This is a genomic window from Paenibacillus tianjinensis (assembly GCF_017086365.1).
Taxonomy (GTDB): domain Bacteria; phylum Bacillota; class Bacilli; order Paenibacillales; family Paenibacillaceae; genus Paenibacillus_AQ; species Paenibacillus_AQ tianjinensis.
In genome coordinates this window covers 2,247,188-2,304,858 of sequence record NZ_CP070969.1, presented here as the reverse complement: position 1 = coordinate 2,304,858, position 57,671 = coordinate 2,247,188, and the positions used below count along the sequence as shown (strand labels likewise).

Annotated in this window: 51 protein-coding genes and 1 tRNA gene (2 of these 52 running past the window's edge); 13 read left to right on the top strand and 39 right to left on the bottom strand. The window is 51.9% G+C overall.

What is annotated here, in order from left to right; genetic code table 11:
• From JRJ22_RS10015 to JRJ22_RS09990, 6 genes are all read right to left on the bottom strand, one after another.
• Positions 1 to 2,105, bottom strand: partial view of a PfkB family carbohydrate kinase gene (locus JRJ22_RS10015; protein WP_206104310.1) — the 5' portion only. Its footprint begins 346 nt before the window's first position; 2,105 of the gene's 2,451 nt are visible here — the first part of the coding sequence; the start codon lies at positions 2,103 to 2,105; the stop codon falls past the left edge of the window.
• A 28-nt stretch (positions 2,106 to 2,133) separates the two neighbouring features.
• Complete coding sequence (locus JRJ22_RS10010; RefSeq protein ID WP_206104309.1) at positions 2,134 to 3,753, bottom strand: ABC transporter substrate-binding protein; 1,620 nt, start codon at positions 3,751 to 3,753, stop codon at positions 2,134 to 2,136.
• Positions 3,754 to 3,856: 103 nt separating this feature from the next.
• Positions 3,857 to 4,753 carry a carbohydrate ABC transporter permease gene (locus tag JRJ22_RS10005; RefSeq protein WP_206104308.1) on the bottom strand — a complete coding sequence of 299 codons (897 nt, stop codon included), beginning with the start codon at positions 4,751 to 4,753 and terminating at the stop codon, positions 3,857 to 3,859.
• A 12-nt stretch (positions 4,754 to 4,765) separates the two neighbouring features.
• Positions 4,766 to 5,734, bottom strand: coding sequence for an ABC transporter permease (locus tag JRJ22_RS10000; protein ID WP_206104307.1), 969 nt, complete (start codon positions 5,732 to 5,734; stop codon positions 4,766 to 4,768).
• Between the two features lie 126 nt (positions 5,735 to 5,860).
• The gene (locus tag JRJ22_RS09995; protein WP_206104306.1) at positions 5,861 to 6,829 is read right to left on the bottom strand and encodes a LacI family DNA-binding transcriptional regulator; all 969 of its coding nucleotides are present in this window, start codon (positions 6,827 to 6,829) and stop codon (positions 5,861 to 5,863) included.
• Between the two features lie 238 nt (positions 6,830 to 7,067).
• A complete protein-coding gene (locus tag JRJ22_RS09990; protein WP_206104305.1) occupies positions 7,068 to 9,707 on the bottom strand; it encodes an adenosylcobalamin-dependent ribonucleoside-diphosphate reductase in 2,640 nt (879 codons plus the stop codon).
• A 449-nt stretch (positions 9,708 to 10,156) separates the two neighbouring features.
• Here JRJ22_RS09990 and JRJ22_RS09985 point away from each other — a divergent pair, with 449 nt between their 5' ends.
• The 3 genes from JRJ22_RS09985 (at position 10,157) to JRJ22_RS09975 (ending at position 14,175) form a co-directional block, all read left to right on the top strand.
• Positions 10,157 to 11,902 carry a DEAD/DEAH box helicase gene (locus JRJ22_RS09985; protein WP_206104304.1) on the top strand — a complete coding sequence of 582 codons (1,746 nt, stop codon included), beginning with the start codon at positions 10,157 to 10,159 and terminating at the stop codon, positions 11,900 to 11,902.
• A complete protein-coding gene (locus JRJ22_RS09980; protein WP_206104303.1) occupies positions 11,899 to 12,948 on the top strand; it encodes a YqhG family protein in 1,050 nt (349 codons plus the stop codon). Before JRJ22_RS09985 ends, JRJ22_RS09980 begins: the two co-directional genes overlap by 4 nt.
• Positions 12,949 to 13,104: 156 nt before the next feature.
• Positions 13,105 to 14,175, top strand: a complete 1,071-nt coding sequence (locus JRJ22_RS09975; protein WP_206104302.1) for a hypothetical protein — start codon at positions 13,105 to 13,107, stop codon at positions 14,173 to 14,175.
• A 120-nt stretch (positions 14,176 to 14,295) separates the two neighbouring features.
• Here the strand turns inward: JRJ22_RS09975 and JRJ22_RS09970 are convergent, their stop codons facing one another.
• Positions 14,296 to 14,484 (bottom strand): YqzE family protein, encoded by a 189-nt coding sequence (locus JRJ22_RS09970; RefSeq protein ID WP_206104301.1) that lies wholly within the window; start codon positions 14,482 to 14,484, stop codon positions 14,296 to 14,298.
• 161 nt (positions 14,485 to 14,645) lie between these two features.
• Between JRJ22_RS09970 and JRJ22_RS09965 the strand changes: the two genes are divergently transcribed.
• Entirely contained in the window at positions 14,646 to 15,404 is a 759-nt protein-coding gene (locus JRJ22_RS09965) for an N-acetylmuramoyl-L-alanine amidase (protein WP_232381095.1), read from the top strand.
• Here the strand turns inward: JRJ22_RS09965 and JRJ22_RS09960 are convergent.
• The 3 genes from JRJ22_RS09960 to JRJ22_RS09950 all read right to left on the bottom strand — a co-directional run bounded on the left by JRJ22_RS09960 (position 15,391) and on the right by JRJ22_RS09950 (position 18,059).
• The gene (locus JRJ22_RS09960) at positions 15,391 to 16,311 is read right to left on the bottom strand and encodes a divergent polysaccharide deacetylase family protein (protein ID WP_232381094.1); all 921 of its coding nucleotides are present in this window, start codon (positions 16,309 to 16,311) and stop codon (positions 15,391 to 15,393) included. The two genes, JRJ22_RS09965 and JRJ22_RS09960, sit on opposite strands and share 14 nt — an antisense overlap.
• Before the next feature lie 97 nt (positions 16,312 to 16,408).
• Entirely contained in the window at positions 16,409 to 17,503 is a 1,095-nt protein-coding gene (locus JRJ22_RS09955; protein WP_206104300.1) for a glycerol dehydrogenase, read from the bottom strand.
• 109 nt (positions 17,504 to 17,612) lie between these two features.
• Entirely contained in the window at positions 17,613 to 18,059 is a 447-nt protein-coding gene (locus tag JRJ22_RS09950) for a MerR family transcriptional regulator (protein ID WP_232381093.1), read from the bottom strand.
• 193 nt (positions 18,060 to 18,252) lie between these two features.
• On the opposite strand from JRJ22_RS09950, the gene JRJ22_RS09945 reads away from it, so the two are divergent.
• Positions 18,253 to 19,107 carry an SDR family NAD(P)-dependent oxidoreductase gene (locus JRJ22_RS09945; RefSeq protein WP_206104299.1) on the top strand — a complete coding sequence of 285 codons (855 nt, stop codon included), beginning with the start codon at positions 18,253 to 18,255 and terminating at the stop codon, positions 19,105 to 19,107.
• Between the two features lie 73 nt (positions 19,108 to 19,180).
• On the opposite strand, the gene JRJ22_RS09940 is transcribed toward JRJ22_RS09945, so the two are convergent.
• Positions 19,181 to 20,110 carry a hypothetical protein gene (locus tag JRJ22_RS09940; RefSeq protein WP_206104298.1) on the bottom strand — a complete coding sequence of 310 codons (930 nt, stop codon included), beginning with the start codon at positions 20,108 to 20,110 and terminating at the stop codon, positions 19,181 to 19,183.
• 208 nt (positions 20,111 to 20,318) lie between these two features.
• Between JRJ22_RS09940 and JRJ22_RS09935 the strand changes: the two genes are divergently transcribed.
• Positions 20,319 to 21,170 carry a YihY/virulence factor BrkB family protein gene (locus tag JRJ22_RS09935; RefSeq protein WP_206104297.1) on the top strand — a complete coding sequence of 284 codons (852 nt, stop codon included), beginning with the start codon at positions 20,319 to 20,321 and terminating at the stop codon, positions 21,168 to 21,170.
• Here the strand turns inward: JRJ22_RS09935 and JRJ22_RS09930 are convergent.
• The 9 genes from JRJ22_RS09930 to JRJ22_RS09890 all read right to left on the bottom strand — a co-directional run bounded on the left by JRJ22_RS09930 (position 21,167) and on the right by JRJ22_RS09890 (position 31,849).
• The gene (locus JRJ22_RS09930) at positions 21,167 to 22,567 is read right to left on the bottom strand and encodes an FAD-dependent oxidoreductase (RefSeq protein ID WP_206104296.1); all 1,401 of its coding nucleotides are present in this window, start codon (positions 22,565 to 22,567) and stop codon (positions 21,167 to 21,169) included. The genes JRJ22_RS09935 and JRJ22_RS09930 overlap by 4 nt on opposite strands.
• Before the next feature lie 234 nt (positions 22,568 to 22,801).
• Entirely contained in the window at positions 22,802 to 24,361 is a 1,560-nt protein-coding gene (locus tag JRJ22_RS09925; protein ID WP_206104295.1) for an extracellular solute-binding protein, read from the bottom strand.
• A gap of 34 nt (positions 24,362 to 24,395) precedes the next feature.
• Complete coding sequence (locus JRJ22_RS09920; RefSeq protein ID WP_232381092.1) at positions 24,396 to 25,277, bottom strand: carbohydrate ABC transporter permease; 882 nt, start codon at positions 25,275 to 25,277, stop codon at positions 24,396 to 24,398.
• 13 nt (positions 25,278 to 25,290) lie between these two features.
• The gene (locus JRJ22_RS09915) at positions 25,291 to 26,256 is read right to left on the bottom strand and encodes an ABC transporter permease (protein ID WP_408637877.1); all 966 of its coding nucleotides are present in this window, start codon (positions 26,254 to 26,256) and stop codon (positions 25,291 to 25,293) included.
• A gap of 111 nt (positions 26,257 to 26,367) precedes the next feature.
• Positions 26,368 to 28,212 carry a sensor histidine kinase gene (locus tag JRJ22_RS09910; RefSeq protein ID WP_206104294.1) on the bottom strand — a complete coding sequence of 615 codons (1,845 nt, stop codon included), beginning with the start codon at positions 28,210 to 28,212 and terminating at the stop codon, positions 26,368 to 26,370.
• Between the two features lie 9 nt (positions 28,213 to 28,221).
• Positions 28,222 to 29,832, bottom strand: coding sequence for a response regulator transcription factor (locus JRJ22_RS09905; protein WP_206104293.1), 1,611 nt, complete (start codon positions 29,830 to 29,832; stop codon positions 28,222 to 28,224).
• 245 nt (positions 29,833 to 30,077) lie between these two features.
• A complete protein-coding gene (locus tag JRJ22_RS09900) occupies positions 30,078 to 30,980 on the bottom strand; it encodes a GNAT family N-acetyltransferase (protein ID WP_206104292.1) in 903 nt (300 codons plus the stop codon).
• Between the two features lie 98 nt (positions 30,981 to 31,078).
• Entirely contained in the window at positions 31,079 to 31,537 is a 459-nt protein-coding gene (locus JRJ22_RS09895) for a MarR family winged helix-turn-helix transcriptional regulator (protein ID WP_206104291.1), read from the bottom strand.
• Between the two features lie 228 nt (positions 31,538 to 31,765).
• Positions 31,766 to 31,849: transfer RNA gene (locus tag JRJ22_RS09890), tRNA-Leu, on the bottom strand.
• A 180-nt stretch (positions 31,850 to 32,029) separates the two neighbouring features.
• On the opposite strand from JRJ22_RS09890, the gene JRJ22_RS09885 reads away from it, so the two are divergent.
• A complete protein-coding gene (locus JRJ22_RS09885; RefSeq protein ID WP_206104290.1) occupies positions 32,030 to 32,485 on the top strand; it encodes a YhjD family protein in 456 nt (151 codons plus the stop codon).
• Positions 32,486 to 32,567: 82 nt separating this feature from the next.
• Here JRJ22_RS09885 and JRJ22_RS09880 read toward each other — a convergent pair whose 3' ends face one another.
• The 3 genes from JRJ22_RS09880 to JRJ22_RS09870 all read right to left on the bottom strand — a co-directional run bounded on the left by JRJ22_RS09880 (position 32,568) and on the right by JRJ22_RS09870 (position 33,899).
• Entirely contained in the window at positions 32,568 to 32,786 is a 219-nt protein-coding gene (locus JRJ22_RS09880) for a hypothetical protein (RefSeq protein ID WP_206104289.1), read from the bottom strand.
• 117 nt (positions 32,787 to 32,903) lie between these two features.
• Positions 32,904 to 33,221, bottom strand: coding sequence for a hypothetical protein (locus JRJ22_RS09875; RefSeq protein WP_054940049.1), 318 nt, complete (start codon positions 33,219 to 33,221; stop codon positions 32,904 to 32,906).
• A gap of 105 nt (positions 33,222 to 33,326) precedes the next feature.
• Positions 33,327 to 33,899 (bottom strand): xanthine phosphoribosyltransferase, encoded by a 573-nt coding sequence (locus JRJ22_RS09870; RefSeq protein WP_206104288.1) that lies wholly within the window; start codon positions 33,897 to 33,899, stop codon positions 33,327 to 33,329.
• 177 nt (positions 33,900 to 34,076) lie between these two features.
• On the opposite strand from JRJ22_RS09870, the gene JRJ22_RS09865 reads away from it, so the two are divergent.
• Positions 34,077 to 35,195 carry a YkvI family membrane protein gene (locus tag JRJ22_RS09865; protein WP_206104287.1) on the top strand — a complete coding sequence of 373 codons (1,119 nt, stop codon included), beginning with the start codon at positions 34,077 to 34,079 and terminating at the stop codon, positions 35,193 to 35,195.
• Between the two features lie 165 nt (positions 35,196 to 35,360).
• Here JRJ22_RS09865 and JRJ22_RS09860 read toward each other — a convergent pair whose 3' ends face one another.
• From JRJ22_RS09860 to JRJ22_RS09845, 4 genes are all read right to left on the bottom strand, one after another.
• Positions 35,361 to 35,564, bottom strand: coding sequence for a hypothetical protein (locus JRJ22_RS09860; protein ID WP_206104286.1), 204 nt, complete (start codon positions 35,562 to 35,564; stop codon positions 35,361 to 35,363).
• A gap of 255 nt (positions 35,565 to 35,819) precedes the next feature.
• Positions 35,820 to 39,281, bottom strand: a complete 3,462-nt coding sequence (locus tag JRJ22_RS09855) for an AAA family ATPase (RefSeq protein WP_206104285.1) — start codon at positions 39,279 to 39,281, stop codon at positions 35,820 to 35,822.
• Positions 39,278 to 40,696 carry a metallophosphoesterase family protein gene (locus JRJ22_RS09850; RefSeq protein ID WP_332461376.1) on the bottom strand — a complete coding sequence of 473 codons (1,419 nt, stop codon included), beginning with the start codon at positions 40,694 to 40,696 and terminating at the stop codon, positions 39,278 to 39,280. Before JRJ22_RS09850 ends, JRJ22_RS09855 begins: the two co-directional genes overlap by 4 nt.
• Positions 40,647 to 41,783 carry a glycosyltransferase family 4 protein gene (locus JRJ22_RS09845; RefSeq protein WP_206104284.1) on the bottom strand — a complete coding sequence of 379 codons (1,137 nt, stop codon included), beginning with the start codon at positions 41,781 to 41,783 and terminating at the stop codon, positions 40,647 to 40,649. Before JRJ22_RS09845 ends, JRJ22_RS09850 begins: the two co-directional genes overlap by 50 nt.
• Positions 41,784 to 41,967: 184 nt before the next feature.
• Here JRJ22_RS09845 and JRJ22_RS09840 point away from each other — a divergent pair, with 184 nt between their 5' ends.
• Together JRJ22_RS09840 and JRJ22_RS09835 are read left to right on the top strand one after the other, a co-directional pair.
• Positions 41,968 to 43,365, top strand: a complete 1,398-nt coding sequence (locus JRJ22_RS09840; protein WP_206104283.1) for an RsmB/NOP family class I SAM-dependent RNA methyltransferase — start codon at positions 41,968 to 41,970, stop codon at positions 43,363 to 43,365.
• A gap of 106 nt (positions 43,366 to 43,471) precedes the next feature.
• Positions 43,472 to 43,561, top strand: a complete 90-nt coding sequence (locus JRJ22_RS09835; protein WP_206104282.1) for a YjcZ family sporulation protein — start codon at positions 43,472 to 43,474, stop codon at positions 43,559 to 43,561.
• A gap of 219 nt (positions 43,562 to 43,780) precedes the next feature.
• Here the strand turns inward: JRJ22_RS09835 and JRJ22_RS09830 are convergent, their stop codons facing one another.
• The 6 genes from JRJ22_RS09830 to JRJ22_RS09805 form a co-directional block, all read right to left on the bottom strand.
• Positions 43,781 to 44,578 (bottom strand): Cof-type HAD-IIB family hydrolase, encoded by a 798-nt coding sequence (locus tag JRJ22_RS09830; protein WP_206104281.1) that lies wholly within the window; start codon positions 44,576 to 44,578, stop codon positions 43,781 to 43,783.
• A 123-nt stretch (positions 44,579 to 44,701) separates the two neighbouring features.
• A complete protein-coding gene (locus JRJ22_RS09825) occupies positions 44,702 to 45,466 on the bottom strand; it encodes a pseudouridine synthase (protein ID WP_206104280.1) in 765 nt (254 codons plus the stop codon).
• A gap of 3 nt (positions 45,467 to 45,469) precedes the next feature.
• On the bottom strand, positions 45,470 to 46,996 hold the full coding sequence (locus JRJ22_RS09820; RefSeq protein ID WP_206104279.1) for an RsmB/NOP family class I SAM-dependent RNA methyltransferase: 1,527 nt from the start codon (positions 46,994 to 46,996) through the stop codon (positions 45,470 to 45,472).
• A 98-nt stretch (positions 46,997 to 47,094) separates the two neighbouring features.
• Entirely contained in the window at positions 47,095 to 47,547 is a 453-nt protein-coding gene (locus tag JRJ22_RS09815) for a DUF309 domain-containing protein (protein WP_206104278.1), read from the bottom strand.
• The gene (locus JRJ22_RS09810; RefSeq protein WP_206105071.1) at positions 47,537 to 48,349 is read right to left on the bottom strand and encodes a GTP diphosphokinase; all 813 of its coding nucleotides are present in this window, start codon (positions 48,347 to 48,349) and stop codon (positions 47,537 to 47,539) included. Before JRJ22_RS09810 ends, JRJ22_RS09815 begins: the two co-directional genes overlap by 11 nt.
• 28 nt (positions 48,350 to 48,377) lie before the next feature.
• Positions 48,378 to 49,472: a quinone-dependent dihydroorotate dehydrogenase gene (locus tag JRJ22_RS09805; RefSeq protein ID WP_206104277.1), complete on the bottom strand. Its 1,095-nt coding sequence runs from the start codon at positions 49,470 to 49,472 to the stop codon at positions 48,378 to 48,380.
• A gap of 211 nt (positions 49,473 to 49,683) precedes the next feature.
• On the opposite strand from JRJ22_RS09805, the gene JRJ22_RS09800 reads away from it, so the two are divergent.
• The gene (locus JRJ22_RS09800) at positions 49,684 to 49,821 is read left to right on the top strand and encodes a hypothetical protein (RefSeq protein ID WP_167347608.1); all 138 of its coding nucleotides are present in this window, start codon (positions 49,684 to 49,686) and stop codon (positions 49,819 to 49,821) included.
• Here JRJ22_RS09800 and JRJ22_RS09795 read toward each other — a convergent pair.
• The 3 genes from JRJ22_RS09795 to JRJ22_RS09785 all read right to left on the bottom strand — a co-directional run bounded on the left by JRJ22_RS09795 (position 49,818) and on the right by JRJ22_RS09785 (position 53,137).
• Complete coding sequence (locus JRJ22_RS09795; protein WP_206104276.1) at positions 49,818 to 51,263, bottom strand: L,D-transpeptidase; 1,446 nt, start codon at positions 51,261 to 51,263, stop codon at positions 49,818 to 49,820. The genes JRJ22_RS09800 and JRJ22_RS09795 overlap by 4 nt on opposite strands.
• Before the next feature lie 180 nt (positions 51,264 to 51,443).
• Complete coding sequence (locus JRJ22_RS09790) at positions 51,444 to 51,686, bottom strand: ferredoxin (protein ID WP_054940037.1); 243 nt, start codon at positions 51,684 to 51,686, stop codon at positions 51,444 to 51,446.
• A gap of 158 nt (positions 51,687 to 51,844) precedes the next feature.
• Positions 51,845 to 53,137: a DNA polymerase IV gene (locus tag JRJ22_RS09785; RefSeq protein WP_206104275.1), complete on the bottom strand. Its 1,293-nt coding sequence runs from the start codon at positions 53,135 to 53,137 to the stop codon at positions 51,845 to 51,847.
• Between the two features lie 225 nt (positions 53,138 to 53,362).
• On the opposite strand from JRJ22_RS09785, the gene cimA reads away from it, so the two are divergent.
• The gene (gene cimA, locus JRJ22_RS09780) at positions 53,363 to 54,982 is read left to right on the top strand and encodes a citramalate synthase (protein ID WP_206104274.1); all 1,620 of its coding nucleotides are present in this window, start codon (positions 53,363 to 53,365) and stop codon (positions 54,980 to 54,982) included.
• Between the two features lie 95 nt (positions 54,983 to 55,077).
• Here cimA and JRJ22_RS09775 read toward each other — a convergent pair whose 3' ends face one another.
• Positions 55,078 to 55,644 (bottom strand): TlpA family protein disulfide reductase, encoded by a 567-nt coding sequence (locus tag JRJ22_RS09775; protein ID WP_206104273.1) that lies wholly within the window; start codon positions 55,642 to 55,644, stop codon positions 55,078 to 55,080.
• A gap of 137 nt (positions 55,645 to 55,781) precedes the next feature.
• Between JRJ22_RS09775 and JRJ22_RS09770 the strand changes: the two genes are divergently transcribed.
• Positions 55,782 to 56,258, top strand: coding sequence for a Mov34/MPN/PAD-1 family protein (locus tag JRJ22_RS09770; RefSeq protein ID WP_206104272.1), 477 nt, complete (start codon positions 55,782 to 55,784; stop codon positions 56,256 to 56,258).
• On the opposite strand, the gene JRJ22_RS09765 is transcribed toward JRJ22_RS09770, so the two are convergent.
• Both JRJ22_RS09765 and JRJ22_RS09760 read right to left on the bottom strand, forming a co-directional pair.
• Entirely contained in the window at positions 56,240 to 56,989 is a 750-nt protein-coding gene (locus tag JRJ22_RS09765; protein WP_206104271.1) for an exonuclease domain-containing protein, read from the bottom strand. The two genes, JRJ22_RS09770 and JRJ22_RS09765, sit on opposite strands and share 19 nt — an antisense overlap.
• Positions 56,986 to 57,671 carry the 3' portion of a DUF294 nucleotidyltransferase-like domain-containing protein gene (locus tag JRJ22_RS09760; protein WP_232381176.1) on the bottom strand. 388 nt of this gene lie beyond the right edge of the window, so only the last 686 of its 1,074 coding nucleotides appear in the window; its start codon lies off the right edge, out of view; the stop codon is at positions 56,986 to 56,988. The genes JRJ22_RS09765 and JRJ22_RS09760 overlap by 4 nt, the downstream gene beginning before the upstream one ends.

Here is a 57,671-nt window from a genome sequence, read left to right as displayed (position 1 = left end):
GAGGATTTCAGCCTAATATGAAATTCACTACCGGAGCGGAGATCGATATCCGCTTCGATTTCCAGCAGATCTTCATTCATTTTCTGTATAAAAGGGGCTGCCGGAGTAACTGTGATTCCACTCCAGCTCATGAATTCCTTGCGCAGCTGCTCGACTTCCCGGACAGGTGCTTGAATCAGAACTACATTTCCGTCTTTGCTGGCCAGTGACAATACGCGAGGAAGCGTCATGGCACCTCTCCAGGAACCAGTAGGGGTCTCGTTGGCATATTTCCAGTTGCTCATCCATCCGATCAATATCCGGCGTCCATCCTCCTGAGGGACATCCGACCAGGTAACCCCCGCATAGTTATCTCTGCCATGATCCAGCCACAGGATATGATCGGCCGGATTGTCATTCACAAACGTATTTCCGTCGAACTCCCCGATAAAATATTGCGTTCGTGATCCTTCCGGACAGTTCGGATTGTCTCCAATGCTAATAATGAGTACCCATTTGGTACGCCCGGTGTTATCCACCGGCAGCTCAAACAGATCCGGGCATTCCCACACACCGTCGTGGGACCCTTCTCCTTTACCGAATTCACCGGTCAGCGTCCATTCAAGCAAATTGGGAGATGCATAGAACCGTGCGTGGTCTCCCGCAACAATTGCCATAATCCATCGCTCGCTTTGCGGATGCCAGAACACCTTCGGATCCCGGAAGTCGATCAGATCATCCTCGGCGAGTACAGGATTCCCGTCATACTTGTGCCAAGTCTGTCCCTTATCGCTGCTGTACGCCAAGCTCTGCCGCTGCCGCGGCTGGCCGGTTACCGGATGGGTATCGGCATGGGTAAAAATCGCGACGAGTCCATGGGAATCTACGAACAATCCGCTGCTATTCTTCCAGTCCACTACACAGCAGCCGGAAAAAATAGCTCCATGCTCATCCGGGAACAAAGCAATAGGCTCATGCTGCCACTGAACCAGGTCTTTACTTATAGCATGGCCCCAGTGCATAGGACCCCACTTATTGCTATATGGATGATATTGATAGAAGAGATGATAGCTTCCCTCATAATAGACTAATCCGTTTGGATCATTAGCCCAGTTAGCGGGGGGTGAGAAATGAAACCCCGGTCTGAAACGATCGTCATTATTCTGTTGATTGGACTCTATCATCCGGGTAATCTCATCTGTCGTCGGCATGGACCCAAGAGCCCCCTTCCGTGTGGTTACTAACGCTCCGCCGGCATTGGCAAAAGTCAGCATACTAATCATTTGCTGGCTGGTTAGTTCGTGCAAAGAACTTCCGTTTTCGAGAATTTTATATAACAGGCAGCCCAGAAAAGCATCACCGGCTCCTGTCGTGTCGATCGCCTTAACCTTAAACCCCGGCACATACCCATCCTGACCAGCCAAACGGTAATAGCAGCCTTTATCTGCCAAAGTGACGACAATCAACTTGATATCGAATTGCTGCTGCAGCTCTAGTGAGCCTTTTTCAACATCGCTGGTCCCAGTGATAAAAGAAAGCTCTTCTTCTGATATTTTCAGAATATCGGCATAATTCATGCCCCAAAAAATATTCTCTCTGGCTTCCTCCCTGTTCTTCCATAACGCAAACCGGATATTAGGATCGAATGAGAGCAAAACTCCTGATTCCTTAGCCTTAAGCACTGCTGTCTTGGTTGCCGTACGGGCGGGTTCATGGGTCATGGACAATGAGCCAAAATGAAGAGCCTTGCAGCTTTCGATCCGCTCAAGCGGGACATCCTCCGATTGTAAGAAGGTATCTGCTCCCGGCTTCCGGAAGAAGCTGAACGAACGGTCTCCTATATCATCCAGATGAACAAAGGCCAGCGTTGTACTCGCTTCCTTCGTATAAGAAACCTCTGACACATCCACACCGCTGCCTAGCAGGGTATTGTGCAGCAAGGAACCGAACTGATCCTCCCCGACCTTGCTAATGAGTGCAGATTTGGCACCCAACCGCGATAGGGCAGCAGCTACGTTAGCCGGAGCCCCTCCCGGATTGCATTCAAACTGCTCGTTACCCCCTGCCGAACGGCCTGCCGGAGTAAAGTCTATCAACACTTCTCCTATAGCGATAACATCAAGCACAGTTTCTCCCCACCTATCATCTATTTAATTATTTTTTCAGATTTGCATTATAACGATCCAGGCCGGTTTGATAGATTTCCATAAGTTCCTTCAGGCCCATTTTATCCAGTGTCTTCAGATAGCTGTCCCATTCCGCATCGGTACCGCCATCCACAATGAATCTTCCTCTTTGGGTATTTACATATTTAATCAGTTCAGGTTCAATTTTGTTGATTTTATCCAATTCCTCTGGTTCAAAGAAGATATTCGGATAGTTTTCCTTCTCCATATAGGGATTGTAGTATTGCTCCAAATCCTTGGCACGCTGCTGGGCCCGTGGCTCCATATCTACAACTTTTCCGAAGTCATCGAAGGTAATGACACCCGGTGCACCCGATCCCGGAGCAACCTTTTGACGGAATTCACCTGCTGAGGTTCCCTCAGGAAGCGGCAGATTCACCAGTTTTCCGTTTTCATCCTTCTTGTACACGATGTCCAGCGGGCCCCAGTGGATTTGGGCAGCCATGTAAGGTTCAAACTGCTGGTCGACCCAGCGCATGGTGATTTCAGGGTTGCTGTTCTCTTTGGTAATCACAAAAGATCCGCGTCCCGGGCCGCCGCCATTGGCACGTCCAATCGTTTGATCCCCATTCGGTCCTTTGAGCGGAGACAACAGAACATAATCCTTGGCACGCTCGGTTCCGACAACTTCTTCGATTTCCCACCAGACGAAAGATCCCAGCGTCTCATCGGTTGTTTTACCCTTGGCCAGATACTGTGCTGCGTCCTGGGTGAAGGATTCCGGATCAATTAGACCCGTTTTGTACCATTTTTCATGGAAATAATTCAGAGCTTCCTTATATTCAGGCTGAGTCGCGGTAAAAATAACCTTCCCGTCACGGACGACCCGGTGCTCCAGATTATCTGGCAGGCCGAAAGCCCCGAATAGTCCGGCAATATCCATACACCACTGCATGTGCATGAAGCTTAGCGGGATCTCATCCTGCTTCCCGTTGCCATTCGGATCCTGAGTTTTAAACGCCAGTAGAGCTTCCGTATATTCATCCAGTGTTTGCGGTACCTTCAGCCCCAGCTTATCCAGCCAGCTTTTATTAATGACATGGAAGAAGGGATTGGTCCCCAGATTATTCTCTTCAAAGGATGGCAGCCCGTAGATGTGTCCATCCGGTGCTGTGATTGAGGATTTGATATCAGGACGGCGGTCAAGAAGCGCTTTCAAATTAGGCGCATATTGATCGATTAAATCCTCCAGCGGAATAATAGTTCCGTCCTTGCCATAATTAATTAACTCGTAATCAGTGAATCCAGCCGCATAAAAGGCATCGGGCAAATCACCGCTCGCAAGCAACAGATTTTTCTTTTCTGCATAATCGGTGTCAGGGATATTTTCCCAGTTAATTTTTACGTTCGTATCTTTCTCCAGCCGTTTGAAAATCTCCATCTCCGAGAATTCCGGTGCCAAGGCAGCCTTCGGGGATACCATTCTTAGAGTCACTGCGTCTTTAACAATCGGAAGACCGGTTTGATTAAAATCCGCTTTCTGATTGCCAGACTGGTTATTTGCCCCGTTGCCATTGCCCGAACATCCGCTTACCGCAAACGCTCCAGCCAGCATTACGATTCCAGCACCTTTGAATAAAGATTTCATTAGTACATAACCTCCCCTTATTTCGTTCCATAAGCGCAAATCAGATGTTTCTTCCTAAGCATTGATATTTTGTACATCACCTCCTTTCAAGACCGTGCCAGATTCACCCCTTGATTGAGCCGATCATTACACCTTTCACAAAGTACTTCTGCAGGAAAGGATATAAGATGAGCAGCGGCAGACTCGATACCATGATGACACCGTATTTGATCAGCTCCGTAACGCGCATCTTCGCTGCATAGGATTCCACATCGATCATCATGCCGGAGTTGACCTGATTCTGGACAAGGATGTTGCGAAGCACCAGTTGCAGCGGGTATTTGCTCTCATCGTTCAGGTAGATCAAAGCGTCGAAGAAACCGTTCCAGAAGCCGACCACATGATACAGCACCATTACAGCCAGAATGGACTTGGATAAAGGCAGAACGAAACTCCAAAAGAATCTGGTGTTGGAACATCCGTCTATGGATGCCGCTTCCCACATTTCATCCGGTATGGATGACTGAAAAAATGTCCTCACGATTATCACGTTAAATACGCCGCCTGCTCCCGGGATGACAAGTGCCCACATCGTATTCAGCATGTGAAGGTCCTTGATCAGCAAATAGGTTGGAATCAGCCCTCCGCTGAAGAACATAGTGACCAGCAAAAACCACATAATTATAGACTTCCCGGCCAGGTCTTTACGGGCTAACGGGTAGGCCGCAAATACAGTCACAGCTACTCCAATTAAGGTTCCCAGCGTTGCATATAAAATTGAATTGGCGTATCCGATCCATATAGAGGAGTCACTGAAAATCCGCTCATAGCCATCAAACGTAAAGCCTTTCGGAAACAGCCAGACTTCCCCTGAGTAGATATTGTTGGGATCGCTGAATGAGGCCACCAATACAAAGTACAACGGGTACAATACGAGCAGCATAATGAGGGTGAGCAGAATATAGTTGATAATGTCAAACCACATGTCTCCTCTGCTCTTCCGCTTCAATAATTGATTCAAAATGTTTCCTCCTTACCACAGACTGGTTTCTGTCATTTTTTTAGCAATACGGTTAACGGTGAAAATCAGGATAATATTGATGAAAGAGTTGAATAGGCCAACTGCCGTAGAAAAGCTGTATTGAGCCTTCTGAATCCCCATTTCATACACATAGGTTGGAATAATATTGGAGGTGGCATAATTCAAATCGCTCTGCATAAGGAACGCTTTTTCGAAGCCAATGCTCATAATATTACCGAGTGCCAGAATCAGCAGAATAACGATCGTCGGCAAAATGCTTGGAATATCCACAAACCATACACGCTTCCATTTGCTCGCTCCATCCATAATGGCGGCTTCATGCAGCTCGGGGTTGACACCGGCAAGAGCAGCGAGGTAAATAATGGTTGCAAAGCCTGTTTCCTGCCATATCCCAGACAAGATATACAAAGGCCGGAACCAGCCCTCATCGGCCATAAAAAGAATAGGCTGACCTCCAAACGAGGTTATGAGGTGATTAACGATACCGCTGTTTGGTGACAAAAAAACATTCAGCATGCCGACAAGCACAACAGTAGAAATAAAATGCGGCGCATAAATCACGGTCTGTACAAATTTCTTGTAGGATTTGCCCAGCATCTGATTCAGCATGATTGCAATGATGATGGGAGCCGGGAAGCCAAATAATAACGAAAGAAAACTGAGTGAGAGCGTGTTCGTGATGATGGTCCAGAAGTTATAGGAATCAAAAAAATCTACAAAGTGCTGGAAGCCTACCCATTCACTTCCCCAGATCCCCTGACTTGGTGAAAAGTCCTTAAAAGCGATCTGCACCCCGTACATCGGATAATATTTAAATACAAGGTAAAGAATAATGATCGGCAGTAAAAACAGGTATAGCTCATAGTCGCGTCTGACCCGGCTCCATCTTTTACGACCTGGTTTGATCATGGAATGATCCGCCCCGCTGGTTCTTGAATTCACTCTTAAACTCCCTTTCATGTAAAAGTATTCATTCATTTTGAAACGTTTCCAATTAATATTGAAACGTTTCCAATTCTAGATAAGAAAAACCTCAGTTGGGTTCTCAAATATTCATGAGCTGATGTTTTTCCGGTTCAAAAGGGATCATGTCGTTTCACCCTGCTTAAAAATAACAGGGATACGATACACTTGCTTATCTAAAGGGATGTCATCAATCTTGTTATAGAGAAGTCTGATGGTCATGCGGGCCATCTCTTCCACCGGCTGCCGGATCGTGGATAGTATAGGATGAAAATAAGGATTATCCTGAATGCCATCGTAACCGATGACCTTAACATCCTCCGGGACACGTATACCCTGGCGGCGTGCTCTTTCAATATAGTTGGCAGCCAACATATCGGTTATTGCAAAAACGCCATCCACATCGTGATACTTATTTAGAAACTCATTGAAATAGGCCTCGTCATCCACTATGGGGTCCGGTTTCTCATAGATAACATATTCGATTCCCAGAGCTTGTGCCTCATGAATGAAGCCCTCTCTGCGGTTCATGGTTTCACTAAATACAGCAGTGACACTCCCCATAAAAGCCGGCTTCCGGGCACCCGCTTTCACAAGTTCCCTTAATGCAAGACGGCCTCCCTCAAAATTATCCGAAGTGACGCAGGTGATTTTCTTATTGAAGTGTCTATCAATGCTTACAATCGGAATATCATTGCTTACATTATTCTCGATATCATTGTAGGTTATGCCAACAATACCAGCCACTTTATTTTGCCGGAGCATATCCAGATAATACAGTTCCTTCTCGGGCTTACCGCCGCTGTTGCATAGCATAAGCTTATACCCTTCCCGGTCCAATTCATCCTCGATGTAATAAGCCAACTCGGAAAAAAAGGGGTTCCAGATACTGGGGAGCAGCAAGGCTACCATCTTGGACTTCTGCATTTTGAAATTCCGGGCCACTTCATTCGGAAAGTAATTCAGTTCTTGAATGGCTTCCTCTACTTTTCTGCGTGTCTTTGGTTTTACGGCGCCAGAGTTGTTAATGACTCTGGACACGGTTCCTACAGCAACGCCGGCTAAGTTGGCTACATCTTTAATGCTTGTCATTTAACACCCCCGAACTCTCTTATGAAAATTATATTATCACCAAATTGGAAACGTTTCAATAGTTAATTTGGAAACGTTTCAAAAATTTATAATCAAAGCTACTATAGTTGCTTTGATTACCTTCCTTGGTTGGATAAAACGCAAACAGTCCCGGTGAATGAAAATCTCACCGGGACTGTTTGCGCAGTTTTACAGGCTATGAAATTTTTGAGAACGAACTTATTTTAAGTTCCTAATATCAACCGCAACGGCTATACCCGCAGTTGCTGCAGGTCTTGCATCCTTCAATGTTCACCAGCGAGGCACTGCCGCAGGATGGGCAGAGGTCGCGGGACGCGGTCGAATGGCTGTGCGCCGAATGGCCGCCATGACCGTCATTCGTAGCAGCGGCAGCAGGACTACTTGATTTCAGCTCCGCGCTGAGCGCTTCATTGAAATCAAGCTCCAGGGTGGCTGCGATTGGCGCTGCCACGTGGTCATCCTGTGCGTTGTTCAGCACATGGGTTTCCAGGGCTTTAGCTACGGCGTCGGCAATGGACTCGACGCGGTTCGCACCGAAGCCGATAGCGCCGGACCCGCCGATGCCCTTGAGATGCTTGATCAGCAGCTCGACCTTCTCGCCGTGGTCACCGTAACGCAGGAACAGCGAGCAGACACGGCCGAGGGCTTCCGCCATGGCGAAGACGTCGGAGCCGGCCTTGCCGACATTCAGGAAGATTTCAGCCGGAATGCCGTCCAGATCGTTAATGGTGATATACGCCATACCGAATGGCGTGTTGATCTTATAGGTAGCGCCGCGCAGCACCTGCGGGCGCTTCTTGTATTGTTTGTCCACCACATTGGCTTGTGGTGCAGGGCTTGCTGCTACAGTTGTAGGTGCTGCTGCTACTGGAGCTGCTTCTTCTGCAGCAGGTTCTGCTGCTGGTGCATCCTTCTTGTCTTCCTTCTTCGAAGTTTCCAGCACCTGCACATCGCGGCTGCCGTCACGGTAGATCGTTACGCCTTTGCAGCCCAGATCAAAGGCCATTTCATACAGCTCGGCTGTCTCTTCGACGGTGAAGTCGGACGGGCAGTTGGCTGTTTTGGAGATGGAGCTGTCCACCCAGCGCTGTATGGCTGCCTGTGCCCGGATATGGTCTTTTGCCGACAAATCCATGGAAGTCACGAAGTACTCAGGCAGCTCTTCACCCGGATGGGCTTCCAGCCACTCCTGGGCAATCGGTACGAACTGCTCGTCGTAGCCGAGACGGCTCTGGCGGAAATATTTGAAGGCAAAGTACGGCTCGATACCAGTCGAAGTGCCGACCATTGTGCCGGTGCTGCCCGTAGGCGCCTGTGTAATCACGGTAACGTTACGCATGCCATGCTTGCGGATCGATTCGCCGACTTCCGGATAGACCTCGGTAATATTTCGCATAAATCCGCTCTGCAGATATTTCTCGGCATCAAATGCCTGGAAGGAACCCTTCTCGCCTGCGATTTCCGCCGAAGCCAGGTACGCTTCGCGGGCCATGAAGCCGTAGAGCTTGTCCAGGAACTCAAGCGATTCCGGGCTGCCGTAACGGATGTTCAGCTTGATCATCAGCTCGGCCAGACCCATAGTGCCCAGACCTACGCGGCGTTCCAGCTTCTGGTTCGCTTCATTCTCAGGGAAGTGGTAAGGCGTCTTGTCGATAACGTTATCCAGGAAACGGACAGAATAGCGGGTCGTTGTTGCCAGATCTGCCCAATCCACATCATGATTCTCCGGATCGTAGAATTTGGAGAGGTTAACGGCAGACAGATTGCATACGCCCCAGCCCGGAAGACCCTGCTCACCGCACGGATTCGTGCAGATAATCGGGTTGAAGTACCAGCTGTTGGACATTTGATTGTAATATTCCATGAACACTACACCCGGCTCAGCCGATTTCCAGGCCGATTCAATAATCGTATGCCAGACATCACGCGCTCTGACGGTACGGTAAGGAATAACCGCACGGCCGTCCGCTTTCCATTTATCCAGATCCCCGTCCCAGATTGTATCGTAGTCAGGGTCCGTTGTATCCGGGAAGACGAGCTCCCAGTCCAGATCCTCTTTGACTGCCTTCATGAAGGCATTGCTCACGCATACCGACAGGTTGGCATTGGTCACCTGGCCCATCGTCTGCTTCACAGTAATGAAATCAACTACATCCGGATGCCAGTCATTGATCATCAGCATCAGTGCGCCGCGGCGGCTGCCGCCCTGCTCAATAAGTCCCGTTGTGTAACTGAACAATCCGCCCCAGGATACTGAACCGCTCGACGAGCCGTTGACGCCTCTTACGATTGCACGGCGCGGACGCAGCGAGGACAGGTTGATCCCCACACCGCCGCCGCGGGCCATAATTTCGGTCATTTCCGAAAGGGTCTGCATGATGCCGCCGCGGCTGTCTTTGGGCGAAGGCACAACATAACAGTTAAACAGGGTCAGTTCTTCACTTGCCCCTGCACCTGCAGCAATCCGTCCGCCCGGTACAAGCTTCCAGTCATCCAGAATCGAACGGAACCGGCCTGTCCATTCTTCCTGCAGTTCAGGTGTTTTCTCTACAGAAGCCATGGCAGCGGCCAGACGGTCCCACATTTCTTCCGGAGTCTTCTCTATATTAAGCGTCAACTTTTCTACATCCGATTGCACCAGTTCCCCGCTGCGCGTCTTGACGGTAACGATCCGGCCGTTGCGCTCGACAATCTCCCCTACTTCCTTTGTCGGAAATTTGGGATCATCTTTGGTTAGAACCAGCACAACATCGCCAACCTTGGCATTGTTGCTGTCGGCATCCTTCCAGGCATAACGGTCCAAAAATATTTTCTCACTTAGCCCTTCAAGGCGCTGCTTGCGTTCCACTGTACTCAATAGAAAAACCTCCCGGTGTGTAATATGTAAATCTTCCGCTGCATGTAGTAATGTGGAGTCCTCTTGTCAATATCAAATAACCGCCAAAAGCCCTCCGTAAACAATAATTTCAAGCTTTTGTAACAATATATTGTGTGAACCAGCTTTTCAACTATACCACATATTGTATCGAAGTTCTTTTTCGAAAAAGGAAGCCTTATCGCAAAAAATCAGCATTGAGCCCCTTTTTCTCACTTTTTCTCGCTTTTTTATCAGATTCGGCACGAAAAAAAGACCCTAAAATCAGCACCTCTGCTCTACAAGAATACTTTGTATATAGAGCGTGAACTTAAGAATGTTAGCATTGCTTCATTCTTAAGTTCATCTTACAAGTTATGAATTCTCTCTTTTACGCGCATACTACTTCTACGCATTTCTTATATGAAAACCGCGCCGGAGGAGGCTGCAACATGACGCAATTATCCCGCAATTCCTTGCCGCAAGAGGGAAGCACACCTGCCCCGCTGCTGCCCGTCCCTCTGTCTTTTGAGCGAAACTGGCTGCATGATCTGGAATCGAAACTGGACAAGGGCGGACCCTGGGGGGACTGGAGATTATCCCGCCTCGCCGTACAGGGTGAACAATCCGGTCTTGTCACCAGCTTCGACGAACTGCAGTGCATGAAGCATCTTTCAGGCCTGTCCCCGCTGCCCCATCAGCTCGATACCGCCCATAAGGTGCTGTTTGAAATGTCCGGCCGGGCAATTCTCGCAGATGAGGTCGGTTTGGGCAAGACCATTGAAGCAGGACTCGTCCTCAAGGAATATCTGGTGCGGGGCCTTGTGAGCAAGGTGCTGATTCTGGTACCCGCCTCACTCGTGCTGCAATGGGTCCGGGAGCTGAATACGAAATTCGGCATCACGGCTGTCGCACAGAAAAAATCTTACTCCTGGGGCAATGACATTGTGGTGGCCTCCATGGACACCGCCAAGCGCGATCCCCATAAGGAGCTGCTGCTCAGCTCCGAATTCGACATGCTCATTATCGATGAAGCGCACAAGCTGAAGAACAAAAAATCGACCAACTATCAGTTTGTGCAGCAGCTCCGTAAAAAATACTGTCTTCTGCTCACCGCAACTCCCGTACAAAATGACCTCGGCGAGCTGTTCAATCTGATCACCCTCCTGAAGCCGGGGCAGCTCGGGAACCAGGGCGATTTTGCCGCCAACTTTGTTGTGGATAAACGCCAGCCGAAGAATGAAGTCCAGCTGCGCGGCGAGCTCTCCAAGGTCATGATCCGCAACCGTCGGGGCGAGGGTCCGGTCACCTTCACTAAGCGCAAAGTCCAAAATATACCGCTCACGCTCTCACCCGAGGAAAAGGCATTATATGACGGAGTAACGGCTTTTGTCAAAGACCAATATCAGGAATCGGGCGGCAACCTCAGCAGCATGCTCTCCCTGGTGACACTTCAGCGTGAGGTATGCAGCAGCCGGGATGCCGTATTCATTACACTGGTCAATCTGATCAAGAAGCTGCCGGCCGATTCTCCGAAGCGTGAACGGATGATGGACCTGCTGCAGAACATCCGCACTGTCAAAACGAACACGAAAGCGGAGAAAACGATGGAGCTGATCCGTGATATGAATGAAAAGGTCATCGTCTTCACGGAATACCGCGCCACGCAGGAATATCTGCTGCAATACTTCCGCGATCACGGACTGCAGTGCGTGTCCTATTCCGGCGGCATGAACCGCGGTAAGAAAGACTGGATGATGGATCTGTTCCGCGGCCGGGCCCAGGTGATGATTGCCACGGAAGCCGGCGGTGAAGGGATTAACCTGCAATTCTGCCACCATATGATTAACTTTGATCTGCCGTGGAACCCGATGCGGGTGGAGCAGCGGATCGGCCGGGTTCACCGGCTGGGCCAGCAAAACGATGTAGTCATTTATAATCTGTCCACCGAAGGCACGATTGAAGAGCATATCCTGCACCTGCTCCACGAAAAAATCAACATGTTCGAAATGGTCATCGGCGGACTCGATGTAATTCTGGAGCGGTTCGAAAAGAAGGAATCGCTGGAGAAGAGCCTCTACAAGATCATGCTCGAAGCGAGAAGCGATGAAGAACTGCGCAGCGGTCTTGACCATATCGGCGAATCGCTCAGCGAGCTGTCCCACGAAGCCCGGAAGGAAAGCGGGGTTATGCCATGACACTTACCCCACTAGAGGTACGCAAGCATGTTATGGATTATCTTGAAGCGACCGATTGCTCCTTGATTGAAGTATCGCCGCTGCATGTAACGGTCAAGCTCTCGCCGCGTGCAGACCGGATGCTGACCGACCGGCCTTACTATTGGGGTTTTGTTGAACGCACCGGTGTAGACCCGGAGACCTTGTCTTTTACCTTCGTGTTCGACCCGGAGAAATACGACTCTGCCGCAGCACAGTCGCCGCCTCCCTCGCGCCCGCCCGGCGGCTTGAACCGTCCTGCCGGTGCGGCTCTGACTTCCGGCGGAACAGAGATGGAAGCCGGGGCGGATAACGCGTCGGCAGCAGCAAGCGGAGCCCCTCCCAGCGTCTCCACCGATCCGCAGGACAGTATTCTTGCCCGGTACTTCGGCATTGTCCCGGCACTGCCGCGGATTGGCCCGGGAATGATCCGACGCGAGGATGTTATCTACGGAAGCAAGCGGCTGCGGCAAATCTGGGCTGCGGCCAAGGAAGAAGGTAAATGTCTGCAGTTGTTCGAGGACCCGGGCAGCAGACAGCGGACGACTCTGTTCTCGGCCGCTTACGAGCCTTGGCTGGGTGTGTGCTATAAGGTGGAGATGACCTGTGATCTTAAGCGGGAAGAGCTGCATTTTATCGGCATATCGCTGGCTACCGGGAAAATTGCCGAGGATTTCGGTTCAAGACTAAACGCCCTGGAGCTGACACCACGTCTGCCGGAGAACATTCATATCCAGCCTTATGAGATGAATGTTGCCGCTGGAGCAGATAGACTGGAGAGCTATCTGACCTCACAGCTGGCCGCGCTCGACTATACCTGGGCTGAGGAGGCCCGCGAACGGCTACGACTGGAGCTGAGCATCGTAGATATCTATTATGAGGAGCTTCTGAAGGAGCCGGATGAAGAGAAGAAGCAAGCCATAGAGGAGCAGTACAACCGCCGCCGCAAAGAGACAGCCTGGCAATATGAGCCGCAAATTGCAGTTTCTGCCGTAACCTATGGTCTGTTTCACCTGCGCAGCACATAGAATGCGACTAGGTCCGCTAAAAGCAGGCAAAAAAACAGCGAAATTCCAAAGCTGCAGCGCGACAGCAAGCAACAGCCTTTTCAGGGCTTGTCCTCTACAATAATGGGTATAGGACAAGCCCGTACGAATATGGACAAAGAAAGGTGACTGACTTTCATGAACTCAAACGTAAGGTCAAGGACAGCGTCCAGGCGGCGCGGCCGTCTTCTTCTCATTCTGTGTCTGGGGCTAACCCTGCTCCCCATCGCTTCCGGTTTTCCATCTGCTACGGAGGCTCAGGGCAGCCGCATCACTGTTTCACAAGCGGTTTCTCTTGAGCTTCAGCCCGGGCTTACTCTGAAGGCACTACCATCTCCACAATCCCTTCAGGATTTCACTGCACTCACCATTAGCAGGCTGTCTGCAGCCGCTCCATTTACAGAGTGGAAAAATGCCAAGACCGAATTTTACCCGCTCGGCCCGGGCACACACAGCTGGCTGGTCAATGTGAAGAACGGGGAACAACCCATAGGTTATCTAATCGTTTCTGCTACGCAAGACGGCGGATATTTACTCAGTGAATACGGTGCCGGAACTTCCGGACTCCCTTACAGTATGACAGAGCTGCGCCAGTTTCTGGTGCAGGAAGAACTTATACCTTCAACTTATTCAGGTAAAACCGAGTTAACAGCGCTCTACGCTCCCATGCTGCCGGTATGGAAATTAACACTCGATAAACAAACCTACTATATTAACGCCTTAACCCTGGAAATTCTGCCTTGGAGTCTCAGCAAGGCCGATTCCGTCCTGAATGGAACTCTTCCTGCAGCGGGCACAGTGACCAGCGTGGAGCACAGCTGGACTCCGCAGCGCGCTTTCCGGAGCGGCGGGCAGGATGACCCGTATGCCGATTTGCAGTGGCTGGCCAGTCCCAAGCTCAAACTGGTGAACGGGGACAATGTCGCGGTCCTGTTAGGCAAAGGGGGCGCTCTGGCCTTTCAGTCAGCCGGCAAAAATGATACGACAGGCGCACCATTTATGATCACTGGCTATCAGAGCTGGCAGCTCTCCGCTCAAGGGAGCCCCAATAATGTAAAGGCAGTTATATATGCCGCCTCCGGCTTGCAGGGACGGCGTTATCTTCCTCTTACCGCGCTGCAGCAGACCGGGACGCTGCATAAGCTCCCGCAATCCCAGAATGTTGCATCCGGCACGATAGTTCAGGCAGCTGACTTCATGCTGAAGTAATGTCCAGGCACCCCCATCAAAACAAACAACCTTCCCGGCCGTGTATTCGGCCGGGAAGGTTGTTTGTTATGTCAGCACACTCACCAAAAACAAGTGGAATTATCTTATTCCACTGCACCGCTACTTGCGGCTGCCATCACTCCACTTGCTCCGCCAGATCGACAGTCCCAGCGGCAGCATTCCGAACCATTTTTCCGCCCATGGCTGTTTCTCGGCTTTTCTGCGCGCCCGGCTGGCCCGCGGGTCCTCCATATAGACCACTACTTTTTCGGTAATATACTTTACCAGATCATCGCCGCTCGAAGCCATATCGCCACCTCCTTATTCTTCGAAGGATCTCATATCCATAGTGTGCTCCAGATTAGCTGTGTCTAAACCGCAGAACGGTGATTCGTATAGACTTGCCTGTAACAGCACAATCTAACAAAGTATCCATTCGAAGATCAACACTGTGCAAGGAGGTTATGAACTTGAGAAACACGAGCTACCTCAGAATAAGCCCTGTATGGCGCAGATGGTCCATTTTGCTGGCTTCTGCCGGTCTACTGGCTCTGCTGGCCGGACAGGCCGATGCCGCAAAGTTTGTACAGAAGCCCTCCGCTTCCCCATCCGGGCGGCAGGAGGAAAGGCAGCAAATGCTGGGCCATGATCAGCGGATCATTCTGATCGATGCCGGACACGGGGGAATTGACGGCGGGACATCCCATGGCGACATCCTGGAAAAAGATATTACGCTGGCTATCTCCAAGCGTTTATTCCTCCTGCTGCGCAGCGACGGGTTTGATGCAATCCTGAACCGGACGGGAGATTACGCGCCAAGTGAGGAGAACCGCTGGCTGCGCAGCTCTTCCCGTCATCTTCGGGATCTGGCCCAGCGCAAGGAGCTGGCTGAAATGCTTCCGGCGAATGTCGTCGTCAGCATTCATATCAATTGGGCGCCTTCGCCGTCTAAGCATGGGCCGCTGGTGCTGTACCGCCAGGAAGGCAGAAGCTTTCTGCTTGCCCGCTCCATCCAGGACCAGCTTAATCATCTTTATGATATTCATGCAGCCCCCAGAGCGGGTAAGCCCTTCTATCTGCTCAACAAAATAACCGCCACAACGGTTATCGTTGAGGCGGGATTTATCAGCAGTCCGGCGGACCGCAGCAAGCTCTGCACTCCACACGGCCAGGAGGAAATTGCCGAAGCAATTGCCGGCGGCATTGCCGCTTATCTTATGGAAGTGTAAGCTGCTTATTCCATTGCCATTCCTCTCTGACCAGCTCTGAGATGCCGACAAAATCCACATTGGCCTTCATTGCGGCAATGCCGCTGCGGATACCCGCTGCGGTCTCTTTGCCCTGGATGCCGACATGGCCGATAGTCACACAAAATCTCTCGTTTGTTGCCCGCTGCTCTACAAGACGCATCTGCTTCATGACATGGCCGGCTGAGTGAACATCATCAAGGAAGATATGATTTTCTACAGGCGGCAGTCCGAGCTTCCGGGCCATTCTGCCCGCCACTGAACGGTAATTCGTGTGGCTGTCCACAAAAAACAGTCCGCGCTCCTTGCATACGGCCAGTACAATACCCATCACACGTTCATCACCTGTTACTTTAGAGCCCATGTGATTGTTGATGCCAACCGCATAAGGCACATTATCCAGCGCGGCTTCTACTCGTTCACGCACCTCTGCATCTGTCATGCGGGTCAGAATGGCACCAGGGCCGAGCCACTCCGGCTTTCCTTGGCGCGGTTCCATCGGCAGATGCACCAGCACATCGTAGCCGCGTTCATGAGCACGCCGTGCATCCTGCTCCGTCGTAGACAGAAACGGCATTACGGCCGCTGTAATCTTTACCGGCAGTGTGAACATCTCGTCTGTACCCCGCATCCCATTGCCGAAGTCATCGACTATGATCGCTACACGGCTGCGGGCGGGGTGCACCGGATTTTCCTTCACTTCAGCTGCCTCGCTATCCCCGGCAGGCTCAGTAAGCACGGCAGTGTGCAGAGCAGTTTCCTCACGCTGCCCGGAAGCTGCACCCATCACTGACTGACCTCCCGGAAACAGTGCGGTCATCAATATAACAATCGCGGTCAAGGATAGCCGCTTGCTGCATTCTAACCATGCCGGTTTATATTTTGTCAAAAGAAACGCCTCCCTCGTCTTCTGTAACCATTGTTCTCATTGTTTGGAACACGAAGGGTAAATATGTACCGGCAAGGTACGCAATAATTAACAATCGTTATACAGCCTGCAGCCCCCGGCGGTCAGCGGCAGCAATAGCTTCATATATATCCTGCGGGGTAACAGTAAACGGCATATTGCCCATTGGGCCGTCCACTGCACAGCTGGCCGCCGCTGCACCCATAAGCTTCTCAGGTGCAATACCGGAAAGTCCCATTTGTTCGAGGGTCACCGGAAGGCCTGTCTCACGGCAGAAGCTGACCACAGCAGAGATTTCCTCTTCCGGCGCCTGCTCCAGCATCAGCTGTGCAAGGGTCGCGAAGGCGACCTTCTCCCCGTGCAGGATATGACGGCATTCTTCCAGCAGCGTCAGTCCGTTGTGGATAGCATGGGCTGCAGCAAGGCCGCCGCTTTCGAACCCGATGCCGCTAAGGTAAATATTCGCTTCGACAATATGGGCAACTGCCTCAGAAGCAATTCCTTGCCGGGCATCCCGCAGGGCCTCTGCCCCTTCCGATAGAACCGTCTCGAGGCAGGCCCGGGCAAGCGAGAAAGCAGCGATGGAGCTTGTCCCCCCGGCCTCTGTGATAGCCCCCGACTTGCGGCACGCTCTAGCTTCGTAAAAGGTGGAGAGGGCATCGCCCATGCCTGCCGCCAGCAATCTGGCCGGTGCCTTTGCAATCAGCCCGACATCTGCGATAACGATATCCGGACTCCGCCGTAAAGACAAGTAACGGTCAAAGGCTCCCTCTTCGGTGTACAACACCGACACGGCGCTACAGGGGGCATCGGTGGAAGCCACCGTTGGCACGAGGAGCAACGGCAGGTTCGCATAATGGCTGACGGCTTTGGCCGTATCCAATGTCTTGCCGCCGCCGATTCCCAGTATGACCCCTACGCTGTTAAGCTCGAGCCCGGCAACAATTTGCTCCACCTGGTTCATACTGCATTCACTCTGGAATTCACGTTCTGTCAGCGGCAGCAACTCCTCTGCAAAGCTGTTTCGGATCTCTTGACCATATACGCCGAGAATATACGGGTCTATAATGGCATAAGCCGCCCCGGCTCCCATCTGCGAGCAATAAACGCCCAGCCTGGCAATCTCCCCTTCGCCCTGAATATACTTGGACGGGGAATAAGTAATCTGTCTCATCTTGATTTCCTCCTTTTTCCAACCGCTACTTATTGTAAGCAAGAAAACGGCAGCGGGCAATTAAAAAAGCCCCAATCCCGGCAGATTGGAGCGCTTGATTCACCAAATTCTATTTTTTTCGGACTGGCATGCGTTTAACATCCCCTGTAAGAATACAATCCTCATTCCTTTGTTTCTCTCGAAAGCTGCCCTCGCTGACCTTGGTGTCAATAAAATCCACAATCTGCTGCAAGGAAGCAATCTGATCCAGGATATTCCGCTTGTGGGTCTGAATCTTGTCATACAGCTCAGGATATTCTGACAGATTGGATTCACGCGACAGATTCAGATACGGACGCATCTCATCGAGCGGCATTCCCGTCTTTTTCAGACAAGATATCAGCTTCATCAGCTCAACATCCCCCTCACTGTATACCCGGTGACTGTTTTCTTTCCGCTGTGCCCGGGGCAGGAGTCCAATCTTCTCATAATACCGGATTGTATCCTCGCTAATTCCTGTAAGCTCTGATGCCGCTTTGATGGAGTACCCGCTAGTCATCACACCTGCCTCACTCATCTTGCCACCTCCAGCTCCTTAATGATTTATATTGTATAACTTGGAGTCAGCTCCAAGTCAAGCTGCTTTTTCGGCCATTTCAACCGCTTGACTTGGAGTCGTCTCCAAGTTATACAATGAGCGCAATTCACAGATAAGCAGCGACAGCACACAGCCTATCTGGTCTTGATAATAAAGATAAGGAGAGATTAAGATGACTATACAACTTAAACCTGAAACCGCGCTGATCACAGGTGCTAACAACGGCATCGGCCTTGCGCTGACCCGCCGGATGCTTGCCGAGGGCTGGCAGATCGCGGCTCTGATCCGTTCCGCTTTTCCCGCTGATGATGATCAGATCCGTGCTGCACTAAGCAGCAGACAGCTGCGGATTTACACAGCAGACCTGTCCGATTATGGCAGTCTGCGTACTGCTTTAGATGAGATCAGGCTTGGCGAGCCGCGTCTGGATCTGCTGTTCAACAACGCCGGCGGCAGCTTCCCGGAGCTGAGCTATTCCAAACAGGGGCGTGAGATGCATTTCGAACTGCAGGCCGTTGTCCCGTACATTATCACCATGGAACTGAAGGAGCTGCTGCTTAAGGGCTCTTTGAGAACAGTCATAAATACCTCTTCCAATGCTACGCTCAGCCTCAAGAAGTTTGACCCTGCCCAGCTGGAACGTCCGGCAGCGTTCAAGAAGCTTTTTGGCCCCTATGCCACTTCCAAAATGGCTCTTTCCCTATGGACAAAAGAAATGGCTCCACAGCTGGCGAATGAGGGAATCATGATCCGCAGCGCCGACCCCGGAGGCAACAATACGATCCGCGGCGGCAAAAAATCCGGCCTTCCCTTCTGGCTGCGGCCGATTATTAAAATGTTCTTCCCGCATCCGAGCTACGGTGCCGGACTGCTGTACAATGCAGCGCTTGGCAAGCATAAGAATGAGCCCGGGGTCTTCCTGATCAAGGACGAGGTATCCAAGCTTAAATTTGCCGACCAGGGCCCGGCTGTCCTGAATAAGATTCAGGAGATTTATGCGCGTGAATTTGCAGCGGTGCGAGGGTAACAAAAAAGCAGAGAAGCGATTCTCCATTAATGGGAGACTACTGCTCTGCTTGCTGATTTATTGCTGATAATCCTTAGCCTAGTCGTCCGAAGGCGCGCAAAAACAGCAGTTTCTCAATCACTATACTTGCTTTCCACCAGTTCTCGCTGATAGCAAACGCCTGTTCAAAGCCATCCCAGCTCCAGGTCAGATCCCATACACCCTCTTGATTTCTGATATCCAGCGTATAATCCAGTTCCTTCTCCAGCAAGACTGCGTTGTCCGTGAAGCCCAAGCTTTCCCGGGTTTTGATGAAGAACGAGGGCTTGCAGCTGTAGCCGCTCCAATCCGAGGCATTCCGCTCCAGCAGCTCAGTGATCCGCTTCCCGGCGGCAGCATTCAGTTCAGTGTAAGCAAACTGTTCCTGCACACCGGCTTCGCCAATGCACTCCAGCAGTTTAACTACACATAACAGCGGATGCATTTCGATATGGGGATCCTGCAAAAAAAGCTCCTCCAGTTCCTTGGCGATGCCCAAGCCTCGTTCATAGAGCCTGCTGTCCCTGTCCGCAAAGCGCAGAATGAAGCCGGCCAGGATGGCCGTCGGATTAAAGATGCTGCGGGCAGTGCTGCTGGAGGTTGTATGCCACCATGGCGCGTGGGGATAATCGTTAAAGGAGGCAACTACATTCATCCACGTGTTCCCGTCCATCTCGGCACCACTGTCCAGATACTTCAATATGCCTTGAACGGCCGGGTGGCTGTTATCTTGAAAATGAACCTCCAGCAGCCTCTCTACGGCTGTGGCTGTCTGGATCGGCGAGGAATGCGGATTCCAGGCATCTGCCTCCAGCGCATGTCCGAAGCCTCCGTCCTCATTCTGGTAAGCAGCCAGCGCTTCCAGCACAGCCTCCACACCTCCGGCTTCGAAATGAAATTTCCACCGTGCCAGATCCAGCGGACGGGCGTTGCGGTACATCCAGTTTTTGATAACCTTTAAATCCGCGGATGCAAGCGTCTTCATCAACATTCCCCTTTTCCAGTTATAGGCTTCACAAATCTCCATATATCCGTATTAAACTGGATTGCGGGAAGAAAAGCTGTGAGGTCCTTCATTTCCCAGAAAAAACATTTGCAGGATATTGGAAGACTATAGAGTCCGCTGAATTTAGGTTAATAATAATATTAAAGACAGGCTGGTGCATATTATAGAAGAAGCTGAGGAGGGAATTATGAAGAAGAATGCGGCCGGGGTGTACTCTTTTCTAAAAGAACTGTTCCAAAAAATAAAAAACGATGATGTACAGGGGATTAGTGCGCAATTAACCTATTATCTTATTCTCTCCCTGTTTCCGTTTCTGATCTTTATTATGACACTCATCGGGTACGCCAATATTTCCCTGGAGGATAAAATCCAGCAGCTAGAGCAAATTATGCCGGCGGAAGCCGTCTCCATTATTGAAGAGATTCTGCAGGATGTCTCCGAGGGGCGGAGCCAGGCCTTGCTGTCCTTCGGGATGCTGGCTACTCTGTGGGCTGCTTCCAAAGGTGTCAACGCGATCATCAAGGGGCTGAACCGCGCCTATGATATTGATGAGAGCAGGGTGTTTTGGAAAGTTAGGGGGATTGCCTTCCTCGCCACCCTGTTCATCGGCTTTGTGGTGCTGGTCAGCATTCTGCTGCTCGTTCTCGGCAGCTGGCTGAAGACACAGGTGTTTTTACTGGCTGATCTGCCTTATGGTCTGCAAAAGCTCTGGGATCTGCTGCAATATGCCGTTCCTCTCTTCGTGATGTTCGTGGTGTTCACCCTGCTGTATTGGATTGCTCCCAGCCGCAGACTGCGGCTAAAGGAAGTGATGCCGGGAGCCTTCTTCTCCACGATCGGCTGGATCGCTACCTCCGTGCTGTTCTCCGTATATGTCAACCAGTTCAGCGATTTCACCAAAACCTACGGAAGTCTTGGCGGTGTAATGATCCTGCTGATCTGGCTGTATATCAGCTCCATCATCATTCTGGCCGGCGGAGAGATCAACGCCATTCTGCGAAACCGCCGGACCAGAGTGCATACACCCACACTTCCTTAGTGATATTTAAAAGCCCCATTCTGCGATGGATCAGCAGACTCTCTGGCTTGTGCCACCGGTGGATCTGGCAGATAGGCACCCTCCTCCTTCAGCCGTCTGCGCAGGATCTTAACATCGACAGTATGGACATCATGACCCGGAAGCTGTGCTGCCAGCGCTGCTGCAATTCCCGCCGCTTCCCCCATAGCCAGGCAGACCGGCATCACCCGGACACTGCCCTGAACCTCGCGCACACAAGAGATGGAGCGTCCGGCTACCAACACATTTTGCAGGGAGCGGGGTGTCAGGCAGCGGTAGGGAATACCATGGGATTCACCGGGGCCATACCGCTTAATCACCTCCGGCTTGCCTCCGGCCTGCTTCTCTTCTTTTTCTGTTCCATGGATATCAATAAAGTAACTGTTACGGCAGATCTCGTCCTCAAAGCTGCGGCGGTTCACATAATCATCGACACTAAGAATATAGTCACCGGTAATCCGCCGCGTCTCCCGTACACCCATAAGCGAACCTGTACTGGCGACAAAAGCACTGCCAAAGGAAGCCGGCATAAATTCCGCAAGCGCATCCCGGTAGACAGCCGCCAGCTTTCTGCCCTGCATCAGCGCAGCCGATACCGAGTAAGCATCCGTATTGTCCACATCCCATAAATGTCCGGCGTTAAAACCTACTGTGCGCGGCGCGATTATATTGTTGCAGATATGCGAATCCGGAATCTGCGGATATTTGCCTGACCGGAGGATATCGAAGATGGGGCTCTGCTTATTGTTATTGTGCAGCAGCGGACCGTTCAGATAAGCATACTCATCCACATTGCCCAGATTGAAGCAGTGTGTAGCCGGCATTAGGTCACCGGTCGCCGTATCACCTTTGAGGTATTCCGCCCCCGCCCAGGCTGCAACATCGGCATCGCCCGTGCAATCAATATAAACCTTGGCCTGGAGTGCCTGGAGTCCGCTTTTGTTAGCCGTAATCAGGGCGGTAACTCTGCCCTCCGGCTCTGTTTCCACCGAACCCAGCAACGTGTTGAATAATACGGTCACTCCTGCCTCCTGGACCAGATCATCGTAGATCACCTTCAGCTTCTCGGGCTCAATCGGCACCCAGTCCATCGCGTCCTTAGCCACATGCGGCATCTGCGCCTTCAGCGCCTCGAACACTTTCATGGCCAGCCCTCTGTAGATAATCTGCTCCATATCAGAGAAAGGACACCAGGCCGGCACAAGCCCCGAGGTACCCATCCCGCCCAGACTTCCCGTCGCTTCAATCAGCAGCGTTCTTGCACCTTCCCGCGCGGCTGCGGCAGCTGCTGTACAACCGGCCGGACCGCCTCCGACAACAATGACATCCCAATCATCCTGAAGCGGAACCTCGCTGATCCGCATCCGGTAGGTTTTCATTTGATCTCCTCCTGCAATATAAGACGAGTTTGGCGTTATACATTTGGTATAGTCGTAACTGCGGTGATATTTGGACTTCCAGCCGCTGTTGTCTACAGATTTCATTTATTAATACCACTCTTAGTGGTGGAAATCTGTAGACAAAGGCGGACGCTAACGCTCCTCCAGTTCCAAAATCCCCTCCGTTACTGTTACCTTTATGTTTGTTCCCAAATTCATCTTATATTTTTTCTTTTATTTACCGCTAGCCGCGTACCAGTCGTTTACCTCTTTGTAGCTGGCTTCCCCGCCGGCTGCTTTGTACTTCTCGGCAAAAGCGTCCACGGCATCCGGAGATTCCTCACCGACAATTACTTTTACAGCAAAATCATTGATCATCTGATTCAGTGAAGCGTTGTTCTTAGAATATTCAGGAAGCGACGGCGCCAGTGCAAGCGGATCGGCAATCCGCGCTTCAGCAGGCAGTTCATTGTTCAGATACGAGAAGCCCGCGAACAAGCGTGCATCCTTCTGGACACGGGCCTGCCAGTAGATCGGGTAGAGCTTCTCATCTATACCGGTGAGATAGTTGCTGGCATTACCCCGTTCATCTGTGAACAGCGGCAGGATCGGGCTGTAGATGCCGTCTTTGTACGTATGATGTTTGCCTTCTTCCCCGATGGCGATCAGCTTGAAGGTGTCTTTATCCAGCTTGGCATTGATCCACTTGATGGCATCCTCGGGATGTTTGGCAGATTTCGGGATAAAGGTCAGGCGGTCAAAGCCTCCGCTCATGCCAAGACCCATTTGCCCGTCTTTACCCTTCAAGGCCGGAAGATATGCAAACTTGGCATCCGGAAAATTGGCGTTCAGGGCATCGGCCACGCTCGGAATATCATACCAGGGCAGCTGAATGACGCCGATTTTGCCGCTGGTGAATTTCTCCTTCAGGGTAGCATCCTTATTGACGGCAAACTCCTTGTCAAGCAGACCCTGTTTATACAGGTCAGCCATATACGTGAGATATTCCTTGAAGCCCGGGTGCAGCGGCGGCGGCACCAGCTTGCCGTCGAGTTTATTCCAGCTTGTGCCGATGCCGAAGGCGCCGGTAATATTGGCTGTCGTAGCGAGGGCGCCGTCTATCGACATCGGAGCACCGCTGCTGCCGTTGCCGCCTGGATCTTTTTCCTTGAACGCTTTCAGTACTTCGGTGAATTCATCCAGGGTGGTCGGTGTTTTCAGGCCCAGCTTGTCGAGCCAATCCTGGCGGATCATCAGGTCGGCGCCGGCGAATTGCGAGGAGCTGTTCGGGATGGCAAAGATTTTGCCGTCCACTTTCACCGCATCGAAGGATGCCTCCGAGATGGATGCCTTAATATTCGGTCCATATTTATCAATGAGCGGGGTCAGATCGACCAGCGCTCCCATTTTGGCATAGTCCGTGTATACAGCCTTTTCACCGGAAATCGTAATGACATCATAGGGTTCGCCGGACGAAATCAGCAGGTTCAGCTTATCCATTGCTTTGTCGGCGGGCAGCATTTCATATTTCACTTTATAACCCGTCTTCTCTTCGATGACCTTGGCGAGCGGATACGTATTATAATCATCCTTCGACCACAAATTAAGCGATTTCAATTCAGGCTTGCCTGAGTCTTCCGTTGGCGCGGTAGTGGCTGCAGCGCTAGCCGGAGCCTTTGTCGCCTCTGCAGATTCTTTATTTCCGTTCCCGTTGTTACCCGATGAGCCACAACCTGCGGCTGCCAGCAGCAGCCCGGTGCAGAGCAGAAGAGACCAGCCTTTTTTATACTTCATACGTAAAACCCTCCTCTAAATAATGGATCACGGCTCAGCCTTTGACGGAGCCGATAAGCACGCCCTTAATGAAATACTTCTGCAGGAACGGATACACAAACAGGATGGGTACCGTCGAAGCAACTACTGTTGCCGCACGGATTCCTTCGGGAGACATGTTCATGAGATCATCAACACTTTTGTTCACGGCATTCGCTGCGCTGGCATCCATCACAACGTCCTGCAGATAGAGCTGCAGCGTCTTAAGCGCCGTATCATTGATATAAATCATCGGGCCAAAATAATCATTCCAGAATCCCACCGCATAGAACAAGGCAATCGTCGCAATGACCGGCATGCTGAGCGGCAGGATAATGCGGAACAGAATCGTATAAGTTTTGGCCCCGTCGATTCGTGCCGACTCTTCAAGTGCTTCAGGCAGGCTTTCGTAATAGCTCTTGATCACCAGCAGATTGAACACACTGATCATTCCCGGCAAAATCAGAACCCAAAGATTGTTGATCAGATGCAGCTGCCGCATCAGCAGGTAGTTTGGGATCAGCCCTCCGCTAAAGAGCATGGTGAAAATGAACAGCACCATAATAAACGGTATGCCCGGCAGGCGCTTCGATAACGGGTACGCGGTTAGCGCAGTCATGAGGATAGAGATTACGGTTCCGACTACAGTAACGCCTACCGAGACTCCGAAGGCCCGGATGAACGTTGAGGAGGAGATGACCTCCTTCATCGTATCTAGCTGGAAGCCTACAGGCAGGATGCCTACCTTCCCGGAGGTGATCGCCCATTCCGCACTGACAGCCTTCGATAGCACGTTGATCAGCGGCAGCAGCATGATGACACCCATGAGAATCAGGAAGAAATACACAGCCGTGTCCAGCACCAGATCGCCCTTGGTTCGTTTCGTCAATCTTTCCACTCTCCCTTCCCGCTCACCAGATCCCGCGCTTCAGCAGCTTCCGGCTGATATAGTTGCCTGAGATAATCAGGATAAAACCGACAACCGAGTTGAACAGACCGACGGCAGTGCTGAAGCTGTAATCCATTTTGCCTAGGCCGATGCGGTACACGAAGGTCCCGATGACATCAGCGGTTTCATAGACAACCGGATTGTACATGGTGAGAATCTGCTCTGTCCCTGCATCCAGCACTGAACCGAGGCGGAGAATGAACATCAGCACCACGGTAGGCAGGATACCCGGGAGCGAAATATGCAGCATTCTGCGGATTCTGCCCGCCCCGTCAATGGCAGCGGCTTCATATTGCTCCTGGTCTATTCCGGCGATGGCGGCAATAAAAACAATGGCATTCCAGCCCGTCTCCTTCCACCCTGCCGTGAACACAACCAGACTGCGGAAATACTCATTGCTAACAAAAAAACTGATGGGCTCACCACCGAATGACTGGATGATATTGTTGACCAGCCCCCCGGAGGTCGATAGAATAGTCACGAATAACCCCGAGATAATCACCCACGAGAGAAAATGCGGCAAATAAATGATCGTCTGGATCGTCCGCTTAAAGAACATCAGCCTGACCTCGTTCAGCACCAGTGCGATAAAAATCGGAAACGGAAACAGCAGCACAATTTTATACACACTGATCAGCAGAGTATTCATGAATACCCTACCAAATTCCTCCGACTGGATCAGCTTATGAAATTGCTCAAGCCCGACCCATTCACTGCCTCTGATCCCCTCAAAAATATTAAAATCCTGAAACGCAATCAGTACGCCGTAGAGCGGTGTATATTTGAAGAGCAGCAGAAACAGGAGTCCTGGAATCAGCAGTACATAATAATCCCTGTTTCTCCAGGCCAGCCTCCACTTGCTGACTGAACGGGTCCTGGCCCTCTTGACATTATTCTTCCGCTTCAAATCCGTGACACCTGTGCCCAAGTTACTCACCTCCACCTGGTTTATGAGATGATTATACGAGTTCATCCAGGGGGTATTGTAGGTGGTAATCCGATTATTTCTGGTCTCTGGCGACTGTATATTCTGCTGGCTTCACTCCGATGTAACCGCTTTAATTCTTACCATGACGACCGTCCCTTTTCCGGGTTCCGAATCGATGGACAATCCGTAGCGGTTGCCGGCAAAATAACGGATACGCTCGTTGACATTGTAGAGGCCAAAGGAGCCGGACGAACCGTTATCCTGCTTCTCCGAGGAAGGCTCGCGCAGCAGACGCTGCCCTTGTTCAGGGCTCATGCCGATGCCGTCATCGGAGACGGTGAGCACAACGGTATCCTGATCCAGCCGGGCAGCAATGGTGATCGTCCCCTGTTTATCTTTGGTTTTGCGGATGCCGTGAAGCAGTGCATTCTCCACCAGCGGCTGCAGGGTAAGCTTGGGAATAATATACGACTCGAGTCCCGGCCCGGCCTCAATGGTGAACGTAAAGGTAGACGGAAAACGGTTCTGCTGAATCTCCAAAAAGACTTTGGCGAGCTCCAGCTCATCGCTAATGCTGACGTTATCACGCCCTTTATTGAGGCTGAGCCGGAAATAATGCGCCAGCGCTTCAATCATCTGGCTGGTATCCTCCGCATCATGCGAGATGGCCGACCAGTTAATCATATCAAGGGCATTGTACAGAAAATGGGGATTTATCTGCGCCTGAAGCGTCCGGAGCTGGGCCTCCCGTTCCTGCATTTTGGCCTGATACGACTCCTCCATCAGATTGTTGACTTTATGAATCAGATGATCCACGCTGCGTTCCAGGAGCCGGAAATCGCCATCCGGCATGGAGCGGCGCTCTTCCAGCCATCCAATCCCTTCCTTGCGGATCATCTTCAGAATCATCTGCACCCTGTGCTGCATGCTTTGGGTCATGAACATCAGCAGGACAAAAGAGAGGACCAGAAAAAGAATGGTGATCCCCGCGAGAGTAGCTATACTGGTAAACTGGTTCAGCGCCGTGGCCCGGTGCGAAATTTCGGACTGGGCTACCCTGGCCACCAGCTTCCACCCGGACGGACCGATGGTGGTATAGACTACGTTTACAGCTTTGCGGCCGTCCTTACTCTGCTGAATGCCTTCCTCCGAGTGCCGGATCGTATCCAGCAGCTCCGCTGGCAGCATTGCGGCTGACGAAGCCGGACCAGCGTCCGCTTCGACGGAACTATAGATAACATTTCCGGCCCCGTCCAGCAGATAAGGAGCATAGGTATCCGAGAAATGCAGCTCCGACAGAATCTCACCGATCAGCTCTTCGGAAACATCCATAACCAGAACGCCGACGATCTCTTCATAATTCTGCGGATTGCGCAGCATTCGGGCTACAGAAAAGATTTTTTTGACCCCTATATCGCTATAGCTCTCCTGATATACTCCGGTCCAGACCATCCCCCCGCCCGCTTCCATCACAGCTGCATACCAAGGATATTGCTTAATGTCGTTCAACTTGTATAAGTTCACTCTGTCTCCTGCATACAGCCGGGAAGGGTCTACAAAAAACCGCGTCCGGAAAATATCCCCGTTCTCCTTGGCAGTCTCAGCCAGATTACGCAGCTCCTTGATCTGTTTGAGCTGGTCAGTGATGCTGCTTCGCCGCTGGAGATTCTCATACAGGATCTGATTCATAAAAACAGAATTGCTGCTGTCACGGATATGTTCCAGTTTATAGGTTAAATTCAGTCCCGCCTGCTTCAACGTTAGCTGCATCGTGCGGGTGACCTCCTCTTCCAGGATCCTGTTGGAACGCGTATAAAAGGACGCCAGCAGAATGGAGACAGGCAGCAGAATGAGCAGGATGTATGCCAGCAGCCATTTTCGTGCCGCCAGAATCCCCTGGAGAAGGCCTTTCAGATAATTCCAGCCAAACCGCATAGAACTCTCCCTTCCTTCCATTGCACGAATCTATCGATGCTGCTCCCGGTAGGCGCTTGGTGTAAAGCCGGTCATTTTTTTGAACAGCTTGCTGAAGTGGCTGGGATCGGTATAGCCTACCGCATAACACACCTCATAGAATTTGTTCTGGGGGTCAACCAGCAGCTGCTTGGCCTTCTCGATCCTAACCTTCGTTAAGTATTCGAACAGCGTTTCTCCTGTCTCCTGCTTGAACAGCAGCCTGACATAAGTGGGACTGAGATATACCCCGGCTGCGATATCAGCTACGGTCAAATTCTCGGCATATCGCGCCTCGATCAGGCGGCGGACCCGCGCAATTGTCTCACTCGCTTTACCGCTCCGCTTGACCTGCACGAATTCGCAGACCTGCTGTAAATATGATTCTGTGAACATCAGCAGATCCTGCATCGTCTCCTGCCGGGACACCGCTTTCCAGGCCGCCAGCTCCCGCTGCTCCCACTCTGCCGTCATCCCGTTCAGCTCCAGAAGCACCTGGCCGGATTGAAGAATCAGATGCAGACTGACGTTCTGTGCATAACGCGGACCCTGCCCGCGGTTTTTCTCCAGCAGGCCGAACATTTCAGCTAGATCTGCATGCAGGCGGCTGTTATCCCCCGATTTGATCGAGGTCAGAATCCGTTCTCCCCATTCCGGCTCAAACCGGTAGCGGAGGTTCTCTGCGGATTCGATGTTATCCATTGTGAGAATCCGGTTTTTACCCAGGTACCATTTCTGGTCAGCGGCTCCCCGGGCCTGCCTATAGGATGCCGGCAGCTCGGAAAGGCTGCTTACCCCCTCTCCGACTCCGATGGTCACACTCAGCTTCAGCCACTTGCGAAGGTTATTCCGGACCAATTCCGCCAGCTGCAGCAGATCATCTTCCGAGAACCTGTGGCCGGGCAGGAGAATACCGACATACTCCCCCGGCTCTTTTTCAAAAGTAACTCCGCGCATTTGCTCGTCTATAAGCTCCTGAATTATATTCAGCACGGTATACGATAAGAGCTGTTTATCCTGCTCGGTGCGGACATCCATCACCTGCGGCACATCATCAATCACTATAACCATAATGATGTAGCTGTCCGTATTAAGGCTCTGCAGTCCCAGAAAAACCAGCTTGTCATGAACCCGTTCCGGATGGATGTTGTCACTGACCACAGACAGCAGAAATTTCTCACGAAGCAGCGGCATGCTCTGCGTCAGCTTAACCTGCATATCCTTCACCAGCTGCCGCTCCCTCTGCTCCGCGTCCAGCGCTGCTGTCACTTTGCCCATCACCACCGATAATTCTTTACGGCTCACCGGCTTAAAAATATAATCCGCCGCATGCATCTGCAGCGCTGATCGCAGATATTCGGCATCATTATGCCCGCTGATGAACACAATTTTGGTGTCAGGCAGCAGTGCACGGACCTCCGCCGCCATTGCTATTCCATCCATTGCCGGCATCTGCACATCGGTCAGCACAATGTCCGGCCGCAGTTCGCGGATGAGCGCAAGTCCTGTATCCCCGTCGTCAGCAGTACCAATCAGCTCGATTCCCTGCCCGGCCCAATCGACATAGGTGCGCAGCCCGTTGATCACCGACGGCTCATCATCCACAATAACCAGCGTTTTCATAGGCATATTCCTTTCGATTCGAAAAATTAACCAAATTAAATATTATTATGTAAAAATTTTCTACACAGAACGAAATTATCCTGCTTTTTATTGAAATTATGGAAATTGGGATGATGAGCTGCGAAGGCTGACATTGCATATAATCTGCAGAAACAAGCAAGAATGCGCCAAAAACGAAGAGCAGCGATTCTCCGGTAATAGGAAAATCGCTGCTCTGCTCACGTAAAGTGTCTTGTTATGTTTTGCTATTGTACCGTCAAATCATATTTGTAACAGGCGGCTGCCTCCACCTGCTTAAAGCCTTCACCGCTGTACAATGCTTGTGCCCGTTCATTCTCCGCATTCACACACAGGATGCTGCGGGTATAGCCCTTGTTTCTTGAGAGATGCAGCGCTGCTCTAAGCAGCACTCGACCAAGTCCTTTGCCCTGGTATTCAGGCAGGAGCGCCACCGGTCCAATATTCATAATCGGCGTATCATTGTACTCATCATCGGCCCCGCGCACAATCCCGACAGCCTTGCCGCCGTGATACAGCAGCAGCATTCCGCCCTCGATATAATCCGCTCCGGCAATCATGGAACTCACCATATCCGGAGTCGCCGGCGTCTCACTCCCCTTAAGCTTGGCGAAGCCGGCATTTCTGACCTCACACCAGACGGCTTCATCGGCTCCAGGCCGAAAAGGCTTTAGCTCATACTCCTGCGGGATACTGATTTCAGGCAGTACTTCCTCGTCCCGGACAAGCAGGTAGGAATATCTTTCGACCGTAAAACCCGCCGCTGTCAGCTTATCCATATCTCCCGTATTTACCGTCGGAACAAAAATATTAAGCTTATCCAGCCCTTCAGTATGCTGAAGGACCGCATGCAGCAGCTCCCGGTATAGTGCCGGATCATCTGTTTCCGCATGCAGAATACGGAACCGGGCTTTCCGGCCTCTGCGGCTGTAATCATTCAGTATCAGCGAGGCCGCTCCAGCGACTGATCCTTGCGGATTCAGCGCAATGTAAGTAGGATTCTCGGCATTAGGCTCATATTCCGCAAGGTCTTCCTCATACAAAAAAGAATCATCCAGCTCATTCCGGTGTTTCCGGCAGAAGTTCAGGAACTCTTCTTTTCGAACCTCATCCAATTTTTCTATAATCAACAGACTTCCCCCTATCCGAATCTAACACACTTGAATCCTTTCCCCTAGGCCTCTAAGCTATTCGCTCCATCATTTTACCAGAGTATGGAACCTCCCGGCTAACCCTCCAAGCCGTTAAACTTTCTAAGCAGTTCAATAAATTCATGCAGCTGCTTGTCTTCCCAGCCGGCAATCCGCTCATAAAACAAAGATCCCTTCTCTTTAAGCGCTTCAACCGTCATTTGCTGCCCATACTCAGTCAATGACAAAAGAATAGCCCGGCCATCCTCAGGAGAGGCCTCTCTGCGCACATAACCCAAAGACTCCAGTTGTTTGATCAACCGGCTGACCGAGCTGCGGTCCATGGCCGTAGAATCCGCCAGCACAGCAGCACTGGCCGGCCCGTAAGCGTACAGCCACCGGATTAGATGAAATGCAGCAGGCTGTAATGAAGCATCGAAGCGGGCTGCGGCTCTGACATTTATGGCATGCGAGGCACTGAGCAGTGCATTCAACTGCTCTCCTAATGCCTCTTCAAGCTGCTCCCTTGGAGCATTTTCTGAGGTGTTTCTCTGCAATTTCCTCACCTTTCTTTTTATAGGAACAACATTGATGTATAGTTTAATTGATATATATCAATCATATCAATATAGCTGACATATATCAATCATATTCATTTACTTCTAAAACGAATTGTATCACACCAAGGAGATCGAACTACGGGGATAGGATATTAATTTCAAACATACAAAAAGGCACGTATAACACCGAAAGGGTGATTATACATGCCTTTATTAAATCCATGATGCGGTCGAGAGGACTCGAACCTCCACGATATTGCTACCACACGGACCTGAACCGTGCGCGTCTGCCAATTCCGCCACGACCGCATATTATGTTGACTCGCTCTCGCGGCCACAAGATAGATCTTAACATGTGGAGAAATTAGAGTCAACCTTTTTTTTATTTTTCAATTGTTTTATTAATTTTTGGATATTTATTGCTTTTAATTATAAATTAGAGGTATAATAAGAACAAAGGTTCGCATACTATAAATGAGGTGATTTATAATGGCGACTACCAACAGATCTACACTAAACACACCAACTATTCCTGAAGATATAACTAAAGACGAACTATCCCTTGTCAGAAGCTACTTGCTGCTAACGTTTATTCATAAAGTATTTGAACGTGATTGCCGGGTCATCGGCAAGAGCGGGTTGTTCAAGACTCCTCAGCTCTATATGGAGCTGGTGTCCGGTGCAACTAAGAAGACCTCTCTAATGCTCCAGGAAGTAACGCGTGAGCTGACCTCCCGTAATTTGAAGATCACTACTGTCCGCCAGGATCAGCGCGGCGTTGAAGCTCAATATACCTGCCGGGGCTACACTGGTGAGATCAATATCCAATGGCCCGGCTTCCGCAGTGAGATGATGCAGCGCATGCGCGCTTACCTGGGACTGAATCTTGAGCTCGCCGTTCTGCCTAAACCGGAAAGCGTAGAACAGATGGCAATGTCCATCTAACTTTGATGGCTATCTTCACAACACAACAGATGCAGCCCCCGTCCTATTGGATGGGGGCTGCATCTGTTGTTCGAGAGTAATCCTATAATTCTTCAAAAGCCTGTCTCGGTTCCGAGAAGGGCTGGAATATGTAGTTGCGGTCGAGCTTCACTACACGTTTATTGGGACGGCGCACCATCACCTGAGAATCATCCCAAGCCAGAATGATGCCTTTGACATCATTGCTCTCCAGAGCATCACGAATGACACGTATTTTCTCGCCGGAAATGCGGTAGGCATCCAGCTGTTCATCGCTAATCATAAGCTTGTAAACCCCCTTCGGTTATAGCATGTATCATTCTGAAATAGATAACACCCTTGTATCCAAAAAAAGACCCAAATGATAGCTCATTTGGGTCTTGCCTGCTTAACCAAATTCCTATATCAGCGCTTCATTCTTCTCAAACCAGAAATCAAGAACTTTAGCGGACATCACACGTTGTTCCAGATACTCAACCTGATTTTCTGTGAAATTCTCTTTCCAGTTGAAATCCAGTTCTTGACACAGACTAGTGATAGTCAAAAGTTCCGACCATGCGACATAACGTTTGTACCAGAAAAATTGAGGATGTTCAATCATATAGGGATACAGGTCGTCGAACTCTGTGTGTTTACAATCCAGCGCACGCTCGAAATGATCCTTGGCCTCGGTTAGTTTATCAATAAAAAATTGCTCTGTCACCGGTTCTTTCCCCATTGTGACGCCTCCTCTCCTATGTCTAATGCTTATTATAAAGGAAAAGTTATAGGGTGAAAAGAAGATGTTTTAAAAATAGGCCTTGGTTCTGTTAATTGTCATGGGTTATTCGCCAAAGACAACCTTACCGTCTTCAAGCGAGGTGATGCGGACAAGAGACTCAAGCCGGATGCCCTGCTCTCTAATTGTACGTGCTCCTGCCTGGAAGCATTTCTCAACGACAACACCCAGCCCGACCAGTTCAGCCCCGGAACGCTGAATAATCTTGATAAGTCCGCGTGCAGCATCACCGTTAGCGATAATATCATCGATAAAGAGAACTTTATCATCTGGCGAGATATATTGGCGGGATAGCATAATATCGGTCACGATTCCTTTGGTGAACGACGGAACCCGCTCGCATAGCGCGTCGGGATCGGCCAGCAGCGTTTTTTTGCGGCGGGCGAACACCAGCGGCACCTTCATTTCCAATGCGGTGGCAAACGCCACGGCAATACCCGAGGACTCCACGGTAACCACACGTGTAACACCGGCATCCGCAAATCTCCCGGCAAACTCCCGTCCCATTTCCATCGTAAGGATAGGATCAACCTGGTGGTTAAGCAGAGCATCCAGCTTCAGCACCTGATCCGAAAGGACAACCCCTTCCTGCAAAATCCGCTGTTTCAAAACTTCCATGACTGTGTACCTCCATTACCTTTATAATTCCAGACGTTCCACTTTCCTGATTGCTCATTTCATTAGGCGGAAGTCATGTCCTTCTGCTCATCATCATAACCTGTACTATACGGACTGCACAAGGCAATCCTGCGGGCGCTGCCCATTTTATAATTAGAGGACTAAAGGAGGGGAGCTATGAAATCGCATGTCCGCACGCTGCAAATTGCTTTCACCTACATCGGCACCATCGTAGGCGCCGGCTTTGCTACCGGGCAGGAGATTCTCCGTTTTTTCACCCGGTACGGCCACTTTGCACTCCTGACCATCCTGTTATCGACTGCGCTGTTCATTTGGCTGGGTACCAAGATGATGATTATTGCCCGGCGGATTGAAGCGGATTCGTATGAGGATTTCAACCGGCATCTGTTTGGTGAAAAAGCAGGCGCCAGCATCAGTCTCTTTACGATGGTTATCCTGATCGGGGTGAACAGTATCATGTTAGCAGGGGCTGGAGCCATTTTTCAGGAGCATCTAGGGCTCCCCTATCAAGCCGGACTGCTGATTACTATTCTTGGATCTTATTTTTTGCTGAAACGCGGGATTAACGGAATTTTACAAATCAACAGTCTGGTTGTACCTTTAATGCTTACTCTGTCGCTAATCATTATTTTTAATACCTTCGGGCTGCCCGGTGCGGAGCGTTTTCTATTCCTGCAGACGGACAGCAGCATCTTTGGCGCTTGGATGTCACCGCTGCTCTATACTGCCTTTAACCTCGGAATGGCCCAAGCCGTACTTGTTCCGCTGGCCCGGCATACGGATGATGAACAAGCCCTGGTGCGCGGCGGCGTTCTTGGCGGGCTGGGAATTGGGTTTATGCTGCTGGCTGCACATTTTGCTATGAGCTCGCAGATGCCGGGCATCCTGCAGTTTGAGGTTCCCATGGGCAGCATCGCCTTCCGTCTCGGCCCTATTGTGCAGCTGATCTATCTCCTGCTGATCTTTCTGGAAATCTTCAGCACCTTTGTTGCCGATATTTATGGAGTCAGTGTGCAGCTGAAACAGCGTCTTCCTATTGCACCAACCCTGGTAACGCCGCTGCTCATGCTGATCTGCTATTTGTTCAGCCAATTCGGCTTCAGCTCGCTGCTTGGAGTATTTTACCCGATCTTCGGTGCCCTGGCCCTGGTCTGGGTCATCATGCTGTTGCGGGCCCCAACGTCGCTGCCGCCGCGTACAGGCGAACCCCCCAGCCCCGAAAGTAAAGGAATCACTATTGTCGCTGTAAAGCCAGCGATCCGGATCAGAAAATAACTTAACCTCCCCCTACACCCGGGAAGGGCCCAGCTCCGATGTGAATCAGAGGGATTTATCCCTCTGATTTTCTCGGTCTGCACGCTTGTGGCAGAATCAGAGGGATTTATACCTTTGATTTACTCAATCTTCCTGCTGGCGGCAGAATCAGGGGGATTTATCCCGTTAATTTACTCCATTTGGCTGCTGGCGGCAGAATCGGGGATCCACATACTCTCGACGCTTGTCCTTCAAGTCCCCCGATATTCCGTACACGCATTCATCAGCCACGGCTCCAGTTACAGTTACAGTTACAGTTACAGTTACAGTTACAGTACCAGCTCCAGCTCCAACTCCAACTCCAACTCCCAGCTTCAGCTCCAGCTCCAACTCCCAGCTTCAGCTCCAGTTCCCAGCTCCAGCTCTGATAGAAAGACTTCTTCCAATTTTCCAGAATAACTTTGTCCAGAAGACAAAAACACTCTTACAATCCTTATAGCTATAGTATTCACAGCAGATTAAAATGAAAATTTCTGGAACAGCAAAAAAGCAAGAGGCAACGGCCTTGGAACAGAACACTGTCTCACGGATACTCACGGATAGGGTAACGGTTCCTGGGAGAACCCTCTGCCTATGCTTGCTCCTTTATACTGTGATTACCGCAGCAGCGGGAAGAATCCGTGCAGCTGCTTCGGCTACATGGCGGTGGCAGGTCATCATTACGATTTGCCGGGTGGCCGACAGCTCACCGATTAGAGCCAATGCTGCAAACAGACGTTGTTCATCAAAATTGACGAACAGATCATCGAAGAGGAGAGGCAGGCTATTCTGACGGGTCATTGTCCCGGCTAGGGCCAACCGGATGGCGAGGTAGAGCTGTTCCGCAGTACCCCGGCTAAGCAGCCCGCTGTCTATAAGCCCTAAGGAAGCATGCTCCGCTTTTAGCTCCTTATGCCCGAGTGTCATTACAATCCGCCGGTATTCCCCTTGCGTCAGCTTCGCGAAGTAGGCAGAGGCGAGCTGCAGCACTTGCGGCTGCTTCTCCTGCTCATAAATCCGTCTAGTCCGGCCGATCAATTCTGCAGCCAAAGCGTTTACCGCATATTGCCCGGCCAGACTCCGCAACGCGGTCCGCTGTTCCTCCAGCTGCTGATTGACGGTATCCTGCATACAGCGGTCCTTCAAATATTCCCGTTCCTGCATCAGCTTACCCCGCTGCTGCAGGAGCATATTCCGTTCTTCTTCAATGTTAGCCGCCGTATCTTCCGCGGCGGACCGTTCCTGTTCCAGCGCAAAGGCATCATGATGCTCCAGAAGCTGCTGCAGCTGTTCAGCCCCGCCGCCCTCCCAGCCGCCGAACATCGCCAGTTCCCATTGACGGATAGATTTTGTCAGTTCGACCCGGAGCTGTACCGCCGACGAACGCCGCAGAAAATCTTCACCGTCCACGGCTCCTCCTTCACGCAGCAGACTGCTGCTGCGCTGCTTCAAATCCTCCAGGATCCGGCTGTTCTCCGCAAGTTCTACCTGCACCTCTGCCAACCGGGTATGGATACCCTCCCGGCGCAGCAGTACACGCTTCAACGAATCCCAATCCCGCTTCCGGTTCTCAAGCCAGCTAAGCAGCGTGAATACAGAGACTACAGGATTACTTTCAGCTTCAAGCGAGTTAAAATTGGAATTCCCCTGGCCAGTATCCGCAGTGATCGAAGCTATAGTTGTACTGTTAGAGAATTCCAGCACATGAACAGTAGGAATCTCAGCTAATGGAAGTGCAGGAGTAGCGGTTACCTCCGGGGTTGCCGGACGATTCCGAATAGCTGATGCCGGTTCATTAACTGCTGCATGTGACGGAATGTCCGGACGGATAGATGCTGGAACAATACCAGCTGCGCTCGCTGATCTGCCTGGAGTAGTTGAACGGCTGGCAGCTGTCATTCCGGCCTGCTGCATCAGCAACATGGCTTCCTGCTCATAAGCGCCGCATTCCGCCTCCAGCTCTTTGAGCCGCTGAGTCAGCTTGCTATGCTGGCGGAGCAGATCGTTGCCCTGCTCAACCAGTGCAAAAATATCAGGCAGGCCTTCCGGCGACAAGCCCTCCGGCAGGCTGCGCTGTCGGAGCCACTCAGCATATCGTTCGTCCAGCTCCGTGAACTCAGCCTCGGCACGGTTCAGCTCTTCGGCCAGTGCGCGCTCTTGCCCGGCGAGCGCCTCTGCTTCAGTCCGGCAGGACTCATGTTCGCCGGACAGCCGGTCCATCCGTTGCCGCCAAGCGTTCCATGCTTCCATCAGGCGGCGCAGCTCTTTCATCCCGGCCTCCAGCCCGCTGGCATCAGGGCTGGCGCCACCCGCCGGCCTGCGTCCCGGCCGGCTCAGTCCGCCCTCCGGCTCCGCGCCGGAGAGCAAAAGCCCCCGCAGCCGCAGCATCTCAGCTGCGGCTGCCCCGCTGTCCCCGCCAGTTCCCGGCGGGGACGAAGCCCGGCCGGCTGCGCGCAGGCCGGCCCACAGGGCCAGGTCCGCGGCGGCCAGCAGGCCGAGCGCGGACCAGACGCTGACCGGCGCCGCGCCGGTCAGCTGCAGCGCCGCCGGCAGCAGCAGCGTGAGCGCTGCGCCTGCGGCAAGCAGCCGCCGGTAGCGTGCCGCCCGGCGGTCTCCTGCGCCGGGGCTGCGGCCGGCGCCGGCACCTGCGCCGAGCTGCGCTTCGCGCCAGCGCTCGGCGGCCTGCTGCAGCTCGTCCCACAGCTGCAGCACTTCGCGCGGGCTGCGCGGAGCGAGGCCCGCGAAGCTGGCTGCGCCGCTTGTGTGCTCGCGCGCAAGCGAGCGTTCCGCCGCCTGCAGCGCGGCAGCAGCGGCGGCCATCCGGGAGCGGAGGCTTTGCCGCTCCGCCTCCCGGGCCTCCATCCGCCGGTCGTAGCCGGAGAAGGCCGCAGCGAAGCGCCGAGCTGCTTCACGGTCCGCTGCTGAGCCGGAGAAGCCGGTAAGCTCCGCCGGTCCCCAGCCAGCACCGATGCTGCGCAGGATGCGTTCCAGGTGTGCCTGCTGTGAGGCAAGCTCGGCTTCCAGCCGCTGGCGCTCGGCTCGCCGGTCCTCATAGCTGGACTGGCGGCGATCCAACTGCTCTAGCACCGGACCCTGCGCAGCAAGCAGCTCGTCCGGCGGATGCGCTGCAAGCTCGGCCGAAAGCTCGTCTTGCAGGCGTTTAAGCCGGTATACTGCACTTTCTGCATTCCGGATCTCCCCCTCCAGCGTCTGCCACCGAGCCATCCCGTTATCCGGGAAAGACTCGATCACCGGCAGATCGGCAAGCTCGAGGCGGGCCTCACGCCATTTCAGCCACAGCTCACGGATATCTGCTGCTTTGCGCAGCAACGCCAGCCTGTTGCCGGCTCCCGTGCGGGATGCCTCCAGCTGCATCAATTTCTGTTCCGTCAATTCAAGTGCGGCCAAATTCTCGTTATATCTCGGCAGAAAAGAGCGGCTTTCTGCCATCTCGCGCTCCAGCTTCTCGATTTGCTGCAGAATCTTTGCTGCCTCCTGTACCTTGCCCCGCGGCTTATACAGCTTCTCTGCATCCTGGATAAGCTTACGCTCAGCCCGCATAATTTCCCCGCCCCCGCCCATACCGGCATGGAACAAATAGCTGCTCATCTCCTCGGACTGCAGCGCACCGAGCTCCTGCAGCTCGTCAAGCGACACGGCGAACAGCTGGCGGAACATACTTCGTGAGATCCCACCCAGAAGCCGCCGCTCCAGCTCTTCCTGTGTCGCTTCTTCCGTTCTGCCATCGGGATAGCTGACGGTAATGCTCAATTTTTCGCTCCGCCCCTGCAGTTCTCCGCCAGCAGCATAGCGGCGGATCATCCAGCGCGCCCCTTCCCGGTCGTATGCGGTCAGTACACCCCCATGCTGCCCGCCTTGTGCAGGCTCATATCTCTCCGCCGGATTGGCCCTGCTGGGAATTCCGAACAGCATGGCCCGGATAAACTGCAGCGTCGTGCTTTTGCCGGCTTCATTGCGCCCATATAGGACAGTAACGCCCTCCTGCAGCCCGAGCTCCCGCTGCTGCAGGCGGCCAAAGCCGCCGATCTGCAACTGCTCAATCCTCATTCTTCAGCCTCCCGCTCTTGCCTGGCAGCAGCCGCTCCATTGGAGAACATGGCTCCTGCTGTCCCATCCTCGTCCTCCACACCGCTAAGCAGGGTAATACCGAGCTCCGCAGCACTGGTCAGCCACCCCAGTTTCTCTTCTTCCCCGGCGCCTGCGAGCAGCCTGCGCAGCTCCCGGTTCTCCATCAGCGGCTTGAGCGCAGCAGAGAGCAGATCATCCAGCCCTTCCGCAGATTGTCCGCTAAGTCTGGAGAGCCGCAACATTTCACCGAGGAAGCTGTCCTCCTGAAGCAATCGTTCCCGGTCAACCGCCAGGCCGGTTTCCACCGCGAAACCTTCGGTCCAGACGAGTCCGGCATACTCCCTGCGTTCGGCTCGGACAGTTTCCCGCCGCTGCAGCTCGGTAAGCAGATCGGCTGCAGCTCCTTTTTCCGAAAGCATCCGGTGCACCTTTCCCCTGCCGGTGAGCCGGAAGCGCACGACAGACATCAGCTGCGGAAGCTCTTCCCGGATATCTTCCACCGCCTGTTCCACAGCCTGTGTCCATTCCGCTTCGTCCGCCAGGCCTTCAATCGGAATCTCCCGCACCTGCCAGCGGACAGAATCGAGTTCACGGAACCGGAGCTGCGCATACCCCTCTTCATTCACTTCAACAACATAGCAGCCTTTAGGGCCGGTCTCCTTGACGCTGCGCCCTTGGATATTGCCCGGATAGACGATTACAGGATTCTCGTGCAGAATGCTGCGTTTATGGATATGGCCCAGCGCCCAATAATCGAATCCGCGTCCGATCAGATCCTTGCGGCTGCACGGTGAATAGGTTTCATGCTGCAGATCACCATCCACATTTCCGTGGAGTAAAGCGATATGAAACAAGGTACTCCCCGGCTTGCGGTTGAACAGCAGTGCCGTATTCTCCGTCACCTTAGCGGTGGGATAAGAAATACCGCTGATTACAGCAACCTCTCTGCCATCGCTGCGGCGGCAGGCAACTGCTTGTCCCGGCTCACCGGCACCGAACACAGTCACATGCTCCGGCAGCTCCATTTGCAGGCGGGGTCCATCGAGCGGATCATGATTGCCATGAATGAAATAGACATGGATGCCGTGGGCACCCAGATCCCTCAGCGCCTCATAAAAACGCAGCTGGCCCTGCAGTGATGCGTCGGAAACATCATATACATCGCCGCTGATCACAACGAAATCAACTTTCTCCTCAATAGCTACGCCAACAAGCCGCCCGAGGGCGGCGAAGGTGGAATCCCGTAAATAGGAGCGTATGGCTTGCGGAAGCTGCGAAAGTCCGGTAAACCGGCTGTCCAGATGCAGATCCGCAGCATGCAGAAAACGGAAAGGAATCATCTGCTCACCCTTTCGTTCCCGGCTGATACTGTAAATAGGTTTTCTTGAGCTCATTGGCGACACGGGTCAGAGAATAGAGGCTCTTCGCTTTATCCCATGCAGATCTAGACAGCTCATAGCGGTAGCCCGGATCCGTAATCACCTTTTCCAGCGCATCCGCAAGCGCCATCTGGTCATCCGGATTCACCAGCAGGCCGTTCACCCCGTCCTCAATCTGTTCAGGAATCCCGCCTACATTCGTGCCTACCAGAGCAAGACAGCTAAGCGCAGCTTCCGCAAACACCGAACCGAACGCTTCCGCGCGCGATGGCAAAACAAAGATATCAAAGAACGGCATAAACTCTTCCGGATGCAGCGTATACCCGTAAAAAATAGTTTCATTATAAATTCCGAGCTCCTGTGCGAGCAGCTCCAGCTCAGCCCGTGAAGGTCCGTCCCCGATAATATGCAGCACATATTCGTGGCCGCGGTTTTTCAGCTCTGCACAGGCTCTAAATAAGGTATCAATCCCTTTCGCCGGCACCAGGCGGGTGACTGTCACAAGTTGCGGAATGCTGTTGTCATGCGGCACCGGTTTAAATCTTTTTTCATCAAAACCGTTGGGAATAATGCTGATCTGATCAGGATGATCAATATAAGGCGCTAAATAGTCGGCGAACGAGCGTGATACCGTCATCAGACGGTCACTGGCATGCTCCAGCTCGCGGTAAATGGACACCAGAAACTGATGCTCCACCCCGCCCTCTTCAATCACACCATTCAAAATCAGCTCACGTTCATAGCTGGAATGCAGCGTTTGAATGAGTGGAATGTCCGGATAGATTTTTTTCATCGCCAGGCCGGCAATCGGATGATGGGCATGGATCAGATCATATTGCTTGTTCATCCGCAGCTTCGTCCACCAGATATAATCGCGGTAGGTCTGAATATATTTTTGCACAACCGGACTTTCGCCGTATAAAGTCCAGTCAAATGTATCAAAGACAATCTCTTCGCGTCCCTTGCCCCGAATTCGCTTGGGCAGCCAGAATAAATCCATATCCCAGCGGCTGGAACGGAACCGCTCCTGCAGATAAGGGATCATAGAAGATACGCCACCGGGCTGCTCCGGCGGGAAGAATAGCGCTTGCAGCAAATTCATAAGGTACATCCCCTTTTCGATTGCCCTGATTACGGTGAGACCCGGCAATTATGATATAGTTGTATATATGTACATTTACAGGCACGCTTAGGTCCCATACCTTGATTTTATCGGTATCCACCTGAAACAGCAAGGAATAAGAACACCTGAGCCTGTTTTGAAATTAACTAGAGGAGAATGAATTATGAAGGAAGAACGGCTGCCCGCCGCTTATACCACTGCCATGAAAGAGATGCTGGGGCAGGAGGCGGACGCTTTTCTGCACAGCTATAATATGCCGAGGACTCAAGGCTTGCGGTTAAATACTTTAAAAGCTGCTCCCGGCAGCGGTCCTGCTTCACATGCAATTTCACTGTTTGGCCTGACGCCGGTTCCGTGGTGCCCCACAGGCTATTACTATGAAGATCCTGCCCGGCCGGGCAGACATCCCTATCATTCGGCCGGATTATATTATATTCAGGAACCGTCTGCAATGTCCGCTGCCGAGCTGCTGGCCCCGCTCCCCGGTGAAACCGTGCTTGATCTGGCCGCAGCACCCGGAGGCAAAACCACACATCTCGCTTCTTTAATGCAGGGACAAGGACTGCTTGTCTCGAATGAGATACACCCTGAACGGGCCAAAATTCTGGCTGAAAATGTCGAGCGGCTCGGTATTTCCAACGCACTGGTGACAAGCAGCAGTCCGGGGGAAATGTCGCGGCGGTTCATGGAGGTCTTCGACCGGATTATGCTCGATGCGCCTTGTTCGGGGGAAGGCATGTTCCGCAAGGATCCCGACGCCGTCAGCGAATGGTCACCTGAGCATGTGAAGATGTGTGCAGATAGACAATGGGATATTTTACAGGATGCTTACCTTATGCTGAAGCCCGGCGGCACTATGGCCTACTCGACTTGCACGTTCAACCGTCAAGAAAATGAGGAGACCCTTGCCCGGTTTACAGCAGCTTATCCGGATATGCAGCTCATCACGCAAAAAAGACTCTGGCCCCATCTGGAAAAAGGCGAAGGACACTTTGTAGCGTTGCTGCGTAAAGCAGCCAATGACGACAGCGGAAGCCCCCGCAGCAAACGAAATGCCGACCGTGGCAAAAGCGGTCCCAAGCTCACATCCTCCGTCCGGGATGCTTATCAGCAATTCATGAACTGGGCCGCGGCCGAGCTTCCCGGGTTTACCGGGCAGGGCGTACCCCTTCTGTTCGGGGAATCGTTATACTTGCTGCCGGAGTCATTCAGCGAACGTATGCATACCGGCCTGCTGGAAGGTCTCAAGGTGCCCCGTGCCGGCCTGCATATCGCCCACCTGAAGAAGAACCGGATTGAACCTGCCCATGCCCTGGCAATGGCACTGAGGCCTGATCAGGCAGCACGCAGCTTTGATTTGGCTGCGGACAGCCTGGATATTCAGGCTTGGCTGCGGGGCGAAAGCCTGCCGGTTCCGCCAGAGCTGCATGGCTGGACGCTTGTTACGGTAGAGGGGCTGCCGGTCAGCTGGGGCAAAGCCAGCTCCGGCCAGCTTAAGAACCATCTGCCTAAAGGACTCAGAATCATGAAAGCCCATCTTGACGGCGGGTTAGGCAGCTGACCATTTCACAAGGCCTTCCTTCGCATATGATGTCATTATCCCAGGGATGCTGCAGCCAGGGTGCACGGCAATGGGAACTAGACATGAGTTAAGGGAGGAATCAGATATGGGTACAATGCCAGGCTTCACATCAACCGGTGCGATTTTGGTACTCTTCATTTTGCTAGTCATCATTTCGCGTTCGTTGTTTGTCTAATTCCATCCGAAGACACTGCAACAGTGACAACAAGCGGCCTTACCGCCCTATACCGGGCGGAACAGCCGCTTGTTTTTTTTCATATGGATTTTATTTTCAGAATAGCCCCTTAACAAATACGGGTTGATCCCCCTTTTGCAACAATCCTGCACATGACAAAAAAGCATAAACAGCGCCGTCCGGCACCGTTATATGCTTGGCTTCGATCTCATATGAGGGCTATAAGCAATATTTTAACAGTGCGTCACGCACGCCATGTTCGTTATTCGTACCCGTAACCGCATCCGCAGCAGCTTTGACTTCAAGCGGTGAATTCTCCATTGCAATTCCAAGACCCGCGTAAGTCAGCATGGAAATATCATTATAATAATTCCCGATAGACAGCACTTCCTCCCGCTGAATTCCGAGCCTCGCTGCAAGATTCTTCAGCGCATTGCCTTTGGACGCATCCTGATGCATAAAATCAGCAAAAAACTCTCCACTGCGTTGGAGGTTGTACTGCTGGGTCCAGGTTCCCCATTCGCGCATTGCTTCATCCAAAGTGTCTGCTTGCGTGAATACCGTGAATTTGACGATCGGTTCGCGGAATTCCTCCCAGCCAGGCAGAGACGCCGGGACGATCCGGAAATGCTCATACATGAAATGAGCTTCCTTGGTCAGATTATCCGCATTATCAACATACATCTCAAAGGCGGTACTTACATCGAAATGTATATTATGCTTCCGGCAATATTCGATATACGGGTCCAGCCCGCGCCCGTCCATGCCGTATTGATCAAGCACTTTGCGATCACTTACCGATACCGTCACCGCGCCATTATGGCCAAGCACATACCCGGACAATCCCAGCTCTTCCATAAAAGGAATTGAATTCTGCGGGCTGCGGCCCGTACATAATACAATTTGTCCGCCCATTTGTGTAACCTCGGCAATCGCTTCTTTATTCTCGTCACTTAAGTGATGATCATCGTTCAGCAGCGTTCCATCCACGTCTAATGCAATCAGTTTGTATTTCATACCTCACCATCCTTGTCCGTCTGTTTATCTATACAGCTATATTAAGCAAGCTTACCAAAGTCCGGTCAACGAGAGACCGCTCTTTAATTAAGCCTGTAATAATCGTTTAGCCAAATTCTTCGGTTAATCGGCTGCTCCATCTGCTGTACCGGTCAGCAATTCCAGTTCCGCAGCAGTTAACTCCCGGCAGGCACCCAGCGGCAGACTTTCATCCAGCTTTAATTCTCCCATCGATACCCGCTTCAAAAAAGTCACCTTTTTCCCTACGGCGATGAACATCCGCTTTACCTGATGGAATTTCCCTTCCGTAATGGTAAGAGAGATCTGCGAGATCGTCTTACTGCCGCGTTCACGGCTGAGAATCGATAACTGAGCGGGCAGTGTGACATAGCCGTCCTCCAGCTCGACACCGGCTGCAAACGCCGCGACATCAGCGGCATCTACCTCTCCCTCCACTGTTGCCTCATAGGTCTTCGGCACATGCTTGCGCGGGGATAGCAGCTCATGGGCAAGCTTGCCGTCATTGGTGAGCAGCAGTAGTCCAACGGTATCCTTGTCCAGCCTGCCGACCGGAAACGGTTCAAACTGCGCATGCTCCGGCTTTAGTAAATCAAGCACTGTCCGGTCCCGCTTGTCTTCAGTGGCAGACAAGACGCCGGGCGGCTTGTTCATCATCAAATACACATATTCACGGTAGCGGACCGGTTCACCGCCCACCTCAATCTCGTCTTTGTAGGGGTCCACATGAAATCCGCTGTCTTTGACCACAGCACCGTTCACAGTGATTAGCCCCTGCTTCGCCTGTTTGCGGATATCACTGCGGGAGCCAATGCCCATATGGGACAGCACTTTATCAATCCTTTGTTTCTTATGTCCTGGTGCGCTCATGCCTTAAGTCCACCTCCAACCTGCGGGATATTCATTCTTAAGCATACCTTCCTGCCATTTCGCCCAGCCGGCACTGAAACCGTCGATACAGACAAGTACATACCCCTTGCTTATACTTCCGGGCTTCACGGACAGGCGCTGCTCAGGAATAGCCAGCGTTTCGCCTTTTAGATAAGACACCGCTTCGCCGTTCCCGCTGGATAGAGACAGGCTACGGCAGCATTCAGCCGGCTGCAGCGCAGTCGCAAGCGGATGGCCGGGTATAAAGCGGCCGCTGCGCACATGGCCTACGTACCAGCCGGGGCGGATCGTCTTTAATCCATCCAGCGCTTCCTTGGGCAGCGGAGAGATGTACAGGTGATCGCCGAACATCACCGGATGACCATCCGGCTGCCAGCCTAGCTGATCTCTGCAGAACTCGCCATAGGCTGCAAGCGCAGCCTCTTCACCGGTCCCCTGCGGCTCGCGTCCCCTCGCTGCGCCGCCTTTGCCGGATGCGCGTCCGCCTTTGCCTCCGCGCCCGCCATCCCCTCTGCCGCCTGTGACTTTGGCCGCCTGCGGGGTCTTACTGCCCTTGCTGTGCACGGAAGCCGGGAGCGCGGTGTCCGCGTTCCCGGCATCTCCTTGCACAGCAGAGCTTCCGTCATGGCGGAGCACCGCCATGAAATGGCCTTCGCCCTTGACCTTATGCGGCCATAGCCGCGCAGCCTCGGGCAATTCACCGAGGCCCGGCGAGAAGCTGCCGGTCCCCCCGGTCGGAACCGCTGTAAACTGCGGATGGCTGGCGAGAAACTCCAGAATGGACCCCTCATTCTCCTCGGGAGCAAAGGTGCAGGTCGAATAGACGATCGTTCCGCCCGGGGTTAATGCTTCTGCGGCCGAGCGAAGAATATCCCGCTGCATATCGGCATACTTCCGGGGTGTCCCAGGCTCCCACTGCTTCACCATATCTTCGTCTTTGCGGAACATGCCTTCGCCGGAGCAAGGCGCATCGATTAGAATCCGGTCGAAAAAACCCGGGAAAGCTGAGGCAATCCGTTCCGGACTCTCGTTCAGCACAATGCCGTTTCTGACACCGTACAGCTCCAGATTTTTGGCCAGAGCTTTGGTCCGCTCCGGGTGAAGATCGTTACTAATGAGCAGCCCCTGGCCCTGCAGCTTGGCGGCAATCTGAGTGGATTTACCGCCTGGAGCGGCACACAGATCAAGCACACGGTCGCCAGGCTGTACATTAAGCAGCTCAACCGATGCCATCGCGCTCGGTTCCTGTATGTAATATAACCCGGCATGGTAATAGGGATGTTTGCCCGGTCTTGTCCCATCCTCCGTATAGAATCCTGTAGGACACCAGGGAATGGGCTGAAGCTCAAACGGCGAGTGCTCCAGCAGCTCCTGGACCGTAATCTTCAGTGTATTGACACGGATTCCTCCATAAGGTGTTTCCTTATAGGTGTCCGCGAATTGCTCATATTCCGTTCTCAGCAGTTCTCTCATGCGTTCCGTGAAAGTTCTGGGCAGTTGTGCCGCCATGTTGCCGTCCTCCTGCTGTGTTACCTGAATTTAGGGAATAATAGTTCAAGGAACACCCCTGCGGGGTGCTCCTGATAATGTAGCGTTATCACAGCATCTTATTTCCGATGCGCTTTGTCCGGCCGCTTTGGCCCTCGCCTTTGGGGCTGGTTGGGCTTTATGCCGGCCGCAGCCAGCTTCACCTCTGCCGCCAGCACCGGATCCAGAATATCGATGGTCAGATCATAATAAAGAAACGGCTGAGCTTCATACGCCTTCAATTGTTCTGCGTAGGCCCTTACTTCCCTTACCAGATTAGTTAGATCGATACCCAAGGAATCACCAGGATAGGTTCCAAGCACTTCATGTGCCCGGTCCATCATAATCGCTGCGCCGCGGACATTGTTGTTACGGAAATGATACAGCCCCACTGCTACCTGTAGAAGGGCTTTGTACAAAGGATTGCGTTCCTGCGCCAGCCACAGCTCTTCAAGCACCTCATGACATTCAAAATAATCTCTGTCACGGTTGAAGTAGACCAGGTAAGCCAGGTACAGCGGTTCATAGGCCATCTGGAAGACTATCCTTTTTCGCTCCTGAGAGCAGCTCCCGCACATGATCCAGCAGCTCTTTCATAGCTTCCATATCCTGAGTCTGCCAGATCACATTGAACCGCTCCTGGCTTTCAATCGCCTCATTCACCAGATGGTAGAAATACAATTGATGAATCGCCTTGAGTACCTGAGTGGTCATATTCGAGTTTTCCTCGAACGTCTTTTGTGCTTCCAGAATTTCTTCACGGATGCTGGACATTTCACTATCCAGGATCGACGCGGCCTCCGCAGCTGTTTTCAGGCGTATCCGCATTTCATCCGGCAGGCTTTCACGGTATTTATAGTTCAGGGAATGTTCGATCGTTGCCCAGAAATTCATCGCGAGTGTACGGATTTGAATTTCGGCAAGTACAATCTTTTGTCCCAGAGCAGTTTGCACAGGATATTTAATAATCATATGGAAGCTTCGGTAGCCGCTTTCCTTATAATTGGTGATGTAATCTTTCTCATACAGCACTTCAAGATCTTTGCGGGCGCGGATATATTCCGCCACTCTGCGGATATCTTCAACGAACTGGCACATAATCCGTATGCCGGCGATATCTTCAATGCCCGTTTCCAGATCCTCCATCTTCACATTAAGCCGCTGGGCCTTCTCCAGTATGCTTGACAGCCGTTTTACGCGTCCTGTAACGAACTCAATCGGCGTATATTCTTCTCTTTTCTTAAGCTCCGAGCGCATTGTTTTAAATTTAACCTTAAGTTCCTCCACAGTCTGTTCATATGGAAGCAAAAAAGTTCCCCAGTCCCTGCCGTCCATCGCCTTCGTCCTCCTGTCCATTCATCCTTCAGTGATGATCGGCGCCCACCGCTTCTAGGATATGAGAGAATCCGTCCCGCCGCAGCAGCTTCCTGAGTCCGGCATGCAGTCTGCGGTTAACCTCCGGTCCTTCATAGATGAGAGCCGTATAAATTTCAACCAGGCTTGCACCTGCCCGGATTTTGTCATAAGCATCCTGGCTGCTAAAAATCCCGCCCGAGCCAATGATTGGCAGCTTCCCGCCGGTCTGGCGGTAAATACTGCGGATAATATCTGTAGAACGGTCTCTCAGCGGCTTGCCGCTTAGCCCGCCTGTTTCTCCGGCCTTCTCACTGATCAATCCTTCACGGCTAAGTGTCGTGTTGGTGGCAATTACGCCATCTACTCCCGCATCCGAAAGTGTATGTACCATGAATTCCAATTCACTGTCGCTGACGTCAGGAGCAATCTTGACCAGCAGGCTTTTAGCTATGCCGCTCTTGTTCCGCTGGATAGCCATTTCTTCCTTGACCTCGGCCAGCAGCTTCGACAGCTCGCTTCCATGCTGAAGACTGCGCAAATCCGGTGTATTCGGAGAGCTGATATTGACCACAAAAAAATCACCGTACGGATATAGCGTACGGATACACTTGCGGTAATCCTCATGCGCCGTTTCATTCGGAGTGGCTTTGTTGCGCCCGATGTTGACCGCTACAGGTATCCTGCGTTTCCCCTGTACCTTAAGCCGTTCCGCCATCGCCTCCGCACCTTCATTATTGAAGCCCATCCGGTTGATGAGCGCTTCGTCTGGAAGAAGACGGAACAGCCGCGGACTGTCATTGCCGGGCTGCCCTTTGGGGGTTACCGTACCAACCTCCATAAATCCGAAGCCGATTGACGAAAAGCCGCCCACCGCCTCGGCGTTTTTGTCCAGTCCCGCTGCCAGACCCACCGGAGTGGGGAAATGCAGGCCGAACAGATCTACTGCCATATCCGCGGTTTCAGGGACACCGTACATCAAACGCATGGCCGCGCTGCCGCCCGGAACCAGTGCCGATTTGTTTAATCCGCCTATGACGAGATGATGTGCCTTCTCCGGGTCCATTTTAAAGAAAATAGGTTTGCCAAAATGTCGATACAGCACCGTTCTCGCTCCTTCAAGGGATCACTCGATTCGTCCTCCGACTCCCCGTTTCTGTTAGTATTCTTCTTAATTTTATCCGTTTCCGGAGGAAAAGAAAAGTTTTTTGGGTTGCGGAGTTTCCGGGCTGAGGTGGAGAGTATAGTAATTTTCTCCTAAACCCATTACAATGTAAGGGTAATCACCGATCAAGAGAGAAAGAAGGATGGCAATTATGTCAACTAAACGTAAACCTCCAACACTTCAACAGAAGAAAGAAGAAGTGAACCGCAAAGCAATCCTTTGGATTAGCGCAAGTCTGGTCCTGCTGGTGCTTCTTATCATTGTTCTATTTATTGTAGCAGGCAATTAATTCAGCCAGTGGTAGACTTTGTTGGGGTTGGTCTGATTTCGAGGTGCTCCAGAGGGGAAACGGTCCTCCGGAACCAGCAGCTCCTCAGGCAAAACCCCTTTACTAATCTGCACCTTCGTTCCTCTGGGTACAAGCGCGAATAATTCTTCCACATCCTTACGGCTCATGCGGATACAGCCCAGCGACTCATCCTTGCCGATGCTTTCCGGTTCATTGGTGCCGTGGATCGCATAATTGCTATCCGAGAGCTGCATGCCCCGGCTGCCAAACTCCCCGTTATCATGGCCATTCGGATTAACCACCTTATCTGTAATTGTAAAAGCCCCTTCAGGAGTCTTATCGCCCCCCAGCCCAACCGCATAGTTCCGCAGAATAACCGAGCCGCTGGTAACTGCCAGACGGTGATTTTGTTTATCCACAATAATAGTAAGAGATCCGTTGAAAAAAGGGATTTCCTGCGCCGTTTCTCCTGCTGCCCCAGCCCCGCCTCCAGTCCCGGCTCCTGCTTGCGGTTCCTTATTCAAATCCCCGTCAGCTCTGCCCGCCTGCTGTTTGGACATGGAATCAGCTGCCGAAGCACGCAGTGACGCGAATTTCTCCTTCATCAAAGGTGTAGCCGCGCTAAGCCAATTGCCGGGAAAAGCACCTGTCAGCTCTTTTAGAGATTGAGGCAGTTTCCCTTTGCTGCTCTTATAAGCTCGCATTGCGCTCCATAATACGGCTAACTGCTCCTGCTGCTCCTGCCATTGCGCCGCCTGCTTCTGCAGCTCCCCGGATTCCGGCGGCTTACATTCACAACGGGCCTGATCATAGGATTGGTAGACGGTACGCCCGTTTTCATTCTTCACCACAGTTGCAGTAAGCGGCAGCTTCTTTTTCCATATTAGCCATTTCCCGGAACGGTCCATCCCCAGGATGGCAGTCTCTACCGGACTCTTGCTCTGCACAATACCCGCAAACGCCTGGCTGGCCGCAGCTGCATCTCCGGCGGCTAGGGCTGTAAAGGCCAGCTTTGGCGGTTGATCACGCTGCTCTTCCTCTGTAACCGTCTCCTGGGCATCAGCAGCCAGCTGTGCAGGAACGTCCTTACCATCATCCAGCAGGGATTCCAGCGTGATCCCGGAGTTTGCTTCGGGCGATACCGCCGGAGGCAGGAACATTAACAGCAACAGTACGAGAGCCACCAGTGTCCTACGCTTCCTCAGCTTGGACTGATGGCGTTCATGCGCCACTTTCAGCAGCCCATCCTCATATTCACGCAGCATATCCGCAGGGACCTTGCTGTGTTCAAAAGCCTCATATACTTCTCCTGCCTGATTGTAGCAATAATTAGCTTTCCCCTGCTGGCCGTTCTTATAGTATTCCTTACCAAGCAAGTACCATGCCATCTTGTTATCAGGATGCATTTGGACATATGCCTTAAGATGCTGCGAATTTTTCATCGGGGCCTCCGCGGGTGATTGATTGATATATTCCTTATATCGGCCAGTTCATCAAAAAAAGACATCCCAGCCGAATTTTTGCCGGCGAAGAGATGTCTTTATGCAAATAAAAGGATCAAATATAAGCTTAGGCTTTATATCTGATCCTTATATTCAGTGGAGAACTAACCGCTTAATGGATTAACCTTCTTTGTTGAAAGGTGCATCCGCAATTTTAATGGAATCCGTTGGGCATCCGTCGGCCGAATCCTGAAGATCATCGAACAGATCATCCGGAATCGCTGTACAACCGCGGTTACTGTCATTCTCATAAATTACTTCTGCCAAACCTTCGTCATCGTAATCAAAAATATCAGGAGCCGTTGCGCCACACGCACCGCAAGCGATGCAAGTGTCTTTTTCGACCCAAGTGTACTTAGCCATTTTATCTCTGCCTCCCGTTAAACAATACAGCCTGCAGTAGCAGCCTGTTATTTCAATCATATTAATATAAATAGAATACAATTTCAATGAATTTTCAACACATTTACACAATTGCCGCATAATCAGCGGGTTGTTTTGCTATGCAAGGATAGGATGGATTAGGCTTGATCCGGATCCACACTCTGCAGATTGTCCTTCTGCAGCGAGGTGCCCCGCTCCTTATGATTACGTAAGCGGGCTGAATGGCTGTCACTGAGCATCCCTGCGGTAAGAACGGCATTTTCACCGAATTTATTGCGCAGCATGTCCATGGTCTTATTCAAGGATTCCTTTTTCGGCTGGCGTTCATAATCAAACAAATCCAGCTGGATCGCCGACTCCTCTTTGGCCGTAAGGCTTTGCAGGGTTACTCCCAGCAGCCGCACAGGCTTCTCATTGTTCCAGTGGCGGGCAAACTGCTCACATACCGCCTTGTAGATATCTTCAGCGCTTTCGGTGGGAGCCTCAAGCTGGCGGGAGCGGGTAATAGTCTTCATATCTGGTGTACGTATTGTGAGCTGCACTCCTGCAGCAACCAAGCCTTGCTTCCTTAATCGGCGGGCCACCTGGTCACTGAGGTTGAGCAGAATCGGCCTGGCTTCAGCCAGCCCGACTACATCTCTAGGCAGTGTCGTCGTATGCCCGATCGACTTGCTCTGTTCCCGTTCTGGATTCACTATTCCATAATCAATCCCGTTACCCGCCCGCTTCAGCCAAGAGCCCATAACACCAAAGTGATCTACCAGAAACTTCTCGTCGGCTGCCGCCAGCTGGCCTATATTGTAGATGCCTAGTTTGCGCAGCTTCTCAGCAGTTTTGCCGCCGATACCGAACATATCCCCGCAGGGCTTGTTCCAAAGAATATCCGGCACATCCCGCAGACGCAGGACCGTAATGCCATTGGGTTTCTTCAAATCGGATGCAATCTTAGCCAGCAGCTTGTTTGGGGCAACACCGATGGAGCAGGGAAGTCCAAGCTCCTCCATAATCCGCCGCTGAATGGCTGCCGCAATCTCCAGAGGTGTGCCAAACTGCCGGGAACCAGTGATGTCCAGGTAACATTCATCAATTGAAACTGCTTCAAGCAGCGGAGTATAGCTATAGGCAATCTGCATAAATGCATTGGAGTACTTTCGGTACAAGTGGAAGTCCGGTTTAATCAAGATTAATGAGGGATAAATCCGCAGTGCCTTTTGCACCTGCATGCCCGTAGAGATTCCGTACTTCCGCGCAGCATAGGAACAGGTGACGATAATTCCTCTGCGCAGCTCCACACTGCCTGCTACCGCTGTCGGTTTGCCTTTATATTGAGCAGGATCTTCCGCCTCATGCACAGAGCAGTAAAAAGCGTTCATATCCACATGCAAAATAACCCTGCCGCTCGTCGGGTAATACTGATCCACGTTCTGCACAATATCTACCTTCTTATCTTCATGGTTCCATTGTTAAATTCAGCATACCTCTTTCGCCGGCGGGAGGTCAACCGAGCAGCACCTTCCTGTAAAGTTCTTTGTTACATTCCCGCGTAAAAATGCTATAATATAAAAATTATTTACCTTATACGTATGCTTTCGAAGCCAGTTTTGAACGATGCTGTTCTTTGAAGCCATGCTCACAAAACTTTTAGGAGGACTCTTATGTCTAAGTCCATTTCCATCTTCGATACGACACTGCGCGACGGCACCCAAGGCGAGGGCATCAGTCTGTCGGCAGATGACAAGCTGAAGATTGCTAAGAAACTCGATGATCTGGGTGTGCATTATATTGAAGGTGGCATCCCGGGAAGCAACAATAAAGACATTGAGTTTTTCAAAAGAGTCAAGGAACTGTACCTGAATGCCAAAATCACTGCTTTCGGCAGCACTCGCCGCAAAAACTCCCTTGCTGAGCATGATGAGAATCTGCAAAGAATGATCGACGCCGGAGTGCCTGCGGCTACTCTAGTCGGAAAGTCATGGGATTTTCATGTGCATACCGCACTGCAGACTACCTTAGAAGAGAATCTTGCCATGATCGGTGATTCCATTGCTTATCTCAAACATAAAGGCCTCGAGGTCATCTTCGATGCTGAGCATTTCTTCGACGGCTTCAAGAACAATCCGGAGTATGCCGCCGCTGTGCTTGCCAAGGCCCGGGAAGCCGGAGCAGACTGGCTCGTGATGTGCGATACGAACGGCGGCACACTCCCTAATGAAGTTTATGACATCGTGTCGGCAATGTCGGGGCAACTGTCCGGCGCATCACTTGGCATCCACACCCATAACGACTGCGAACTTGCAGTTGCCAATGCACTTAGTGCAATTAGTGCCGGCGCCCGTCAGGTGCAGGGTACTATTAACGGCTATGGAGAACGCTGCGGCAATGCCAACTTATGCTCTATTATTCCAACACTTCAACTAAAAATGGGTTATCACTGCATCCCTGGCGATTCACTCCCGCAACTGACCAACACCGCCAGATATATCAGCGAAGTAGCCAACGTAAATATGCCGGTGAATCAGCCATACGTCGGAACCGCCGCTTTTGCCCATAAAGGAGGCATTCATGTCTCCGCCATTCTGCGTGATTCACGTACCTACGAGCATATTGCACCGGAATTGGTCGGCAATAAACAGCGTGTACTTGTCTCTGAGCTTGCTGGCCAGAGTAATGTCCTGTCCAAAGCGCTGGATATGGGGCTAAGCCTCGATCCTACCAGCGAGCAGGCCCGCAAGGTCATTGACAAGATCAAAGACCTGGAGCATCAGGGGTACCAATTCGAAGGTGCAGATGCTTCGCTTGAGCTGCTGCTGCGGGAAGCCACCGGGGAGCTTAATGAGCTGTTCACTTTCGAATCCTTCAAAATGCTAGTTGAAAAAAATGCCGGCCAGCCTGTTGTCTCCGAAGCCTTTGTTAAACTTCGGGTCGGCGGAGACAGTCTGTATACAGCCGCTGAAGGCAATGGACCTGTCAATGCACTAGATAATGCATTGCGTAAAGCGCTGCAGACCTATTTCCCTCAGCTCGATGAAATGCACCTCTCCGACTATAAGGTGCGGGTACTCGATGAGCAGGATCAGACCGCCGCGAAGGTACGGGTCTTGATTGAATCCAAAGACTTCAATCATACCTGGAGCACGGTAGGGGTATCCAGCAATGTGATTGAAGCGAGCTGGGAGGCTCTGGTTGACAGTATGCGTTATGCTCTTCTTGGACAGATCTCGCTGGAAAATCAGCAAAAGAACAGCAATGAACCTAAGGGATTAGTTAACCACTAAAGTTCGTTTCTCTGAACAAGCATACACACCATAAAGCCCCTCTGCAGACAGGATATCCTGAACGCAAAGGGGCTTTAGGCAGATTTTCGTACGCCTTAAGAGCCGGTAAGTGAAATAATCTTCTTTTCCAGCTCCTCAGCTGTCAAAGCACCAAGTACAACTTCTGCAATCACACCATTTTTGTCAATCAGCACATTGGTTGGAAACACCTGGCCTTGATATTTGTCAAACACTGTGCCTTTACTATCAAACATCACAGGAAAAGCCAGCATATATTTCCTGATGAACCGTTCCGCGTTTGGCTTATAATCCTGGCTCGTTACGTTGATTCCGTAAATATCCAGAACATCCTTATATTTCAGCGCCATTTTATTCAGTTCAGGTGCCTCCAGCTGGCAGGGTTCGCACCATGAAGCCCAGAAGTTCACAATAAGCGCCTTCTGCCTGGGGCCGCCCACTTGATACACATTCCCGGTACTGTCCTCCAGAGAGAACGCAGGGGCTGCCAAACCCGCACCTGCACCGCTTGCGGACGCAGACGCCTGCTGCTCAATGACAGGAACCGTCTCCGGCTCCGTCTTAAAGCGGTGCTCTATCGCAAGCACAACCAGAAATACAATCAGGGCCACAACCGTTAGATTACGTTTATTAACAGCTCTCATCAGTATGTCTGTTCCTTTACAAATGGGATGGGTTGCTCCTATTGTACCCTCAATGCAGGCAGTTTCAAACCATCTGTAAAATAAAAAAAGAGGATCCCGTCTAAGACGGAATCCTATGAAGAGAGAGGGGTAAATACTTGACAGCACACCAGGGAACAACCCCGCCGATTCGACTGGATTCCTCCGTTCAGCTCATGCTGGGGAAGCACTTGCTGACCTGCTTTCCGCATGAAGCATGCGGATTACTGCTGGGCACTGCCGCAGCGGGGGGCATGCTCATCTGCAGCTATGTGCCGATGAGCAACGTAGCGCCTGACCCGCTGCATGCATTTGTTCCCGACCCTCGGGAATGGGTCAAAGGACTATACAGCGACCCGGCACCCATTGGCCTGTTCCACTCCCATCCAAGCTCACCACCCTGGCCATCCGCTGCCGACCTGCTGGGTCTGGCTTCCTTGGGTCAGCAATTCAAAGTTTATCTGATCGGCTCCCCCGGCAAAGATGACCCAGAGCTTCCGGTACTAAATGGTTTCATTATTGACCGGCAGCGTGGAACCGACGGCGGTCTAAGCCAGCAATTACTCCATACCCGACTCTACGCTCTGCTCAAGTAAGCATAAAGATCTCCCAGCGTCTCCACCTGGCGTTTCTGCGAAATTTCCCTGAGATAAGACACCCATAAACGTGCAGTCATCTTAGCATCCTCCAGGGCGTTATGCCGCCCTTCGATGGGGATTTCATGAACCGCGAGCAGCTCATCCAAGGTATAATTGCTGCGGTGCGGCTCCAGCCAGCGGGCCAGCATCATCGTGTCCAGTACCCTGTGGGTAAGTTGTACCTTTGAGGTTTTCCACAATGCAGCGTTTAAAAAGGCTTTGTCATGCGCACTCCCATGTGCCACAAGCACACGCTGGCCTACAAACGACATGAAATTATGAAGGCCGTCGATCAATGAAGGCGCGGATGATGTCATCTCCTCGGAAATTCCAGTAAGTCTTGTAATATTGTCCGGTATCGACGTCTGGCAATTCACAAGTGTGTAAAAGCACTCATCTTCTTTGATTTCTTCACCGACTACCCGGATTGCTCCAAAGGACATAATTTCATCGCCATGCTGATGTGAGAACCCGGTCGTTTCCAGATCGAATATGACCGTCTCCAGTTCGGAAAGCGGGGTATGCAGTACTTCAGGTCGCCGCTTCTCGCGCATGAGTGATCGGATAAAGGCCATTTGCTGCGCGGTTTGCTGTGCCGATTCCCCGCCTCTCATCGATGCAATGGCGGAGGGCATTCCGCCTTGCCTCAGATTATTCCAGAATCCTCCGCCTTTGTTTGGCTCCTTCATGACTGCCTCCTTTCCGCTGACCGGAGCTGACGCTGCAGAGCCCTGTGTAAGCGTCTGACCAGCAGCAGACTTTCACGCAGCTCGGACAGGAGCTGCTTATTCTTCAAAGCATTGCCGGAAATATAGTCACTGCTCGACAACATACCATCACGTTCAACGAAAGGTGTGTTCACCCGCATCCGCAACGCCGTCAAAAAAGCCCGCCGGATATTTTCAAGATGCTCGTATTGGTCCAGTTCACTAAGCTTTTCAATTCTTTTGAGTGTAGAACTGTCCTCAATTCCGTGCAATAACGCTAAATGTCTGACAATATTGACTAGCGGGATATAGACACCATATTTAATATCAAATCCCCCGGCATTATCGCCGAATCGTTCTGTGAGAACCTGTCCAAGCAGGTTAAGCGTTGCTTTGTGACGTACGGTATTGCGCAGAACCGCAGTACTCAATTTCTCGTTGTCCACAAAGCCGGCATGAAAGGCTTCCCTCCATTCAGCCGATAGCTCAGCACTTCCCGCTACATGTCTCATATCAGAAGCGATAATAAGATACCTTATCGGTTCCCATTCCATCTGGCCCATCCAGCTCTGCAGCTGCATTTTCCATTCCGGAAGTGTCTTGTTCCATAACGGCTCAGAGCACATTACCTTGCCTTCACATTTTTCAAAGCCCACTTCTTCAA

What these genes read in the sequence shown, in the direction of transcription:
- JRJ22_RS09790 (WP_054940037.1), bottom strand. Translation starts at nt 51,686, where the DNA reads ATGGCTAAGTACACTTGGGTCGAAAAAGACACTTGCATCGCTTGCGGT.
- JRJ22_RS09850 (WP_332461376.1), bottom strand. Translation starts at nt 40,696, where the DNA reads ATGAGCTCAAGAAAACCTATTTACAGTATCAGCCGGGAACGAAAGGGT.
- JRJ22_RS09765 (WP_206104271.1), bottom strand. Translation starts at nt 56,989, where the DNA reads ATGAAGGAGCCAAACAAAGGCGGAGGATTCTGGAATAATCTGAGGCAA.
- cimA (WP_206104274.1), top strand. Translation starts at nt 53,363, where the DNA reads ATGTCTAAGTCCATTTCCATCTTCGATACGACACTGCGCGACGGCACC.
- JRJ22_RS09935 (WP_206104297.1), top strand. Translation starts at nt 20,319, where the DNA reads ATGAAGAAGAATGCGGCCGGGGTGTACTCTTTTCTAAAAGAACTGTTC.
- JRJ22_RS09880 (WP_206104289.1), bottom strand. Translation starts at nt 32,786, where the DNA reads ATGATTAGCGATGAACAGCTGGATGCCTACCGCATTTCCGGCGAGAAA.
- JRJ22_RS09940 (WP_206104298.1), bottom strand. Translation starts at nt 20,110, where the DNA reads ATGAAGACGCTTGCATCCGCGGATTTAAAGGTTATCAAAAACTGGATG.
- JRJ22_RS09975 (WP_206104302.1), top strand. Translation starts at nt 13,105, where the DNA reads ATGAACTCAAACGTAAGGTCAAGGACAGCGTCCAGGCGGCGCGGCCGT.
- JRJ22_RS09865 (WP_206104287.1), top strand. Translation starts at nt 34,077, where the DNA reads ATGAAATCGCATGTCCGCACGCTGCAAATTGCTTTCACCTACATCGGC.
- JRJ22_RS09970 (WP_206104301.1), bottom strand. Translation starts at nt 14,484, where the DNA reads ATGGCTTCGAGCGGCGATGATCTGGTAAAGTATATTACCGAAAAAGTA.
- JRJ22_RS09930 (WP_206104296.1), bottom strand. Translation starts at nt 22,567, where the DNA reads ATGAAAACCTACCGGATGCGGATCAGCGAGGTTCCGCTTCAGGATGAT.
- JRJ22_RS09820 (WP_206104279.1), bottom strand. Translation starts at nt 46,996, where the DNA reads ATGGCGGCACAACTGCCCAGAACTTTCACGGAACGCATGAGAGAACTG.
- JRJ22_RS09885 (WP_206104290.1), top strand. Translation starts at nt 32,030, where the DNA reads ATGGCGACTACCAACAGATCTACACTAAACACACCAACTATTCCTGAA.
- JRJ22_RS09955 (WP_206104300.1), bottom strand. Translation starts at nt 17,503, where the DNA reads ATGAGACAGATTACTTATTCCCCGTCCAAGTATATTCAGGGCGAAGGG.
- JRJ22_RS09810 (WP_206105071.1), bottom strand. Translation starts at nt 48,349, where the DNA reads ATGGACGGCAGGGACTGGGGAACTTTTTTGCTTCCATATGAACAGACT.
- JRJ22_RS09950 (WP_232381093.1), bottom strand. Translation starts at nt 18,059, where the DNA reads ATGAGTGAGGCAGGTGTGATGACTAGCGGGTACTCCATCAAAGCGGCA.
- JRJ22_RS09995 (WP_206104306.1), bottom strand. Translation starts at nt 6,829, where the DNA reads ATGACAAGCATTAAAGATGTAGCCAACTTAGCCGGCGTTGCTGTAGGA.
- JRJ22_RS09855 (WP_206104285.1), bottom strand. Translation starts at nt 39,281, where the DNA reads ATGAGGATTGAGCAGTTGCAGATCGGCGGCTTTGGCCGCCTGCAGCAG.
- JRJ22_RS09830 (WP_206104281.1), bottom strand. Translation starts at nt 44,578, where the DNA reads ATGAAATACAAACTGATTGCATTAGACGTGGATGGAACGCTGCTGAAC.
- JRJ22_RS09835 (WP_206104282.1), top strand. Translation starts at nt 43,472, where the DNA reads ATGGGTACAATGCCAGGCTTCACATCAACCGGTGCGATTTTGGTACTC.
- JRJ22_RS10000 (WP_206104307.1), bottom strand. Translation starts at nt 5,734, where the DNA reads ATGAAAGGGAGTTTAAGAGTGAATTCAAGAACCAGCGGGGCGGATCAT.
- JRJ22_RS09870 (WP_206104288.1), bottom strand. Translation starts at nt 33,899, where the DNA reads ATGGAAGTTTTGAAACAGCGGATTTTGCAGGAAGGGGTTGTCCTTTCG.
- JRJ22_RS09945 (WP_206104299.1), top strand. Translation starts at nt 18,253, where the DNA reads ATGACTATACAACTTAAACCTGAAACCGCGCTGATCACAGGTGCTAAC.
- JRJ22_RS09775 (WP_206104273.1), bottom strand. Translation starts at nt 55,644, where the DNA reads ATGAGAGCTGTTAATAAACGTAATCTAACGGTTGTGGCCCTGATTGTA.
- JRJ22_RS09795 (WP_206104276.1), bottom strand. Translation starts at nt 51,263, where the DNA reads ATGAAAAATTCGCAGCATCTTAAGGCATATGTCCAAATGCATCCTGAT.
- JRJ22_RS09845 (WP_206104284.1), bottom strand. Translation starts at nt 41,783, where the DNA reads ATGAATTTGCTGCAAGCGCTATTCTTCCCGCCGGAGCAGCCCGGTGGC.
- JRJ22_RS09910 (WP_206104294.1), bottom strand. Translation starts at nt 28,212, where the DNA reads ATGGAAGGAAGGGAGAGTTCTATGCGGTTTGGCTGGAATTATCTGAAA.
- JRJ22_RS09985 (WP_206104304.1), top strand. Translation starts at nt 10,157, where the DNA reads ATGACGCAATTATCCCGCAATTCCTTGCCGCAAGAGGGAAGCACACCT.
- JRJ22_RS09815 (WP_206104278.1), bottom strand. Translation starts at nt 47,547, where the DNA reads ATGGCCTATGAACCGCTGTACCTGGCTTACCTGGTCTACTTCAACCGT.
- JRJ22_RS10010 (WP_206104309.1), bottom strand. Translation starts at nt 3,753, where the DNA reads ATGAAATCTTTATTCAAAGGTGCTGGAATCGTAATGCTGGCTGGAGCG.
- JRJ22_RS09825 (WP_206104280.1), bottom strand. Translation starts at nt 45,466, where the DNA reads ATGAGCGCACCAGGACATAAGAAACAAAGGATTGATAAAGTGCTGTCC.
- JRJ22_RS09800 (WP_167347608.1), top strand. Translation starts at nt 49,684, where the DNA reads ATGTCAACTAAACGTAAACCTCCAACACTTCAACAGAAGAAAGAAGAA.
- JRJ22_RS09980 (WP_206104303.1), top strand. Translation starts at nt 11,899, where the DNA reads ATGACACTTACCCCACTAGAGGTACGCAAGCATGTTATGGATTATCTT.
- JRJ22_RS09905 (WP_206104293.1), bottom strand. Translation starts at nt 29,832, where the DNA reads ATGAAAACGCTGGTTATTGTGGATGATGAGCCGTCGGTGATCAACGGG.
- JRJ22_RS09925 (WP_206104295.1), bottom strand. Translation starts at nt 24,361, where the DNA reads ATGAAGTATAAAAAAGGCTGGTCTCTTCTGCTCTGCACCGGGCTGCTG.
- JRJ22_RS09875 (WP_054940049.1), bottom strand. Translation starts at nt 33,221, where the DNA reads ATGGGGAAAGAACCGGTGACAGAGCAATTTTTTATTGATAAACTAACC.
- JRJ22_RS09840 (WP_206104283.1), top strand. Translation starts at nt 41,968, where the DNA reads ATGAAGGAAGAACGGCTGCCCGCCGCTTATACCACTGCCATGAAAGAG.